The organism is Listeria immobilis (assembly GCF_014322845.1).
Classification (GTDB): Bacteria; Bacillota; Bacilli; order Lactobacillales; family Listeriaceae; genus Listeria; species Listeria immobilis.
This window is the reverse complement of sequence record NZ_JAASUA010000006.1, coordinates 115,344-173,014: the sequence shown is the minus strand read 5'-3', so window position 1 is coordinate 173,014 and position 57,671 is coordinate 115,344. Positions and strand designations below refer to the sequence as shown.

The 57,671-nt window shown below is 34.8% G+C and carries 63 protein-coding genes and 5 tRNA genes (2 of these 68 cut by a window edge); 53 read left to right on the top strand and 15 right to left on the bottom strand.

The annotated features are described in order from the left end of the window. The 12 genes from HCJ45_RS09730 to HCJ45_RS09675 all read left to right on the top strand — a co-directional run. Positions 1-219, top strand: partial view of an RsbT co-antagonist protein RsbRA gene (locus HCJ45_RS09730; protein WP_187124666.1) — the end only. 618 nt of this gene lie to the left of the window's left edge; the window shows 219 of its 837 coding nt (coding positions 619-837); the start codon falls outside the window, past its left edge; its stop codon occupies positions 217-219. Between the two features lie 5 nt (positions 220-224). Continuing rightward, positions 225-581: an STAS domain-containing protein gene (locus HCJ45_RS09725; protein ID WP_003721457.1), complete on the top strand. Its 357-nt coding sequence runs from the start codon at positions 225-227 to the stop codon at positions 579-581. Positions 582-583: 2 nt separating this feature from the next. Continuing rightward, positions 584-994: an anti-sigma regulatory factor gene (locus tag HCJ45_RS09720; protein ID WP_187124665.1), complete on the top strand. Its 411-nt coding sequence runs from the start codon at positions 584-586 to the stop codon at positions 992-994. Positions 995-1,009: 15 nt separating this feature from the next. Further along, entirely contained in the window at positions 1,010-2,014 is a 1,005-nt protein-coding gene (locus HCJ45_RS09715) for a PP2C family protein-serine/threonine phosphatase (RefSeq protein WP_187124664.1), read from the top strand. Positions 2,015-2,160: 146 nt separating this feature from the next. Beyond that, positions 2,161-2,505 carry an STAS domain-containing protein gene (locus HCJ45_RS09710; RefSeq protein WP_185380958.1) on the top strand — a complete coding sequence of 115 codons (345 nt, stop codon included), beginning with the start codon at positions 2,161-2,163 and terminating at the stop codon, positions 2,503-2,505. Next, positions 2,489-2,962, top strand: coding sequence for an anti-sigma B factor RsbW (gene rsbW / locus HCJ45_RS09705; RefSeq protein WP_185348445.1), 474 nt, complete (start codon positions 2,489-2,491; stop codon positions 2,960-2,962). Before HCJ45_RS09710 ends, rsbW begins: the two co-directional genes overlap by 17 nt. Next, the gene (sigB, locus tag HCJ45_RS09700) at positions 2,940-3,719 is read left to right on the top strand and encodes an RNA polymerase sigma factor SigB (RefSeq protein ID WP_185348443.1); all 780 of its coding nucleotides are present in this window, start codon (positions 2,940-2,942) and stop codon (positions 3,717-3,719) included. The genes rsbW and sigB overlap by 23 nt, the downstream gene beginning before the upstream one ends. Further along, positions 3,720-4,319 carry a PP2C family serine/threonine-protein phosphatase gene (locus HCJ45_RS09695; protein WP_187124663.1) on the top strand — a complete coding sequence of 200 codons (600 nt, stop codon included), beginning with the start codon at positions 3,720-3,722 and terminating at the stop codon, positions 4,317-4,319. It abuts the gene before it with no gap. A 561-nt stretch (positions 4,320-4,880) separates the two neighbouring features. Continuing rightward, a complete protein-coding gene (locus HCJ45_RS09690) occupies positions 4,881-7,058 on the top strand; it encodes a Tex family protein (protein WP_185348439.1) in 2,178 nt (725 codons plus the stop codon). Further along, positions 7,058-7,525, top strand: coding sequence for a SprT family protein (locus HCJ45_RS09685; RefSeq protein WP_187124662.1), 468 nt, complete (start codon positions 7,058-7,060; stop codon positions 7,523-7,525). The genes HCJ45_RS09690 and HCJ45_RS09685 overlap by 1 nt, the downstream gene beginning before the upstream one ends. A gap of 51 nt (positions 7,526-7,576) precedes the next feature. Next, a tRNA-Asn gene (locus tag HCJ45_RS09680) sits at positions 7,577-7,649 on the top strand. A gap of 3 nt (positions 7,650-7,652) precedes the next feature. Continuing rightward, a tRNA-Ser gene (locus HCJ45_RS09675) sits at positions 7,653-7,740 on the top strand. Between the two features lie 291 nt (positions 7,741-8,031). Here the strand turns inward: HCJ45_RS09675 and HCJ45_RS09670 are convergent. Continuing rightward, a complete protein-coding gene (locus HCJ45_RS09670; RefSeq protein ID WP_187124661.1) occupies positions 8,032-8,658 on the bottom strand; it encodes an FMN-dependent NADH-azoreductase in 627 nt (208 codons plus the stop codon). 153 nt (positions 8,659-8,811) lie between these two features. Between HCJ45_RS09670 and HCJ45_RS09665 the strand changes: the two genes are divergently transcribed. From HCJ45_RS09665 to HCJ45_RS09615, 11 genes are all read left to right on the top strand, one after another. After that, positions 8,812-9,159 carry a winged helix-turn-helix transcriptional regulator gene (locus HCJ45_RS09665; RefSeq protein ID WP_187124660.1) on the top strand — a complete coding sequence of 116 codons (348 nt, stop codon included), beginning with the start codon at positions 8,812-8,814 and terminating at the stop codon, positions 9,157-9,159. Between the two features lie 209 nt (positions 9,160-9,368). Further along, the gene (locus tag HCJ45_RS09660) at positions 9,369-9,761 is read left to right on the top strand and encodes an iron chaperone (RefSeq protein WP_187124659.1); all 393 of its coding nucleotides are present in this window, start codon (positions 9,369-9,371) and stop codon (positions 9,759-9,761) included. Between the two features lie 143 nt (positions 9,762-9,904). Further along, entirely contained in the window at positions 9,905-11,191 is a 1,287-nt protein-coding gene (celB, locus tag HCJ45_RS09655) for a PTS cellobiose transporter subunit IIC (RefSeq protein ID WP_187124658.1), read from the top strand. 81 nt (positions 11,192-11,272) lie between these two features. After that, positions 11,273-11,986 (top strand): GntR family transcriptional regulator, encoded by a 714-nt coding sequence (locus tag HCJ45_RS09650; protein WP_187124657.1) that lies wholly within the window; start codon positions 11,273-11,275, stop codon positions 11,984-11,986. A gap of 201 nt (positions 11,987-12,187) precedes the next feature. Continuing rightward, positions 12,188-12,259, top strand: a tRNA-Glu gene (locus HCJ45_RS09645). Positions 12,260-12,284: 25 nt separating this feature from the next. Next, positions 12,285-12,357, top strand: a tRNA-Asp gene (locus tag HCJ45_RS09640). Between the two features lie 126 nt (positions 12,358-12,483). Further along, entirely contained in the window at positions 12,484-12,864 is a 381-nt protein-coding gene (locus HCJ45_RS09635; protein WP_185346527.1) for an OsmC family protein, read from the top strand. Between the two features lie 113 nt (positions 12,865-12,977). Next, positions 12,978-13,652: a YdeI/OmpD-associated family protein gene (locus HCJ45_RS09630; protein WP_185346525.1), complete on the top strand. Its 675-nt coding sequence runs from the start codon at positions 12,978-12,980 to the stop codon at positions 13,650-13,652. Between the two features lie 130 nt (positions 13,653-13,782). Beyond that, complete coding sequence (locus tag HCJ45_RS09625) at positions 13,783-14,280, top strand: tyrosine phosphatase family protein (RefSeq protein WP_187124656.1); 498 nt, start codon at positions 13,783-13,785, stop codon at positions 14,278-14,280. Between the two features lie 28 nt (positions 14,281-14,308). Beyond that, the gene (gene gorA, locus HCJ45_RS09620) at positions 14,309-15,658 is read left to right on the top strand and encodes a glutathione-disulfide reductase (RefSeq protein ID WP_187124655.1); all 1,350 of its coding nucleotides are present in this window, start codon (positions 14,309-14,311) and stop codon (positions 15,656-15,658) included. A 27-nt stretch (positions 15,659-15,685) separates the two neighbouring features. Further along, positions 15,686-16,360 (top strand): histidine phosphatase family protein, encoded by a 675-nt coding sequence (locus HCJ45_RS09615; protein WP_185346519.1) that lies wholly within the window; start codon positions 15,686-15,688, stop codon positions 16,358-16,360. Between the two features lie 37 nt (positions 16,361-16,397). Here the strand turns inward: HCJ45_RS09615 and HCJ45_RS09610 are convergent, their stop codons facing one another. After that, positions 16,398-17,534, bottom strand: a complete 1,137-nt coding sequence (locus HCJ45_RS09610; RefSeq protein WP_187124654.1) for an AI-2E family transporter — start codon at positions 17,532-17,534, stop codon at positions 16,398-16,400. A 141-nt stretch (positions 17,535-17,675) separates the two neighbouring features. On the opposite strand from HCJ45_RS09610, the gene HCJ45_RS09605 reads away from it, so the two are divergent. The 17 genes from HCJ45_RS09605 (at position 17,676) to HCJ45_RS09525 (ending at position 34,314) form a co-directional block, all read left to right on the top strand. Further along, complete coding sequence (locus HCJ45_RS09605) at positions 17,676-18,062, top strand: GntR family transcriptional regulator (RefSeq protein ID WP_187124653.1); 387 nt, start codon at positions 17,676-17,678, stop codon at positions 18,060-18,062. 2 nt (positions 18,063-18,064) lie between these two features. Further along, positions 18,065-19,168, top strand: coding sequence for a DUF1648 domain-containing protein (locus HCJ45_RS09600; RefSeq protein ID WP_187124652.1), 1,104 nt, complete (start codon positions 18,065-18,067; stop codon positions 19,166-19,168). Positions 19,169-19,259: 91 nt separating this feature from the next. Further along, on the top strand, positions 19,260-19,775 hold the full coding sequence (locus HCJ45_RS09595) for an effector binding domain-containing protein (protein WP_185380951.1): 516 nt from the start codon (positions 19,260-19,262) through the stop codon (positions 19,773-19,775). A gap of 101 nt (positions 19,776-19,876) precedes the next feature. Beyond that, the gene (locus tag HCJ45_RS09590; RefSeq protein ID WP_185346509.1) at positions 19,877-20,689 is read left to right on the top strand and encodes a formate/nitrite transporter family protein; all 813 of its coding nucleotides are present in this window, start codon (positions 19,877-19,879) and stop codon (positions 20,687-20,689) included. 249 nt (positions 20,690-20,938) lie between these two features. Beyond that, positions 20,939-21,244 carry a PTS sugar transporter subunit IIB gene (locus HCJ45_RS09585; protein ID WP_185346507.1) on the top strand — a complete coding sequence of 102 codons (306 nt, stop codon included), beginning with the start codon at positions 20,939-20,941 and terminating at the stop codon, positions 21,242-21,244. 3 nt (positions 21,245-21,247) lie between these two features. Further along, positions 21,248-22,516, top strand: coding sequence for a PTS sugar transporter subunit IIC (locus HCJ45_RS09580; RefSeq protein WP_187124651.1), 1,269 nt, complete (start codon positions 21,248-21,250; stop codon positions 22,514-22,516). Between the two features lie 14 nt (positions 22,517-22,530). Then, positions 22,531-22,869: a PTS sugar transporter subunit IIA gene (locus tag HCJ45_RS09575; protein ID WP_185346503.1), complete on the top strand. Its 339-nt coding sequence runs from the start codon at positions 22,531-22,533 to the stop codon at positions 22,867-22,869. 23 nt (positions 22,870-22,892) lie between these two features. Beyond that, positions 22,893-24,344: a glycoside hydrolase family 1 protein gene (locus HCJ45_RS09570; protein ID WP_187124650.1), complete on the top strand. Its 1,452-nt coding sequence runs from the start codon at positions 22,893-22,895 to the stop codon at positions 24,342-24,344. 63 nt (positions 24,345-24,407) lie between these two features. Continuing rightward, positions 24,408-26,306, top strand: a complete 1,899-nt coding sequence (locus HCJ45_RS09565; protein ID WP_185346499.1) for a BglG family transcription antiterminator — start codon at positions 24,408-24,410, stop codon at positions 26,304-26,306. 277 nt (positions 26,307-26,583) lie between these two features. Beyond that, on the top strand, positions 26,584-28,155 hold the full coding sequence (abc-f, locus tag HCJ45_RS09560) for a ribosomal protection-like ABC-F family protein (RefSeq protein ID WP_187124649.1): 1,572 nt from the start codon (positions 26,584-26,586) through the stop codon (positions 28,153-28,155). 161 nt (positions 28,156-28,316) lie between these two features. Beyond that, positions 28,317-29,342 carry a permease gene (locus HCJ45_RS09555; RefSeq protein WP_187124648.1) on the top strand — a complete coding sequence of 342 codons (1,026 nt, stop codon included), beginning with the start codon at positions 28,317-28,319 and terminating at the stop codon, positions 29,340-29,342. Between the two features lie 18 nt (positions 29,343-29,360). Continuing rightward, complete coding sequence (locus HCJ45_RS09550) at positions 29,361-30,200, top strand: TIGR03943 family putative permease subunit (RefSeq protein ID WP_185346493.1); 840 nt, start codon at positions 29,361-29,363, stop codon at positions 30,198-30,200. 89 nt (positions 30,201-30,289) lie between these two features. Continuing rightward, complete coding sequence (coaA, locus tag HCJ45_RS09545) at positions 30,290-31,210, top strand: type I pantothenate kinase (protein WP_187124647.1); 921 nt, start codon at positions 30,290-30,292, stop codon at positions 31,208-31,210. A gap of 114 nt (positions 31,211-31,324) precedes the next feature. Beyond that, positions 31,325-32,047: an ABC transporter ATP-binding protein gene (locus HCJ45_RS09540; protein ID WP_187124646.1), complete on the top strand. Its 723-nt coding sequence runs from the start codon at positions 31,325-31,327 to the stop codon at positions 32,045-32,047. Continuing rightward, a complete protein-coding gene (locus HCJ45_RS09535) occupies positions 32,047-33,162 on the top strand; it encodes an ABC transporter permease (RefSeq protein ID WP_185397584.1) in 1,116 nt (371 codons plus the stop codon). Before HCJ45_RS09540 ends, HCJ45_RS09535 begins: the two co-directional genes overlap by 1 nt. Positions 33,163-33,183: 21 nt before the next feature. After that, positions 33,184-33,840, top strand: coding sequence for a TetR/AcrR family transcriptional regulator (locus tag HCJ45_RS09530; RefSeq protein ID WP_185346484.1), 657 nt, complete (start codon positions 33,184-33,186; stop codon positions 33,838-33,840). A gap of 54 nt (positions 33,841-33,894) precedes the next feature. After that, positions 33,895-34,314 (top strand): VOC family protein, encoded by a 420-nt coding sequence (locus HCJ45_RS09525; protein WP_187124645.1) that lies wholly within the window; start codon positions 33,895-33,897, stop codon positions 34,312-34,314. Positions 34,315-34,366: 52 nt separating this feature from the next. Here the strand turns inward: HCJ45_RS09525 and ltaS are convergent, their stop codons facing one another. Next, positions 34,367-36,331 carry a lipoteichoic acid synthase LtaS gene (gene ltaS / locus HCJ45_RS09520; protein ID WP_187124644.1) on the bottom strand — a complete coding sequence of 655 codons (1,965 nt, stop codon included), beginning with the start codon at positions 36,329-36,331 and terminating at the stop codon, positions 34,367-34,369. Between the two features lie 258 nt (positions 36,332-36,589). Between ltaS and HCJ45_RS09515 the strand changes: the two genes are divergently transcribed. Continuing rightward, the gene (locus HCJ45_RS09515; RefSeq protein ID WP_187124643.1) at positions 36,590-37,213 is read left to right on the top strand and encodes a DNA-3-methyladenine glycosylase; all 624 of its coding nucleotides are present in this window, start codon (positions 36,590-36,592) and stop codon (positions 37,211-37,213) included. A 107-nt stretch (positions 37,214-37,320) separates the two neighbouring features. Further along, entirely contained in the window at positions 37,321-37,989 is a 669-nt protein-coding gene (locus HCJ45_RS09510) for a class A sortase (RefSeq protein ID WP_185346476.1), read from the top strand. Between the two features lie 45 nt (positions 37,990-38,034). Here HCJ45_RS09510 and HCJ45_RS09505 read toward each other — a convergent pair whose 3' ends face one another. Beyond that, positions 38,035-39,045, bottom strand: coding sequence for a DUF3829 domain-containing protein (locus HCJ45_RS09505; protein WP_187124642.1), 1,011 nt, complete (start codon positions 39,043-39,045; stop codon positions 38,035-38,037). Positions 39,046-39,092: 47 nt separating this feature from the next. Beyond that, positions 39,093-39,602 (bottom strand): hypothetical protein, encoded by a 510-nt coding sequence (locus HCJ45_RS09500; protein WP_187124641.1) that lies wholly within the window; start codon positions 39,600-39,602, stop codon positions 39,093-39,095. Between the two features lie 210 nt (positions 39,603-39,812). Here HCJ45_RS09500 and HCJ45_RS09495 point away from each other — a divergent pair, with 210 nt between their 5' ends. Continuing rightward, positions 39,813-40,544 carry an MBL fold metallo-hydrolase gene (locus HCJ45_RS09495; RefSeq protein WP_187124640.1) on the top strand — a complete coding sequence of 244 codons (732 nt, stop codon included), beginning with the start codon at positions 39,813-39,815 and terminating at the stop codon, positions 40,542-40,544. Between the two features lie 23 nt (positions 40,545-40,567). Next, positions 40,568-41,563, top strand: a complete 996-nt coding sequence (gene lplA1, locus HCJ45_RS09490) for a lipoate protein ligase LplA1 (RefSeq protein ID WP_187124639.1) — start codon at positions 40,568-40,570, stop codon at positions 41,561-41,563. A 39-nt stretch (positions 41,564-41,602) separates the two neighbouring features. Here the strand turns inward: lplA1 and HCJ45_RS09485 are convergent, their stop codons facing one another. From HCJ45_RS09485 to HCJ45_RS09475, 3 genes are all read right to left on the bottom strand, one after another. Beyond that, a complete protein-coding gene (locus HCJ45_RS09485) occupies positions 41,603-42,208 on the bottom strand; it encodes a TVP38/TMEM64 family protein (protein WP_185346470.1) in 606 nt (201 codons plus the stop codon). Positions 42,209-42,330: 122 nt separating this feature from the next. Next, on the bottom strand, positions 42,331-43,272 hold the full coding sequence (gene gltA, locus HCJ45_RS09480) for a glycosyltransferase GltA (protein WP_187124638.1): 942 nt from the start codon (positions 43,270-43,272) through the stop codon (positions 42,331-42,333). A 13-nt stretch (positions 43,273-43,285) separates the two neighbouring features. Further along, positions 43,286-45,292 (bottom strand): glycosyltransferase family 39 protein, encoded by a 2,007-nt coding sequence (locus HCJ45_RS09475; protein WP_187124637.1) that lies wholly within the window; start codon positions 45,290-45,292, stop codon positions 43,286-43,288. Positions 45,293-45,479: 187 nt separating this feature from the next. Between HCJ45_RS09475 and HCJ45_RS09470 the strand changes: the two genes are divergently transcribed. The 4 genes from HCJ45_RS09470 (at position 45,480) to nfsA (ending at position 48,070) form a co-directional block, all read left to right on the top strand. After that, positions 45,480-45,550, top strand: a tRNA-Gly gene (locus HCJ45_RS09470). 102 nt (positions 45,551-45,652) lie between these two features. Beyond that, a complete protein-coding gene (queG, locus tag HCJ45_RS09465) occupies positions 45,653-46,786 on the top strand; it encodes a tRNA epoxyqueuosine(34) reductase QueG (protein ID WP_187124636.1) in 1,134 nt (377 codons plus the stop codon). 20 nt (positions 46,787-46,806) lie between these two features. Then, the gene (gene trmL, locus HCJ45_RS09460; RefSeq protein ID WP_187124635.1) at positions 46,807-47,316 is read left to right on the top strand and encodes a tRNA (uridine(34)/cytosine(34)/5-carboxymethylaminomethyluridine(34)-2'-O)-methyltransferase TrmL; all 510 of its coding nucleotides are present in this window, start codon (positions 46,807-46,809) and stop codon (positions 47,314-47,316) included. A gap of 13 nt (positions 47,317-47,329) precedes the next feature. After that, positions 47,330-48,070, top strand: coding sequence for an oxygen-insensitive NADPH nitroreductase (gene nfsA, locus HCJ45_RS09455; RefSeq protein ID WP_187124634.1), 741 nt, complete (start codon positions 47,330-47,332; stop codon positions 48,068-48,070). Positions 48,071-48,117: 47 nt separating this feature from the next. Here the strand turns inward: nfsA and HCJ45_RS09450 are convergent, their stop codons facing one another. The 5 genes from HCJ45_RS09450 to HCJ45_RS09430 form a co-directional block, all read right to left on the bottom strand. After that, positions 48,118-48,279, bottom strand: a complete 162-nt coding sequence (locus HCJ45_RS09450) for a lmo0937 family membrane protein (RefSeq protein ID WP_185346458.1) — start codon at positions 48,277-48,279, stop codon at positions 48,118-48,120. An 85-nt stretch (positions 48,280-48,364) separates the two neighbouring features. Then, positions 48,365-48,829: a low molecular weight protein-tyrosine-phosphatase gene (locus tag HCJ45_RS09445; RefSeq protein ID WP_185380941.1), complete on the bottom strand. Its 465-nt coding sequence runs from the start codon at positions 48,827-48,829 to the stop codon at positions 48,365-48,367. A gap of 16 nt (positions 48,830-48,845) precedes the next feature. Then, complete coding sequence (locus tag HCJ45_RS09440; protein ID WP_187124633.1) at positions 48,846-49,595, bottom strand: SMI1/KNR4 family protein; 750 nt, start codon at positions 49,593-49,595, stop codon at positions 48,846-48,848. Between the two features lie 108 nt (positions 49,596-49,703). Continuing rightward, positions 49,704-50,666, bottom strand: coding sequence for a hypothetical protein (locus tag HCJ45_RS09435; RefSeq protein WP_187124632.1), 963 nt, complete (start codon positions 50,664-50,666; stop codon positions 49,704-49,706). A gap of 11 nt (positions 50,667-50,677) precedes the next feature. Further along, a complete protein-coding gene (locus tag HCJ45_RS09430) occupies positions 50,678-52,480 on the bottom strand; it encodes an HSP90 family protein (RefSeq protein WP_187124631.1) in 1,803 nt (600 codons plus the stop codon). Positions 52,481-52,670: 190 nt separating this feature from the next. Between HCJ45_RS09430 and fri the strand changes: the two genes are divergently transcribed. The 4 genes from fri to HCJ45_RS09410 all read left to right on the top strand — a co-directional run bounded on the left by fri (position 52,671) and on the right by HCJ45_RS09410 (position 55,164). After that, positions 52,671-53,141 carry a non-heme iron-binding ferritin Fri gene (fri, locus tag HCJ45_RS09425; RefSeq protein ID WP_185346450.1) on the top strand — a complete coding sequence of 157 codons (471 nt, stop codon included), beginning with the start codon at positions 52,671-52,673 and terminating at the stop codon, positions 53,139-53,141. A 238-nt stretch (positions 53,142-53,379) separates the two neighbouring features. Beyond that, positions 53,380-53,682 carry a HesB/YadR/YfhF family protein gene (locus HCJ45_RS09420; protein WP_185346442.1) on the top strand — a complete coding sequence of 101 codons (303 nt, stop codon included), beginning with the start codon at positions 53,380-53,382 and terminating at the stop codon, positions 53,680-53,682. Positions 53,683-53,796: 114 nt separating this feature from the next. Then, entirely contained in the window at positions 53,797-54,927 is a 1,131-nt protein-coding gene (locus HCJ45_RS09415) for an MBL fold metallo-hydrolase (RefSeq protein ID WP_185346440.1), read from the top strand. 9 nt (positions 54,928-54,936) lie between these two features. Then, the gene (locus HCJ45_RS09410; protein ID WP_185346438.1) at positions 54,937-55,164 is read left to right on the top strand and encodes a DUF3006 domain-containing protein; all 228 of its coding nucleotides are present in this window, start codon (positions 54,937-54,939) and stop codon (positions 55,162-55,164) included. A 197-nt stretch (positions 55,165-55,361) separates the two neighbouring features. Here the strand turns inward: HCJ45_RS09410 and HCJ45_RS09405 are convergent, their stop codons facing one another. After that, positions 55,362-56,579 carry a CynX/NimT family MFS transporter gene (locus HCJ45_RS09405; RefSeq protein WP_187124630.1) on the bottom strand — a complete coding sequence of 406 codons (1,218 nt, stop codon included), beginning with the start codon at positions 56,577-56,579 and terminating at the stop codon, positions 55,362-55,364. Beyond that, positions 56,579-57,265 carry a FadR/GntR family transcriptional regulator gene (locus HCJ45_RS09400; protein ID WP_185346434.1) on the bottom strand — a complete coding sequence of 229 codons (687 nt, stop codon included), beginning with the start codon at positions 57,263-57,265 and terminating at the stop codon, positions 56,579-56,581. The genes HCJ45_RS09405 and HCJ45_RS09400 overlap by 1 nt, the downstream gene beginning before the upstream one ends. A gap of 117 nt (positions 57,266-57,382) precedes the next feature. On the opposite strand from HCJ45_RS09400, the gene HCJ45_RS09395 reads away from it, so the two are divergent. Continuing rightward, positions 57,383-57,671, top strand: the beginning of a protein-coding gene (locus HCJ45_RS09395; RefSeq protein WP_187124629.1) for an AI-2E family transporter. It continues 758 nt past the right edge of the window; only the first 289 of its 1,047 coding nucleotides appear in the window; the start codon lies at positions 57,383-57,385; the stop codon falls past the right edge of the window.

Here is a 57,671-nt window from a genome sequence, read left to right as displayed (position 1 = left end):
GTGGACACGATGGTTGCGCATCATATCATTCAGGCTTCGGAAGCAGTTAGACTTGTCGGCTGCCAGGCAATGCTTGTAGGTATTAGACCAGAAATAGCGCAAACTATAGTTAACCTAGGAATTGAATTAGATCAAATAATCACGACCAACACAATGAAAAAAGGCATGGAGCGAGCGCTTGCCTTGACGAACAGAGAGATAGTAGAAAAAGAGGGGTGAATACTGTGGGGATACCAATCTTAAAATTAGGTGAATGTTTATTAATTTCTATCCAAAGTGAACTAGATGATCATACTGCGGTAGAATTCCAAGAAGATTTACTAGCAAAAATCCATGAAACGTCGGCCAGAGGAGTAGTTATTGATATCACTTCGATCGATTTTATTGATTCGTTTATTGCAAAAATTCTTGGAGATGTAGTAAGTATGTCTAAACTTATGGGTGCAAAAGTGGTTGTAACTGGGATACAGCCAGCAGTTGCGATTACATTAATTGAACTCGGAATTACTTTTAGTGGAGTACTTTCGGCGATGGATCTTGAAAGTGGTCTGGAAAAACTTAAACAGGAATTGGGGGAATGAATATGACATTCCAATCCTGTGTGAAGATAATTAATGAATGGGACATTGTGGCTGCAAGGCAACTAGGAAGAAAAATATCCAAAGAAATTGGCTTTGGAACAGTTGACCAAGCTAGGATTACGACAGCCATCAGTGAACTAGCAAGAAATATTTTCCTTTATGCTGGAAAAGGAGAAATCTGTATCGAAAAGGTTAGCGAATCAGGTAAACAAGGTATGATTATTGTTGCCAAAGATAATGGTCCAGGAATTGTTGACCTTAGAAAAGTAATGCAAGATGGCTACACAACATCAGGTGGACTTGGTGCAGGACTTCCAGGAGTGAAGCGTTTAATGGATAGTTTTGATATTGAAACCAGTATTGAAGGAGAAACTAAAGGAACGGTAATTACAACGACGAAATGGGTTCGGTAAGGAGAGCTAGAAAAAATGGAAAAAGCTTTTGAGGGAAAATACCGAGATATTCTTATTCAATATTTAGAACATCAAGATGAAGAAGTACTTTATACTTGTGAAAAATTGTCCCGAGTGGCAATGGAAGAACGTGTTTCACCAGAAGAAATTATTCATTTGCATCGCTCGGTATTGGAACAATATGGAGAAGAGCTACCAGAATTTGTGCGTTTATCATTTGATATATTGTTAGAAATTATGGTTGGCTATGGTTTGGCATATATGGAACATCTGAGCCTGCGAACAGAACAAAAAGAATTACGTAGTGAAATTGCTCAAGCAGAAGATATGCAAAAAACTTTAATGAAGACAGAAGTACCTGAAAAAGCTGAACTTGATTTTGGTGTGATTAGTGTTGCAGCCAGACAAATGAGTGGAGATTATTATAGTTTTACAGAAGAAGGCGATAATAAAATTGGCATCGCACTTGCAGATGTTATTGGCAAAGGTATTCCAGCAGCCTTTAGTATCTCCATGATTAAATACGCTTTGGCAGGAATGACTGGCGATGATAGAAAACCATCTATTGTACTGGAAACGCTAAATCAAGTAGCAGAAGAAAATATTGATGATAATATGTTTATTACGATGTTTTATGGCCTTTATCATGAAGATACACATTTATTTGAATACGGTTCTGCTGGTCATGAACTTGGCTTATATTATCAGCATCAAGAAGGTATATTTTCTGATCTTTATGCCAAAGGGTTACCACTAGGCGTAGATAAAAATACTATTTACCGTCAATTTGATAAAAAGATTGAAGTGGGTGATGCCATTTTTATTATGTCTGATGGTGTAACTGAAACAAGAACTGCAAATGGTTTTATTGAACGTGAAGAATTAACAGAAATAATAGCAACCTATATTAGTTTACCTGCTAAAAAAATGGTACGAGCAATATACGACCATTTAGTCAAAATGCAAAACTTTGAACTACATGATGATTTTACACTTATTTGCATTAAACGAACAGAGTAATAAAGTAAAACGTATCTCATTTCTCGTTTGTCCACATTAATGTGAGTAATCGTTAATACGCAGAGACGTTTTTATTTTTTCAATGTTTTGTTTTTATTTGTAAGGGTAAACTGCAAAGATACTTAAAATTATGATGGGGTGAAGTGATGAATATTAACATAGAAGTAAAAGAACGAGATGCTAAACACGTAGATATATTTGTTGCTGGAGAAATTGATGCATATACAGCTCCAAAAATTAAAGAAGCACTAGAAATTTATCAAGTACAAGAAGGAATCGTTTTACGCGTGGATTTAACAGAAGTAAGCTACATGGATAGCACTGGTTTAGGTGTTTTTGTAGGAGCATTTAAAAGCTTACGCCAACGTCAAAGTGAACTTGTGTTGTTTGGTTTAAGCGACCGGCTTTTCCGATTATTTGAAATTACAGGATTGTCAGATATCATTGAAATCAAAAATGTAGAGGGTGAAATGAATGGCAACAACACATGACAAAATTACATTACAACTTCCTGCCAAACCTGAATATGTCAGCTTAGGGAGGCTTTCATTATCAGGTATAGCAAGCCGTGCAGGATTTTCCTATGAAGCAATTGAAGATTTGAAAATAGCTGTTAGTGAAGCAATTACTAATTCTGTGAAACATGCATTCAAAGAACAAGAAGACGGTGAAGTCACAGTAGAATATCTTGTATATGAAGATAGACTCGAAGTTCGAGTTTCCGATAGTGGAACCAGCTTTGATTTAGAAAGTCGTAAACAAGAAATTGGTCCCTATGATGTAGGGGAAGATGCGGAAATGTTGCGCATTGGCGGGTTAGGCTTATTTTTAATTGAAACATTAATGGACGATGTGAAACTTTATTATGATGAAGGGGTTTCTGTCGTTATGACCAAATATATTAATGAAAAGCAGGTGGAGGAGAATGCCAAAAGTATCTCAACCTGATAAAGAAGCAAAAGAAAAAGTGTATATTTGGATTGCCGCCTATCAAGAAAACGGTGATCAAGACGCTCAATATAATCTAGTAGTACATTATAAAAATCTGGTAGAATCTATTGCGCGAAAATATTCTCAAGGTAAGTCTTTTCACGAAGATTTAGTTCAAGTTGGAAATATTGGTTTACTCGGTGCGATTAGACGCTATGATGCAACATTTGGAAAAAGTTTTGAAGCATTTGCTGTGCCTACAATTGTGGGTGAAATTAAACGCTTTTTACGTGATAAAACATGGAGTGTGCATGTACCACGTCGTATCAAAGAACTTGGACCCAAAATTAAGAATGCCGTCGAAGAGTTAACACGAGAACTCCAAAATTCACCTCAGATCAGTGATATTGCTGATTTTATCGGTGTGACTGAAGAAGAAGTCTTAGAGGCAATGGAGATGGGCAAAAGTTATCAAGCGCTTTCTGTGGATCATTCGATAGAAGCAGATTCGGATGGAAGTACGATTACATTGCTAGATGTTGTTGGTGGTACTGATGATGGTTTTGAACGTGTGAATCAACGCATGCTTTTAGAGAAGGTTCTCCCTGTTTTAGATGAGCGAGAACAAAAAATATTGCAATATACTTTTATTGAAAATCGCAGTCAAAAAGAAACTGGTGAGCTACTTGATATATCACAAATGCACGTCTCTAGAATTCAGCGTCAAGCGATAAAAAAACTTCGAGAGGCTTTGCAAAATGAGGAAGTGGAGTAAATGAACAACACGGTTGAATCAAATAATTTATTTGCATTTCAACGTTCTAAAGCCTTACAACAATATTGCGGGGATGTTTATTTTACCCATGAAGACGAAACTGGATTTCTTTATGTGCTTTCTGATGGTCTTGGTAGTGGGATAGAAGCTAATAGAGCGGCGAGAGCCACTATTGATGCTATAAAAGAAGATATCCATATTGACTTGACTTTGATGCTTGAAAAGGCTAATCAGGCAGTCTCAGGGCTTCGTGGTGCTGCTATTGCGATTATCAAAGCAGACTACTTAACTAAAACTATTTATTATACTGGTATGGGAAATATTCGGTTTTATATGATTGGTTCAGAGGATAAGCTTGTTTTTCCGCTTTCGGGATCTGGTTTTTTATCAGGAAGAAAGCAGAAGTACCGCTTGCAGACTTATAAATATAAACCTGGAAGTAAGTTTATTCTTCATTCAGATGGGCTTGTTCTTTCTCGGGTTAGAAATAACCTCGAGTCTCAAATGTGTGTGACAAAATTAGGACATCTAATCGAGCAAGCTATTTTAGATATACCTTCCGATGATGTTACTTTTTTGTTAGGTCAGTTTCCAGATTAAGAAAAACATCTTTTGAGCTTGAAAAGGCTTGAAAGATGTTTTTTGTTTTAAAGGAAGAGAAAAAGACAATAACTATATTATCTAACAAAGAGCAGCAATTTTTAAAATCTAATTATGTGGAAAATGTCGTTTTATATTCGCGGAGCAATGTTGCTTTGCGTTTTTTTGCACGGATTAAAATATACATGTAAGGAAGAGAGCGTAAATTGAAAAAGAGTTTTATGGAATAGTTTGAAAGATGATATAGGGCAAGACTTAGAAAAGACATGCTAGCCGATATGATTGTGTCAATTTTTGGTGGGTTTGAATAAATTATTTTCACCAAATTAAAACAGAATTTTTCAAGCATGGCGAACAAATTTTCATTACTGGACTAAATGAAAAAGCCAAAAAGAGGCTTGAAAATTGCGGACAATATAATCAAATTGATGAAGCGCATTTCTTTTTATAAACATTCATTATGCCGAAATTGCTTTAAATCAACAGAATAGATAGCTTTTGTCAGTTGAATCCTAATTATGGTACACTTAATAAATAATGAATATTGGAGGCAACTAAGTTATGGAACAAATGCAAGATAAAATAATAAAATTAGTACATAAATCACTACAGTATAAACCAAATCAAATTAATGCAGTCATAAAATTAATGGAAGAAGGCAATACTGTTCCATTTATTGCCCGTTACCGAAAAGAAATGACTGGTAGCTTGGATGAAGTTGAAATTCGTGATATTGAAGAAACATTTGAATATGTTACCAAATTAGAAAATCGTAAAGAAGAAATAATTCGTTTGATTGATGAACAAGGAAAATTAACGGATGAACTTAGAAATGCCATTATTAAAGCCGAAAAACACCAAGCGTTAGAAGACTTATATCGCCCATATAAACAGAAAAAACGTACGAAAGCAACTATCGCCAAAGAAAAAGGTTTAGAGCCATTAGCGAACTGGTTGATGAGTTTTCCAACTAACGCTGATCCATTAGCAGAAGCGGCGAACTATATTTCCGAAGAAAAAGAAGTTGAGTCAGCTGAAGCAGCCTTACTTGGCGCGCATGAAATTATCGCAGAACAAATCAGTGATGAACCAACTTTCCGTGAATGGATTCGTAATTTTACACGTAAATTTGGAATGGTAGAAGCAAGAGGGAAAAATATTGAAGCCGATGAAAAAGGCGTTTATGAAATGTATTATGAATTCAATGAAATGATTGGCAAAGTAGCAAGTCACCGCGTTTTAGCATTTAACCGTGGAGAAAAAGAAGATATTTTACGTGTACAAGTACAAGTAGATACAACTAAAATCTTTGCTTATTTATTTGAAAAAGTGATTCAGAACCGAAATTCCAATACACGCCCATACGTAGAAGAAGCAATTTTAGATGCGTATAAACGTTTTATAGGTCCAGCAATCGAGCGCGAAATTCGCGGAGAACTAACAGAAAAAGCAGAAGAACAAGCAATTCATATTTTTTCGGAGAATTTGCGTAAATTACTCTTACAACCACCTCTAAAAGGAAAAATAATTCTTGGAGTCGATCCAGCTTTTCGAACTGGTTGTAAATTTTCTGTACTAGATAAAACTGGAAAAGTGCTAGAAATCGGTGTGGTTTATCCACATACAGCTAAAGCGCGCCGACCAGAAGCTAAGCAAAAAATTGCAGAAATTTTGTCCACCTATCAAGTAGAAGTTATTGCTATTGGAAATGGTACTGCTTCTCGTGAAACAGAGCAGTTTATTGTCGAAGTAATCCGTGAGTCTCATTCAAATGCTTATTATTGTATCGTTAATGAAGCAGGAGCAAGTGTTTATTCGGCAAGTGAAACAGCACGTGAAGAATTTCCGGATTATCAGGTAGAAGAACGTAGCGCTGTTTCTATTGGTAGACGTTTACAAGATCCACTTGCTGAACTTGTGAAAATCGACCCTAAATCTGTTGGTGTAGGTCAATATCAACATGATGTGGCCCAAAAACGCTTAAATGAAACACTCACATTTGTTGTAGAAACAGCGGTTAACCAAGTAGGCGTAAATGTAAATACTGCCTCTGCTTCACTTCTACAATATGTTGCTGGATTAAATAAAACGGTAGCCAATAATATTCGCAAATTCCGGGAAGAAAATGGCTCTTTTACATCTCGAAAAGAATTGAAAAAAGTACCTCGTCTTGGAGCAAAATCATATGAACAAAGTATTGGTTTTTTACGAATTTTAGAAGGTGAAAATCCGCTTGATCGTACTGCAATTCACCCGGAAAGCTATAAAGCAGCAGAACAAATCGTTAAAGCTGCTGGTTTTAATTTAAAAGATATTGGTAGCGCAGAGTTAAAAGAGGCGCTTCAAGCTTTAAGTGTACCGGAAGAAGCAGAAAAACTAGCAATTGGTAAGGAAACGATGCGTGATATTATTGATAATTTAATTGCACCAGGACGCGATCTTCGTGATGAGCTTCCGGCACCACTTTTAAAACAAGATGTTATTTCGATGGAAGATTTAAAACAAGGAATGGAATTACAAGGTACTGTTCGTAACGTGGTTGATTTTGGAGCTTTCGTTGATATTGGTGTCAAACAAGATGGACTTGTGCATATTTCAAAACTTAGCAATTCCTTTGTTAAAAATCCAATGGACATTGTTTCAGTTGGAGATGTTGTCACTGTTTGGGTGGATGAAGTAGATATGAAGAAAAATCGTATTGCACTAACAATGCGGAATCCAAACGGAAGTGTTAAATAATGAAACAAGCAGAATTGCAGCAACACATAGAAGAAGTGTCGCTGCAATTTTTCCACAAAGAATTTCGCCACCAGGCAAGCTTTAATAATAGACTGCGCACAACTGGAGGTAGATATTTACTTCAAAGCCACAATATCGAAATGAATCCCAAATATCTTGAAAATTTTGGATTAGCATATTTTATAGATATTATGAAACATGAATTATGTCATTATCATCTACACCTAGAGAAAAAAGGGTATCAACATCGAGATAAAGATTTCCGGGAATTACTAAAAAAAGTAGGTGCACCACGATTTTGTGCAACAATACCACGAGAAATAACTATGCATGAATATACATGCGAGCATTGCAAGAAATCCTTTTTAAGGCAACGACGTTTTAATGTAAATCGTTATCGCTGTGGGGCTTGCCAAGGTAGATTAAAAGAAACTGGCTCCCAAAAAATTTATACAGAAAATGCTTAAAAGTCTTGCTTTTTAAGCGTTTTCTGCGTATACTAATGGAAGTCAGATAATTCCACAGTAGCTCAGTTGGTAGAGCAATCGGCTGTTAACCGATCGGTCGCAGGTTCGAGTCCTGCCTGTGGAGTTTGGGGAAGTACTCAAGTGGCTGAAGAGGCGCCCCTGCTAAGGGTGTAGGTCGCTCGCGCGGCGCGAGGGTTCAAATCCCTCCTTCTCCGTTGAAACAAAAGTCAGTAATCTAGAATTACTGGCTTTTTTATATGGAACTAAAAAACGAATCTCTCTTACTTTTCAATTTGCCCAATTAACTGGTTTTATGATTGCCCGAAATTATAAGGAATTTCAATGCAATTTTTTTCTAAAAGGATTTGCTGTTCGTGCAAAATAAATTTGGTACCCTTAAATTAAAATCATGCCTCATTGTCGCAACTATGCAAACTTTACAGTAGCGTTAGGAATTGGTTAAACCTTCCAAGCGAATGGGAGGAGGCAAGTTTCTCTATGAAAAATTAAAAATTACTTGCAATAATTTTCGCTTCTTTGATAGCATTTTTCTTTATTTTATCAGTGTCATTTGACGATTTCGTAACACCTTCAATAAAAATAGCTTGAACATCCTTTACACCAAAGAAGGCTAATATTGTTTTAATATAAGAAAAGCCGTGCTCTTCGCCTTGCGATATACCGGTATGATAATTTCCTCCCGAAGATTGAATGCACAATGCTTTTTTTTCTAATAAAAGTCCTTGTGGTCCCTCTTTTGTAAATTTAAATGTTTTTCCTGCGATAGAAATATTGTCAAAATAAGCCTTAAGCACTGGAGGGACACCAAGATTCCAAAGAGGAGTTGCAAAAACATATTTGTCTGCATGGATAAATTGATCCAAGTTTGCCGTCATCAATTGAACTTTTCGTTGATGTTCTTCATAAAGTTCATCGTATTTGACTGTTCCAAAAACGCTCCCTAAAATTGCTTGATCCAGAAAAGGAATTTCTGTTTTAAATAAGTCTAGCTCTTCAATTTCGTCATTGGGATTTAATCTTTTATATTCTTGAATGAATTCTTGTCCAACAGATAAACTAAATGAATCATTGACGGTTTTTACATTTGCTGTGATATATAATATTTTTGCCATTTACTAATAGCCTCCGATTTATAATGTAATTTTGTTTGCCGGCTTACTTGCTTGTTGCATCAACTGATGTTATCATTTTAACAGTTATTTTCATTTGCACAAGAATGCACTTTTTTGTAAGGTACTACCTAAAATGATAGTAAGGAGAAAATTATGAATCGAGAAAAAATTTTTAATTGCCCGGTTGAAGCACCTATTTCTTTCATTGGTGGAAAATATAAAGCTATTATTCTTCATCACTTAACAAACCATACTTTACGTTTTAATGAATTACAAAAACTTGTTTCAAAAGCTACTCCTAAAATGCTTACACAGCAATTACGAGAACTTGAAAGAGATGGGTTAATTAGTCGGAAGGTATATCCGGTCGTTCCTCCAAAGACAGAATACGCTTTGACAGATTTTGGGAGGAGTTTAACGCCAATATTAAAAGCCCTTTGTGACTGGGGTACAATTTATATAGAGAACGATTGTACTTGGATTGCCACAAATCCTTCTTAAAATAACATGATATAGTTAACCTAAATATACACAAAGTCAATATTATAGGTATTTTTTTAAAAGATATCTTAAAACTAGATGGCATAGCTATAGTTTTAAGGTGTTTTTTATTTGGAAAATATTATTAGTAGAGATCCATTTTGATTTAAAGTTGGGTTTCATAAATAAAGTTGTTATAATAATAAAAAGGTTTCAAGAAAGGAATAGATATGGATAATAAATTAGCATTTTCAACGATTGATGAATATATCGAAGGGATGCCGCCAGAAACACAAGCAACTCTACAGCGAATTAGAGAAACTATCCAAGCCGCCGCTCCTGAGGCAACCGAAAAAATTAGTTATCAGATGCCAACGTTCTATTTTGAAGGAAATCTTGTTCATTTTGCGGTTGCAAAAAATCATTTTGGTTTTTATCCAGCGCCCAGTGGTATTGTTGCTTTTGAGTCTGAAATAAGTGAATATAAACATTCTAAAGGAGCCGTTCAATTTCCGATTGATCAACCAGTTCCATACGATTTAATAACAAAAATAGTTACTTTTCGACTAGCTGAGAACAAACAAAAAGCAGCAGAAAAGTTAGCGAAAAAAAAGAAAAAATAGTAAAAAAGCTTTCTCCTTAAAGGGAGGAAGCTTTTTGTTTGGTCATTTATATATAAAAGACTAGACATTTAATTCAAAATGAGTATAATAATAAATAGAAAACGTTTTCTTTTTAGAAATATATCATGTTTGGGGGAAGTAAATTGAATAAGTTTATGGAGTTACTTGGGGAGAAATTAATGCCTTTTGCTGCAAAACTGGGAGAGAATAGGTATTTAACAACATTACGAGATGCATTTATGTTGGCATTCCCACTAACTATGTTTGGTTCGATTGCTGTTGTTTTAATGAATTTACCATTTTGGAGCGATGAGACAAAAGCGGTATTGCAGTTATACCTTGGAAATGCACAAAGCGCCACGATGAGTATTATGACTGTTTTTGTTGTTTTTGGAATCGGGTATTCTTTATCTAAATATTATAAAGTGGAAGCGATTTATGGGGGTGCTGTTGCCCTTGCTAGTTTCTTGATTTTAACGCCATTTTTCTTTAATAGTCCAGATGGAGAACTTATTACTGGAGCTCTTTCACTTGATCGTCTCGGAGCAAAAGGAATGTTTATCGGGATGATTAGCGGTTTTATTGCTGCAGAATTATATCGATTTTTTGTTCAACGCGATTGGACAATTAAAATGCCAGCAGGAGTTCCACCAGCAGTAGCTAAATCATTTGCAGCACTAATTCCGGCCATTTTAACATTAAGTATCTTTTTAATAGTTAATGTTATTGTACAATTCTTCTTTAATACAAACTTACATGATGTTGTTTATACAGTTATTCAAAAGCCATTAGTAGGGCTAGGTTCTGGAATTGTTCCAACTTTAATTGCGCTATTTTTTATTCAAGTATTGTGGTTTTTCGGGCTACACGGGCAAATTATTGTCAACTCGGTGATGGACCCAATTTGGAACACTTTAATGCTGGAAAATTTAGATGCATATAAGGCTGGGTTACCATTACCACACATAGTTACCAAACCATTTATGGAAGTATTTACGGTAGGTATGGGTGGCTCTGGGATGACTCTAGCAGTTGTAATTGCGCTAGCCTTTCTAATGAAAAGTAAGCAAAGTAAAGAAATTGGTCGATTAGCGCTTGGACCAGGACTTTTTAACGTAAATGAACCGGTACTTTTTGGGATGCCAATTGTATTAAATGCGACAATATTAATTCCATGGATTATTGCACCACTTATCGTAACAGCACTGAATTATTTTGTAATGGCTGCTGGGATTGTTCCAGCTCCAACAGGGGTTGCTGTTCCTTGGACTGTACCAATTGTAATTAATGGTATTCTTGCAACTAACTCATGGCTAGGAGGCGCACTTCAAGTAGTAGATTTCTTTATTGTCTTAGTCATTTGGTACCCATTCTTAAAACTGGTTGATCGTGCTAATATTGCAAGAGAATCAGAAGCAGTTGAAAAATAAGTTATGTTTTGTTATTCGATATGCTATAATTTGATTTGACATGGCTAGACATTTTTAATTTCGAATGAAGGAGCGGTCGAATTGGTTAAGTATGAAATGATAGCAGCTGATATTCGCGATAAAATAAACGACGGTACTTATCCACCGGAATCTATTCTTCCTGATCAAGTTAGTTTATGTGAAACGTATGATTGTAGTAGAATGACAATAAAAAAAGCATTTGATGTGTTAGCGCTCGAAGGTCTTGTTTACAGGCAACGAGGAGCGGGAACTTTTGTTATGAAAAATGCGCTGGCGAACAAACAAGATGCTAGTTTACGAGAGTATGATGGACTTACCAAAATGATGGGTGATAATCGCATTACAAGTAAAATTATTGCGTTCGACATCACCTTCCCTGATGAAAAAACGCAAGAACAACTTTTAATTAAAGCGGATCAGCCTGTTTATAAATTGATTCGTTTACGCCTTTTGGATGGAAAACCTTATGTATTAGAGCATACGACTATGCCCGCAGATCTTGTCCCAGGTCTAACAAAAGAAATTTTACATCATTCAATTTATGCGTATCTACAAGAGTCACTTAAGCTTGTTCTTAGCGGTGCATTTCGAAAAATTAATGCGGATAAGCCGTCTAAGTATGATCAAGAATATTTGGCTTGCGGAGAACATGATCCAGTGCTAGAGGTGGAACAAGTCGTTTATTTAAAAGATGGAAGACCTGTTGAATATTCAAGATCTAGACATCGCTATGATACAAGAAGTTTTATTATGGTTGATCATCGCGAAAAGTAAAATAAAGTCAGAGAGAATACGTTCCTCTGACTTTATTTTTATAGGAAAAATGCATAAAAAATCTTCTGCAAATAAATTTAAAAAATACGAAATAAAATTAAGGAAATGCGTTGACAGTGTCTCAAATTATGTTATAATAAAAAAGCTGGTGTAAGAGAAATGAATTTTATTGAATATATATTCATTTTTTAATTTTTCTCTGGCCCGTTGGTCAAGCGGTTAAGACACCGCCCTTTCACGGCGGTAACACGGGTTCGATTCCCGTACGGGTCACTTTTTATTCATTTTATATACATATGGTTCCGTGGTGTAGGGGTTAACATGCCTGCCTGTCACGCAGGAGATCGCGGGTTCAAATCCCGTCGGGACCGCTCTTAAAAGAATTCAAGTTTAACTTGGATTCTTTTTTATAGTCAAAATTGGACAACTATTTTTATTTGAGCTATAATCTTATTAATCGGATAAGAATTGTAAGATATAAATTGGAGGAATAAACAATGGATTTAGTGAAAAACGGAAAAGTATTAGAACTTGTGCATCCAAATGGCAATTGGCCTTTAATTAAAGAAGAGGGTTTTTCGCCAGTTCAAATAACCGTTGCGGCAGTTGCAGCTTGTAGTGGCTATGTATATCAAACTTTGCTAGAAAAGAAACGAATAGAGGTAAATGATCTTAGCCTTCATACAGAATATGAGCAAGATCAAGAAAGTGCTGTGCATGTGATAACAAAAATAAATGTTACTTTTACTGTCGACTTAGTGGATAAAAACAACGAAGCAAAGGCAGCAAAAGCCGTTCATTTAGTGAAAGATGCTTGCCCAGTTGCTAAAAGTTTGGATCCATCCATTGAAATTAACGAAATAGTTGTCTTTAAATAATCTCTGAAAGGACTGAGCAAAAAAGCTCAGTCTTTTTTTGTATCTAGTGTGGCTTGCTTACTTCAAGAGAAGCATTTATACTGAAAGCAAACTAGCAAACGAGGTGGCTTGAAATGGAAGAAAAGACAATAGTAGAGAAACTCCGACTAACAAAATTTAAAGAAGCAGTGATTCTGGATGCGCCAACGGATATGGACTATTTTCAGCATTTACCAAGTTATGACAAACAACTGGCTAATAAGCAATATGATTTAATTTTTAAATTTGTAAAAACATTAGATGAGTTAGTTGTATTTATTAACCAAGTGATTACAGATAACCAACTTTTAGCGGATGGGTATGTGTTTATTGCCTATCCTAAAAAAGGAAATAAAAAATGGGATACATATGTTCACCGTGATGAGCTGATGCCAGCGCTTAAAACGGACGAGGAAGGATACATTGGACAAAGCAACTTGAAATTTGCTCGAATGGTTGCGCTTGATGAAACTTATACAGTTGTTGGAATGAAAGAGGCAACAAAGTTAAAAATAAAAGGTGTTAAGAAAAATAATCCTTCCGCCGATGAATATGCCGATTATGTTCCGCAAGTGGTAGCTTTTTTAGCGGATAAAGGAGATTTAGCAACTTTTTATAGTAATTTAGCGACTGGTTATCAACGAGTCTGGGCGAGGTATATTTATTCTGCCAAACAAGCAGCTACACAAGAAAAAAGGCGACTGGAAATGGTAGATATATTAAGTCAAGGTTATAAGACCAAAGAACATTTTAGACAAGGGAAAAAGTAACCAAATATTTTTTGGTTATTTTTTGCGTTTGAAACAGCTTCCTTATGTAAAAAAACATAAGCATGTTAGAATAGAGAGGAAATGAATTGTAGAAAAAATCTTGGTGAACCGAAAAAAGGGGACGTGCAGGATGGCGAATTATATTAATAAAGCAAGGCGCCAAATTGACTTTGATCCATTTGATTTACGAATAGTTGCTGTGCCAGAAGTAGTAGCGGTTACTTTTAAACCACGAAACGAGCACACATTGCTTATTCGTATTGCGGATGTCGGCGCAACCTATCAGCCATTAAAAAATGAATCACTTTTCGAAGCTATTTTGCCTGTTCACTTTAACGATATAAACGAACAAGATGATTACTGGGGATTAAGTGAGAAAGAAGAAGCAGAAATGAAACTCTTTAATGAAGCGCATCGGGAAATGATTTATAAGTTTATTGACGCACATCCAGATTTCACTCAAATTATTATCCATTGTCATGCTGGAGTAAGTAGAAGTAGTGCGGTTGCCATGGGTATTGCTGAACATCTTGGTGACAATGATACGTTTACTAAACTCCAAGAAATCAAACGTTATTTACCAAATCCGCGGGTTCTCACAATAATGCGAGGCGAGGCGTATTTATAGAAATGAAGAAAAGTTAGGAGAGATTCGTATGGAAAGTCATTATGATTATATTGCAATCGGTGGGGGAAGTGGCGGAATTGCTTCCATTAACCGAGCTGCGATGCATGGAGCAAAATGTGCATTAATTGAACCGAAATTTTTAGGAGGAACATGTGTAAATGTAGGCTGTGTTCCTAAAAAAGTAATGTGGTATGGTGCGCAAATAAAAGAAGCAATGGATTTATATGCAGATGCTTATGGTTACAAAGTAGATGCAACTTTTAACTTCCAAAAATTAGTGGAAAATCGTTCCGCATATATTGAGCGAATTCGTGGCTCTTATAAGAATGGTTTAGATAATAATAAAGTTGATTGGATCAAAGGTTACGCAGAGTTTGTAGATAAAAATACATTAAAAGTTAATGGAGAAATAATTACCGCAGATCATATTTTAATTGCAACTGGAGGAGAACCAGTACTTCCTTCTATTCCAGGCGCTGAATATGGAATTACTTCAGATGGCTTTTTCGACCTAAAACAACTACCAAAAAAAGTAGCGATTGTTGGTGCTGGTTATATCGCAGTTGAGCTTGCTGGCGTTTTACAACAACTTGGATCAGAAACGCATTTATTTGTACGTAAACATGCACCACTTAGAAAGTTTGATCCTATTTTAACAGATACATTAACAGAGATAATCGAGGAATCAGAAATGACATTACATAAACACGCTACTCCTCAAAAAGTTGAAGAAAACGCGGATGGAACGAAGACTTTATTTTTAGAAGACGGACGAACAGAAACAGTCGATGTACTTATTTGGGCAATTGGACGAAAACCTGTAATACATGGTCTACAAATTGAAAAAGCTGGTGTAGAACTGCTAAAAAGTGGACATATAGCTGTAGATAAATTTCAAAACACGAATGTTCCTGGTATTTATGCAGTTGGTGATGTTACTGGTCATTATGAATTAACCCCTGTTGCAATTGCAGCTGGTAGACGCTTATCAGAACGGCTTTTTAACAATAAAGAAAATGCGCATCTTTCCTATGAAAATATTCCAACAGTCGTATTTAGCCATCCAGCAATAGGTACAGTAGGTTTAACTGAACCAGAAGCCATCAGTAAGTACGGCAAAGAAAATATCAAAGTATATACATCTAAATTCACTTCTATGTATACAGCGATAACAGATCACCGTGAACCTTGTCGAATGAAATTAATTTGTGAGGGAAAAACAGAACGGATAGTCGGTTTACATGGTATTGGATATGGCGTGGACGAAATGATTCAAGGTTTTGCTGTTGCAATTAATATGGGAGCAACCAAAGCGGATTTCGATAATACGGTCGCTATTCACCCAACCGGATCAGAAGAATTTGTTACAATGAAATAAGAAAGCTTATGGAGGAGGATTACTTAAATGGGGAAAAAATTATCACTTTATTTTGTAAGACATGGACAAACTTTTTTAAATAAAAACTTACGGATGCAAGGCTGGGCCGATACACCACTTACACCAGAAGGAATTGAAGTGGTGAAGGAAAGTGGTCGTGGACTTGCTGAAACAGAATTTGTAGCCGCTTATTCCAGTGATTTACACCGAACAATAGCTACAGCGGGCTACCTTTTAAAAGAAAACAAGCATGCGTTTGGTCTAACATTAGAACCGCTAAGTGAATTTCGAGAAACTTTCTTTGGGTCTTATGAAGGCGAAAAAGGCGATGTTGCATGGAATGAAATTGCGAAACATATGGGGTATGCAAGCCAAGAAGAACTATTTCAAAAAGCAGATGTTCGCGAAACAATGAATGGGACAAAAGCAGCTGATCCAACAGGTGATGCAGAAGACTTTATGACTTTTTGGACGCGTGTGGAACAAGGCTTCTTACATGTGATTAATCGTCACCGCGAAACAGGTGGAAATGTTCTAATTGTTGCACATGGTAATACTATCCGTAATATTGTTCATGAACTTGAACCGTCGCTTGATGAGGCGGTAATACTGGATAATGCAAGTGTAACGGTGCTAGCATATGAAAATGGTTTATTTAAATTAGAACGATTAAATGATACTTCTCATTTTACGAAAGCATAAGAAAAGCGCTTTAGGAACTAATCCTAAAGCGCTATTTTTATGCTTTTGGTGCAGGTGGATCAGGTGGATTATTTTCTAATGCCAGTTCGTCTCGCCTTAATTTAATTAAACGGTTAACATTGAGGATAACAGTTTTAACAACAGCGTATACTGGTACACCTAAAATCATTCCAAAAATACCAGCCAAATTACCAGCTACGATTAAAATGATAATAATGGTTAATGGATGAATGGATAATGATTTACCCACAATATAAGGAGAGAGTAAATTAGAATCAAGTTGTTGCACAATCGTTACAACAATAATAACGAGTAATGCTTGAAGTGGCGAAGTGAAAAGCGCCACGATGACTGCAGGAGCCGCTCCAATAAAAGGTCCAAGATAAGGGATAATGTTTGTTGCACCGGCAATTAAACCAAATAATAATGCATAAGGCTGTCCGATAATTAAATAACCAACAAACGTAAACAAACCAACTACTAAACAGTCAATTGCTTGGGAACTAATATAAGTTGAAATAGTTTTGTTCATTTCTTTAATGATTTGTTTAGCTTCCTCACGAATTGCCGCTGGGAAGAAATTACCAGAAGACTCTACAAACTTATGACCATCTTTAAACATGTAAAATACGATAAACGGTACGGTAACAAGAATCATTACAAAACTAGAAACGAATGAAATAATGGCACCAAAGCTAGAAGCAACACCATCTACTACAGCTGACATAATTTTCGGCAGGGAGATATTTAATTTATCTAATTCAGCTTTTAAGTCAATTCCTTGGATAGATGGATTATTTGAAACACTTTGCAACCATTTTTCAAAATCTTGCCAATATGCAGGAATTGCTTTAGCAAGCTCAGTTACTTGATTAGCAAGTGTTGGTCCAAGTTGCATAACCGCAAGAACGACAAGTGTAATAAATGCAATGAAAATAATAATAACACTAAGAATTCGAGGTACTTTTCTTTTTTCTAGAAATAGTACTAATGGGTTAAATAAATAGAACAGAAAGCCTGCAACTAAAATTGGCATAAATAAAGTAGAGACGATAATGCCTATTGGTGAAAATATGTATTTCATTTGGAGCAGGATAAATACAACTACGACAACAGCTAAAATCTCCATTGTCCAAAAGAACAGTTTACTATCCCTAAAACGTGAAAACTTCAAATTTTTCCCTTCTTTCTAAAACCTTTTTGTTATTTTTTATAGTACCATTATCTGCTTTAAATAGCCACTGAATTTACTATGATTGACTTGCAGTTATATTTGTTATACAATGTATATAACAGTTTAGAGAGAGGTGTTTCTATGTTACTTGCAGTGGATCTTCAATCAGATGAGCCAATTTATACCCAAATATGTGACCAAATTATTGAAGGAATGGCCAAGCGAGAACTTTTGCCAGGAGATAAACTCCCATCAGTAAGAAGCCTCGGTGCGGATATTGGTATTAATTTTCATACAGTAAATAAAGCTTATCAAATATTAAAACAAGGCGGGTTTATTCAAATTCATCGGCAAAAAGGGGTAGTTATCCATCCAGATGGTGTCCAGAAGGCGGATGAGCAATTTTTAGCTAAGCTACAAAGTAAATTAAAGCCGCTTATTGCAGAATCGGTTGTTAGAAGCGTAACAGAAGAAGAATGGATAAAAATAAGTAAGGCGATTTTTGAGGACTTGAAAGGATTGGACTAAAAATGGAAATTATCATATATATTTTTGTTAGTATAACTATCATTTCATTACAAGCAATTACACCATATATTATTCGAAAATCAGAATGTTTTGGTGTCAATGTAGGAGAACGGTCAAATCGAAAAGCTGACTTAAAACAACTAAAAAAACAATATGTCGGGCAAGTTTCTTTATGGACGAGCTTTGTAGCTATCATCGGAATTGCTCTATTGCAAGGATTTCATATGAATGAAGCTGCCCAAGCCGGAATTTTTATTGGGTCCATGTTTTTACAACTGATTGTATCATTTATTATTTACTATCGGTTCCATAAAACGACACTCCAATGGAAACGAGAAAAAATCATGTCTGGAGAAATCTCGACAAATTCTATCGTAACAGTAGCTACGAGTTTTCATCGCAGGAAAATGGTAATCTCCTATACTTGGTTCATTGTGCCACTACTTATTTTTATTATTACACTAGCTATTACAGTCGTATTTTATCCGCAAGCACCTATGGAGTTTCCAACACATATGGATTTACAAGGAAATATAACGAGTACAACAGAGAAGTCGCCGAGTAGTGTCTTATTTTTCCCAATGCTACAATTAGTGATGATTGCTGTATTTCTATTTATCAATTTTGTTATTGCGAGAAGCAAGCAAATCGTTGAAAATGAAAATCCAGCAGACTCTTTAAAAAGAAATATGCTTTTTAGACAAATATCTAGTAAGTTTATGTTAATTATGTGCACAATTTTAATTATTGATTTCCTTGTGATTCAACTCGTCTTTTTATTGTCTTTACCAATTGAAATGATGATTACTACGATGATTATTTCGCTCATAGTTATTATTTTAGGAGTGATTTTGCTTGCTGTTAAAGTTGGGCAAGGCGGCAGTAGATTGAAATTTTCAACTGAACCAGACGGAGTGAATAAGCCAATTCGGGATGATGACTCATTCTGGAAAGCAGGCGTTTTTTATTTCAATCGCAACGATCCAGCCTTATTTGTTGAAAAACGCTTTGGTATTGGTTGGACCATAAATGCAGCTCGTCCAGTTGCTTGGTTATCTTTCCTTTTTATTATCGTAGCTATAGTTTTAATCAGTCTGTTGTTTTAAGTTAAGCAGATTGGGGTATTTACTATATGTTATATTTAAAAAAACAAACATCTTCTGGCGTCATATTCTTTTAAAAAAGGAGTAGATAATCATGGCGATTAAATCAAAACGACTAGAAGAATGGGAAGGATTTACCGGTATAGCACTTGTTCGTCAAGGGCTGGAAACGGAAGCTTTTCGAGCAGAAGTAAAATTAGCATTTCGACAAATGCTCCATTTAGCTGAGGAGTTAGATGATTTCTCCGAGCAAAAAATAGTTTACGGGATTTCAGTGCATAATATAGAAGATGGCTTAACGCACTATGCTGTTCTTCCTGTAGAGCAAAAATACACTGAATTAAAAGATCCGTTAGAGTGGATTGAAGTTCCAGCACATACTTACTTTGTTGCCGAACACATTCCAGAAACAGATTTAAACGAAAGCTATCAACAAATTGCCAATGCGATTAAAGAGAAAAAATATAAACCTTATATCACAGCAAATAATCCGATTTTTGATCCACTACCTTTCAAATTAGAAGTCTATTCTAAAGAGGCGGGACAAATCACCAATATTGAAATTAGAATCCCTGTAATAAAAGAGCTTGATACGCAAAATGATGCCTAGGACATTTGTTCTGGGCTTTTTTATACTAGCAAGCTTTTTTTGATTGTGCTATAATAATAACGCTATTTTGTGATTATTTTAACAAGAAAGAAGGGATTCATGTGGGATATTATAGCCCGCAGGAAGTAACAGAGATTACTATTGAGAAAGGAACCCAAAAAGCGAATTCTAGTACTTTAACGCTTGTTTTACTCGGATTTTTGGGTGGTGCATTTATCTCACTCGGTTACTTATTATACATACGTGCAGTTGGAACGATGCCTCACGAATGGGGAAGTTTTGCTACGCTAATAGGAGCAAGCCTTTTTCCAGTAGGGTTAGTATGCATCTTACTTGGTGGAGGAGAGCTAATTACCGGAAATATGATGGCGGTAGCGATTGCATGGTATGACAAAAAAATATCTTTTCAACAATTACTTAGAAACTGGGCAATTGTATCAGCAATGAACTTAGTAGGAGCCTTCTTTGTGGCTTATTTCTTTGGACATTTTGTTGGACTAACAGAAGGAGACTTTTTACCAAAAACAATAGCGACTGCTGGAGCTAAAGTTAATGACCCATTTTGGGTAGCATTTGTATCAGGAATAGGCTGTAACTGGTTTGTTGGTATAGCTGTATGGCTATGTTATGCAGCTAAAGATTTCGCTGGAAAAATTCTCGGGATTTGGTTCCCAGTGATGGCTTTTGTTGCGATTGGATTTCAACACGTTGTTGCCAATATGTTTATTATCCCAGCCGCAATTTTTGCAGGGTACTATTCATGGGCAGATTTCATTTGGAACGTAATCCCAGTTTATTTAGGAAATGTAGTAGGTGGAGCAATATTTGTTAGTTTGTTTTATTTCCTAGCATATAAGAAAAACGCTCCCAAAAAAGTAAAAGAAGAAGTACATCAGCCAATTGAAGAAAGTTAAAGAAAGAAGCTATCTGTTTTTTTAATAGATAGCTTTTTTGAAAAGTTATTAACTAGTTGAAAAAGCAAGTTTATATATTAGTAGGAAATGAGTTTTATGATTGATTTTTTTGTAAAAACTTTATTTTAAAAAGAAATCCTCTTCGTTAATTACGGAGGGGATTTTTCCTATTACTAGGAAAAAAATGTATTTGTAAGCGAATACAAAGGTTTATATAATTAGACTAAGTTAAAGAAAGGGAGGATACAGATGAAAAACATTTTACTTATTTGTGGTTCAGGAGCTTCCAGTGGATTTATGGCAGCTGCAATTAGAAAAGCGGCGAAGAAACAAGGAGAACAAGTTACAGTAAAAGCAGCAAGTGAGTCTCAAATCGACGAACGAATTAATGAAATTGATTACTTATTAATTGGTCCACATTTGTCTTATATGTTAGATGATTTAAAAGAAAAAGTGAAAGACAAAGACGTATTAGTAACTGTTATTCCTCAGGCTACTTATGGCTCTTTAAATGGTGAAAAAGCCTTGGAACTAATTTTGAATATGGAGGGGTAAACAATGAACAACAAAGTGATGGATTTTATGACGAATAAATTTGCTCCAAAAGTAAATAAAGTTGTTAAAAATCCTTGGGTATCTGCAATACAAGATGCAATTATGTCGGCGCTTCCACTCGTTTTTGTCGGTTCTTTAGTTACCATTGTCTCTTTACTTAAAAATTTATTTCCGAAGATGCCTGATTTCTCGATGATTAGTAACTTTTCTTTTGGAATGTTTGGTTTAGTAGTTTCCTTTTTAATTCCTTATTATGTGATGGAAAAGAAAGGAAATAGCAGCCAAAAATTAATTGCTGGTGCGACTGGACTAGTCCTATTCTTAATGCTTTTATTTCCAACAATAACAGCGGATGGAAATGCAGTGTATATTTTATCTAGATTTGGAGCAACAGGGATGTTTCTATCAATCACTACTGGTTTATTTGTCAGCGTAGTAATGAATTTTGCTGCAAAACGCTCTCTGTTTAGTGAAGACACACCAATTCCAGATTTTGTTGTTGGTTGGTTTAATAGTCTTTTACCAATTACATTTATTTTAATAGTTGGCTGGTTAATTACGGTACAGTTTAATATTGATTTCTTTGAAGTGATTATTGCTGTATTTAGTCCATTAGCTTCGATTGTACAATCTTATCCAGGGTTTGTATTATCGGTATTTATTCCTGCATTTCTTTATACGTTTGGGATTTCTGGTTGGGTCATGATGCCAGCAATTTATCCAGTATATATGGCTGGACTTGCAGCAAATTCAGAAGCAGTAGCTAATGGTGGAACAGCTACAAATATTGCTACACAAGAAACAGTCTATGCTTTAATTTCTATTGGTGGCGTTGGAACGACATTATCACTTTCTATTATGATGCTAATTTTAAGTAAATCAATCCAATTAAAAGCAATCGGAAAAGCCGTAATCGTCCCATCAATTTTTAATATTAATGAACCATTATTTTTCGGAGCACCCATTGCATTTAATCCATACTTAATGATTCCAACTTGGATAAATGCCTTCTTAGTGCCTAGTATTGCATATTTTGTTATGACAGTTAATTTAGTCAATATACCAGCACAATCATTCTTACTTTGGTATATGCCGTACCCGGTAACTTCTTATTTAGCAACACAAGATTGGCGAGGAATTATTGCCTGTTTAGCGATTATTGTTATCACGTGGCTTGTATACCTACCATTCTTTAAAGCATATGATAATTCTTTACTTAAAAAAGAAAAATTAGAAGCACAAGAAACAAATCAAGAAATGGCTACAAATTGATTGGAGGAACCAAAATGTCAGAGCAAGACTATATAGAAGAGACAGATAGTTTGAATGAGCTATCAATGAATATATTAATTCATGCAGGAAATGCAAGAAACGATTTAGTACATGCTTTGAATTTTTTAGAAGAATTAGATTTTGACAAAGCAGAAGAAAGTATCCAAACAGCAAAAAAAGAAATTGTTATCGCACATGGATTACAGACAGATACACTCCAATTAGAAGCGTCAGGTAATCAAATTCGCTATTCTACCCTTTTCTGCCACGCACAAGATACATTGATGACAGCGAAAAGTGAGATTTTAATTGGTGAACATATGGTTAGATTATTTAAAAAAATGAATAAATAAATGAAAAAATAGGAGGTACAACTATGTTTGAAAATTATAAATTTCCGAAAGATTTTCTTTGGGGAGGAGCAATTGCAGCCAATCAGGCAGAAGGAGCTTTTCAAGTAGATGGAAAAGGAATAAGTTTGGCAGATTTACACAAATACCACACGGATAAAACCAATGAAGAAATTAGTGAGGAGCAAATTAAAGGGGTTAGTTTAGCAGATATAAAAGCAAATATAGTCGATAAAACTAGTTATTATCCAAAACGCCACGGCATAGACTTTTACCATACTTACCCAGAAGATTTAGCCTTACTTGCAGAAATGGGCTTTAAAACATTCCGCACATCCATTGATTGGACACGAATTTTCCCAACTGGAGAAGAAGAGGAGCCTAATGAAGCCGGGTTGAAATTCTATGATGATTTAATTGATAAAATTATTGAACTGGGTATGGAACCAATTATTACTATGCTGCATTACGAAACACCTGTTGAGATTGTTTTAAAACATGGTGGCTGGCATAATCGCAAAGTAATTGATTTATTTGTTAAATACGGAAAAACCATATTAGATCGATATAGTAATAAAGTAAAATATTGGATTGTTATCAACCAAATTAATTTAATTCAATTTGAACCATTTAACTCAACAGCTATTCCAAATGATGCCGTGGATGATTATCCGTCAGCTACATATCAAGCCATCCACAACCAATTTGTTGCAAGTGCAAAAATTTATGAATATGGAAAAACAAAAAATCCTAATTTAATGATAGGAACGATGCTTGCCGATTGTACAGCGTATCCATATTCTTGTGAGCCAGACGATATTGTTCTAGCAATGAAACGCAATCGAATGGAATACTTCTTTGCAGATGTACAATTCCAAGGCGAATATCCACAATATGCACTTAATTATTTTGCTGAAAATGGAATAACAATAGACATTACCAAAGAAGACCAAGAAATTTTACGCAACAATACAATGGATTATTTAGCTATTTCATACTATTATTCTCAAATGGTAGACTCTAAGAAAAATGACTTAGATCCAGCATCCAGAACGCCAAATCCACACTTAAAAGCTAATCCTTGGGGCTGGGCAGTTGATCCAAAAGGCTTATATAACGCCCTATCACAATACTGGGATAGATACCATAAACCAATCATCATCGCCGAAAATGGTTTTGGAATGTATGACAAAGTAGAAAATGGCGAAGTAAATGACGATTACCGAATTGATTATCTAAAAGCACATTTACAAGAAATGAAACGAGCGATGTATGATGGTGTAGAAGTGATTGCATACTGTGCTTGGGGACCAATTGATATTGTAAGCTGTTCCTCTGCACAAATGGAAAAAAGATATGGCTTCATTTATGTTGATTTAGACAACGAAGGACATGGTACAGGCAAAAGACTTAAAAAGAAAAGTTTTTCATGGTATAAAAAAGTAATAGAGTCTAATGGGGAAGATTTAGAAGCATGATTTGATAAGGCCAGTTGTAACCCTCATACAACTGGCCTTATCTATATAGGGGGTACCGGAAAAATGGATACGCAAAAAGAAATACTAGCTTATTTGTCTAAACATACAAATAAGTGGGTTACCTCAAATGAGTTAGCAGATTTTTGTGAATGCACGACACGGACGATTCGTTTGAAAGTTGTTAAAATAAATGAAGCAAAACCAGATTTAATTAAATCGAATCAACAAGGCTACCAGCTAAATGAAAATGTAAAATTAGAATTACCAGTGGAAAATGACTCAACAGAGCGAAAATCGCTATTATTACTACAACTAATTAAAAATTCAACCAAAGGCGTTGATTTATTTGATCTCGCCGATATTTTATATATTTCAGAAGTTACTTTAAAAAAAGACATTCAGCAATTAAAAAAAGAACTTAAAGATGTAGATGTTCAAATCGTTATTAGTAAAAATAGAATTAAACTGCTTGGGAAAGAACGCGCCAAACGAAAATATATGATTTCCTTATTATATGAAGAAGGTGGCTACAAGGAAAGTATCAAAGGGCATATTCAAGAAATGATTGGAGCTATTTCTATTGATAAACTACAAAATATTGTCGGAGAAGTGCTAGCTAAGGAATCCATTACAACAAATCAGTACTCTATGATGAATATAGTTTTACATTATGCAATTAGTATGGTGCGCATTCAGCAAGGAAATACACTCATTGAAACCAAAAGTGCGCTAATAAAAAAAGCATCAAAAGAATATCAAATATCAAAGAAAATCGCTGGAATAATTTCCGAAGAATACCAACTAGATTTTTCTGAAGAAGAAATCAAACAATTAGCGCTACTTTATGTGGGATTACAAAATGAAAAATCAGCCAATGCCAATCAAGCAGAACTAGAAAAATTTGTTGATAGCAAAATTATTCGTGCTTTAGAAATAGCCCTTACCAATGTTTGGGAAACCTACTTAATTGATTTACAAAATGAACAGCTTTTTATTAAATTAGCCATTCATATCCAAAGTTTATATTACCGAGCTCGTTATAAAACCTATACAAGAAATTTAAGTTTGTTAGATATCAAAACTTCCTACCCAGTCACTTTTGATATTGCTGTGTATATTTCATCGGTACTACAAGAAAAATTGGATATTGACTTTAATGAAGATGAGATTTCCTTTATCGCCTTACATATTGGTTCCTTTTTAGAAAGTCAAAATCGGGATCATGTCAAATTGAAAATCGGATTACTGGCAGATGATTATCATGATTTACGAATGAATATGGTCAATAAATTACATGAACTATTTGAAAAAGAAGCAGAAATTAAAGTTATTAAAAAAGAAGTAGCCGCAAAAGATTTAGATATTTTACTTACAACTAATCGAGATATCGCTTTAGAAAAAGCAGGGTCTATTTTTATTCATCCATTGCTAACAAATAAAGACATTAAAAAAATCACTAGTAGAATTCACACGAAGCGACGAATTCTGGAAAATAATCAATTAGCCAAGCAAATCGACCGTTATATCGATAAATCACTTTATTCCAACCAAATAGATCCTTCCGAGCTGACCCCGGTAAAAATTAGACTTCAAATGGCAACTAAAATGGAAAAACGAGCTTTTGTGAATAAAGATTTCCATGAAAAAGTAGAAAAGCGCGAACAGATGGCACCAACTAGTTTTCCTTCAGGCATAGCAATTCCGCACTCTATCGAAAATGATGCCAAGAGAAGTGGTGTTTCAATTATGACCCTTCAAGAACCAATTTTTTGGAATGAAGTAGAGGTAAAATTAATAGCCCTCGTTGCTATCAGTAAAAAAGATGCTAATGAATTTAATGATTTTTTTGAGAAATTTGTTGAAATTGTCTCCGAACAGATTAATGCTAAAAGATTATCCATGGCAGAGAGCTTTGAGGAGTTTGTTCAAAAGTTAAAAATGATGATTGAAGAAAATGAATAGTGAAGAGCTGTGTTTTTATAGCATGGCTTTTTTCTATTGAAGAATTAATTAAAGTAGGCTATAATGAAACTATCAAACGAAAAGGAGTGTTATCTTAAGCCAATGAAATTCTAATCCTGCACTATATGAAAAAATGAAGAAAGCTATCACCAATAGGAGATAGAAACTATTTTTTTCGGACGGGATTCGTATGTTCATTTTGCATGATAACACAGCCAATAGTTTTTTTGGTTTATTTTGCGGATTCCTCTCTGAAATTTTCAGGAGGTTATTTTTTATGTCTATAATCGAAATTAATCAATTAAAAATAGAAGTAGCAGATCGAGAGCTAGTCACTATTCCACATCTGCTTGTAAATCGTAAAGCAAGAATAGGTATTATCGGTCATAACGGACTTGGTAAAACCACTCTTATGGAAGTAATCGCAGGTGTTAAAGAGCCGGCTGCTGGAGAAGTAACTGTTCAAGGAAGACTCGCCTATATTAAACAACTACCAACCGAAAAAAGCACAAAAAGCGGCGGTGAAAAAACAAGAAAAGCCATTCAACAGGCAATGCGTCAAAATCCTAGTGTTCTACTGGCAGACGAACCAACCAGTAACTTGGATGTGGAAAGCGTAAAACATTTAGAACGACAATGGGAAATCTTTCATGGAGCATTAATTATCATCTCCCATGATCGCGCCTTTTTAGATAGCCTTTGTACTGAAATATGGGAAATTAAAAATCAAAAAATCCAGGTATATAAAGGCAATTATCAGGCTTATTTAGAGCAAAGGAAACAACAAGAAAATCAAGCAGAACTGGCATACAAAGAATTTAAAAATAAAAAGAAACAACTAGAAGCCTCGCAAACCTATCATGAAGTTGAAGCTGGGCGAATTGTAAAACCCGGAAAACGACTGAATGCAAAAGAAGCAAGTGCCTTTAAAGCAGGAAAAGGAACACAACAAAAAAAACAACATAGCACCATTAAAGCGCTCGATAAACGAATTGAACGTCTTGGAAATGTTGAAAAACCACATAAAACCAAACCAATAAAAATCGTAACTCCAGAAAGTCGTATTATCAAAAAAGGAAATACCGTTTTAAGTGCCGCAGAAGCCACATATGAAATAGCTGGAAAGCAACTATTTACAACAACCGCTTTTTCTATAAAGGCAGGCGATAAAGTAGCGCTAATTGGTGACAATGCAAGTGGTAAAACAACTTTTCTAAGAGAAATTATTCAAGAAAATCCTAAACTAGTAAGTAATAATCAAGCAAAGATAGCCTATTTTGACCAAGAATTAAAAGGCTTAGATTTAACAAAATCACTTTTAGAAAATATTACTGATATGAGCGTTCAAAACAAACAAATTACAAAAGAAGTGCTTGGGAGTATGCACTTTAAAGAAGCAGATTGGCAAAAAGAAGTAAGGCTATTATCGGGTGGGGAACGAGTGAAGCTGCTTCTTAGTATGCTGCTTGTAAGTGATGCTAATTTTCTCATTCTTGATGAACCAACAAATTATTTGGACATTTTTGCGATGGAAGCATTGGAAACATTTATTCAAAATTTCACTGGGACAGTTCTTTTTGTTTCACATGATAGGACATTTGTAGAGCATGTAGCAGAACAGCTTCTAGTGATTGAAGCTGGCAAGATGAACTTTTACCGAATGAGTTTTGCAGAATACGAAGCTAGTAAAGCACCTAGCGATGTCACAGAAGAGGACAAGCTTATTCTTGAAATGCGAATGTCAGAAATCGCTGGTAAATTAATGCAGCCTAATTTAAAAGCCGAAGAGAAAACCCTACTAGAAAAAGATTATCAAGAAGTTATCGCCAAAAGAAAGCTATTCAATTGAATGGCTTTTTTTTGGCATTTAATAAATAGCTATAATGAATCATTTGGTAAATGGAACGAAAGCCGAATTAGTTAATGGGAACTTTCCTTTATGCTTGATTTCTTTAAAAGATAGGCTTAGAATCAAATAGTTATTAAAAGAGCAAAGAAAGAAGGAATCCCATGTTTAGTCATCTTCCGGATTCATTCCTACAAATGAACACGATTTTTATCTCAATTTTAATTGAAGCATTACCATTTGTGCTTATTGGAGTGTTTATTGCCGGATTTATTCAAATGTTTATTTCAGAAAAATTTATTGCACGTGTTATCCCTAAAAATAAATTTCTAGCAGTTATTGTTGGTTCATTAATTGGTGTTCTTTTTCCGTCTTGTGAATGCGGGATTGTCCCGATTGTACGTAATTTATTAGCAAAAGGAGTGCCGCTTCATGCGGGAATTGCTTTTATGCTCACAGCACCAATTATTAACCCTGTTGTGTTATTTTCAACCTATGTTGCATTTGGTAGTAGCTGGGAAGTTCCAATATTACGCGTTGTCGGCAGCCTTGTTGTTGCTTTAGTAGTTGGAAATATTATTGCTTATTTTTATAAAGGAACTGGACTAAAAGAGCGCTTTTTAAAATATGAAACAGCCAGTGAGAAGGTTGCGGTATCTTCCGGAAATATAGCTACTGCTGGAGCACCAACTGAAATCACTACAACACATTTTCAAGCTTTAGAAGCAGATACTAGCCATATGCATCACCACCATCATCATCACGGCGAAGAACATGTTCATGGAGAAATGTCAGTTAGCCAAAAAGTGTGGCATACAGTACAACATGCAGTAGATGAATTCTTTTCAGTTGGAAAATATTTAGTATTTGGTGCACTGTTAGCGGCCGCAATGCAAACGTATATAAAAACATCTACACTAGTATCCATTGGTCATGGTCCGATACTTTCTATTCTATTAATGATGGTACTCGCATTTGTACTCTCGCTATGTTCAGAGGCAGATGCATTTATCGCTGCATCATTTCGCAGTGTTTTCTCAACTCAATCTATCGTTGCCTTTTTAGTATTTGGACCAATGCTTGATATTAAAAATTTAATGATGATGTTAGGTGCTTTTAAAACGAAATTTGTCTTATTAATTGTTTCTAGTGTTACGATTGTTGTCTTTTTATATGCTTTGGTTATTTAAACGAAAGAAGGTGAGTAGATGTTTCGCGTTTTTATATTATTTGGCTTTGGATTTTACTTAATGCAGCTACATATTTCGGGTGATATTAGTAAATATATCAATATGAAGTATTCTTACTTATCGTTTTCTGCGATGATTGCTGCTTTTTTACTTGCACTCGTTCAATTGATTATGGTGTTTCGAGATGAAGATATTGGCACAAAAACAGAACATTTAGGGCATACCCATGAAGGTGAAAATACGATTTGGAAAAAAATACTTGTTTATGGGCTACTTTCCTATGCTTTAATTGCTGGATTTATGTTTCCAGTTGCGACGCTTGATTCAACGATTGTTTCCGCAAAAGGTTTTCATTTTCCAAAAAATAATGAGGCGGGGGATGATCCCTATGCCCAAAATCAATTTTTACGTCCCGATACAAGTGGTTACTTTGGTCAAACCGATTATGAAAAAATGATGGAAAAAGAAAAAGCGAGTATTATCAATCAAAATCCTATAAAAGTAACAGACAGTAATTATTTAATGACAATGGAAATTTTATACAATTATCCTGGAGAATTTGCAGGTAAAGAAATTGAATTTACTGGCTTTGTATATAATGATGATGTAACGAAAGACAATAAACTATTTTTATTCCGTTTTGGGATTATTCACTGTGTAGCAGATTCAGGTGTGTTTGGAATGCTAGTTCAAATGCCAGAAAAAACTAGCTACCCAAACGATACTTGGCTTTCTGTTAAGGGGACGATTACGCAGGAGTACTATGCACCTTTCAAAATGACTATCCCATCAGTGGATGTGTCATCTTTCAAAGAAATAGGTAAACCAAAATCCGTTTATGTCTACCGTAAATATTAAAATCGCTACTTGCGGATTTAATCAGCTTGCGTTATTCTTATATAAGGCTGTTTACGTTTTCACGAATGAATAAAAGGATGGACATGCAAATGAATGATTATAAGCACTACTTTCATTTCCAAAGAGAAGAATGGCGCAAGCTGGAAGTGAGTAAAGACCAAATTTTAACTGCGGAGGAATTGGAAGAAATTCGTGGTTTAAACGACCGAATTTCATTACAAGATATCTCTGAAATTTATTTACCGCTCATTAAATTGATAGCAATTCAATATCATGAAGCCATTTTTATTCACGGCGAAAAAATGGAATACTTAAAGAAAAAAGAATCGCGCGCACCTTTTATCATTGCACTAGCAGGGAGTGTTGCTGTTGGTAAAAGTACAACAGCACGTGTTTTTAAATTAATGCTAGATCGCTGGTTTTCTAAAACAAGACAAGTAGAATTAGTCACAACAGATGGTTTTTTATATCCTAATAAAGTTTTAGAACAACAAGGAATTATGAATAAAAAAGGATTTCCAGAAAGTTATGATCGTGAGCGTTTTTCTCGTTTTTTAACCGATTTAAAAGCCAATAAAGAGGACGTTGAGGTACCACTTTATTCGCATTTTACCTATGATGTGTTAGAAGAGACAAGAACATTACATAATCCTGATATTGTGATTATCGAAGGGATTAATGTTTTACAAGCGGATCAACATGAAAGTCTATTTCCAAGTGATTTTTTTGATTTCTCGGTTTATATGGATGCAGATGAAGAAGACATTAAGAAATGGTATTTAGAGCGTTTCTTTATGCTTCGTGAAACGGCTTTTCAAGATGAAAGTTCTTATTTCCATCCCTATACAAAAATTGACCAAAAAGAAGCGGAAAATTTTGCGCTAGATGTTTGGGATACCATCAATGGAGTCAACTTAAAAGAAAATATCGAAAAAACAAAGTATCGTGCGGATTTAGTTCTTCATAAGGGCGCAGATCACCTTATTTCCGATATATATTTACGAAAATAACCGAATGTAGTATTAGAGGGCAACTTCTAACTACATTCGGTTTTTCCTTTACTTTTTCAAAAAAGTACGTATAATACAAAGTGAGTAATCACTCATTTTTAAGGAGGGGAAATAATGACAGAAATAGCAATTAAAGTGACCAACCTAGATGTTCAAATTGGTAAAAAGCAAATTCTATCTAATATGTCACTTGAAATCAAAAAAGGTGAAATTTTTGGCTTAATTGGTCCATCCGGTGCTGGAAAGACAACGCTAGTAAAAACAATTATTGGTATGGAAAAAGCTACGACAGGACAAACAGAAGTATTAAATAAGGTGATGCCAAGTCTTCCTGTCATTAGTAAAATTGGTTATATGGCACAATCAGATGCGCTCTATACAGATTTAACAGCTAAAGAAAATCTCGATTTTTTCGCTTCACTTTATTCAATTAAAGGAAATACAAAGAAAGAGAGAATGAATTACGCCGCTGATTTAGTTAATTTGCAAGCAGATTTAACGAAAAAAGTGAGTAACTATTCAGGTGGAATGAAACGTCGACTTTCACTTGCTATTTCTGTGCTTGCTGACCCTGATGTACTTATATTAGATGAGCCGACTGTCGGAATTGATCCAGAATTACGCAAAAGTATTTGGGATGAACTTGGAGACCTTAAAGCAAATGGAAAATGTATCCTTGTAACGACACACGTGATGGATGAGGCCGAAAAGTGTGATCGCCTTGCAATGATAAGAAATGGAAAAATAATCGCTATTGGGACGCCTCAGGAGCTTTCAAGCAAAACCAAATCTGGTAAATTAGAAGATGCCTTTTTAGAATTTGGAGGGGAGAACTAATGCGTATTTTAGCTATTGTTAAACGGATTATTAACCAATTTCGACGGGATAAACGTACACTCGCTTTAATGTTTATTGCACCGCTCTTGCTAATCACATTGTTAACCTATTTATTTGAAGGCGATACGGTAAAACCAGTTGTAGGTGTTAGCGGTATTTCTGACTCAATGGTAAAAGAACTTAAAGCAAATGATTTAACCATTAAAAACTATCCAGAAAATACTTCTGCTAGTGATAAAATAAAAGATGCTGATTTAGACGCATTTTTCGAGCAAAACGGTGAGAAAATAAAAGTAACATATGAAAATAGCGAGCCTACCATTAGTAAGGAAATTGGCTTGAAATTACAAAAAACTTTAATGCAAGAGCAGCAACAACAAGTGAAAAGTCAGGCGAAAACAACCGGAGAAGCGTTGGCAAAAGCTGGCATAGATCCAAGTACAATTCCTTCTCTTTCAAGTGGACCTGAAAAATTAACCATTTCGACCGATTATGTATACGGAGATAAAGACACTAGTTTTTTTGATACTATAAGCCCTATTTTCATAGGATTTTTCGTCTTTTTCTTTGTATTTCTAATTGCCGGTATATCTTTCCTGCGGGAGAGAACAACTGGGACATTGGAAAGATTAATGGCAACACCAATCAAAAGAATAGAATTAGAACTAGGCTACTTGATTGGATTTGGGATTTTTGCTTTACTGCAATCTATTCTTGTTGCGGTATTTTCTATTCAAGTACTCGGAATGATGCAAAACGGTTCTTTATTCCATGTTTTATTAATTACACTTACACTTGGTCTGGTTTCGCTTGCACTAGGGATTCTGCTTTCGACATTTGCGAATAATGAGTTTCAAATCGTCCAATTTATACCGATTGTAATAGTACCTCAAATCTTGTTCTGTGGGATTTTCCCGTTAGATGGAATGGCAGATTGGTTAGTATGGATTGCCCACATTATGCCACTTTATTACGGAGCAGATGCATTAACAACTATCATGGTAAAAGGAGAAGGTTTTTCTTCCTTTGCGACAGATTTTTATATTTTACTTGGTTTTGTTCTCGTGTTTGTTGTATTAAATATTTTTGCGTTAAAAAAATATCGGAAAGTTTAATTAGAAAGGAAGCGATAGAAAGTGGATGCAGAAGGAGATATCTTGCGCCAAATGCTTGATTTAACTGAAAAAGAAACAAAAATGAGCGAGAAACAACGTCGTATAGTCGCGGCTTCAATTGAACTTTTTGCAGAAAAGGGCTATGCTGGAACATCGACGAACGAAATTGCTAAAAAAGCAGGCGTGGCTGAAGGAACGATTTTTAGGCATTATAAGACAAAAAAAGACTTACTTATGGCTATTACAATGCCGACTTTAATTGGAGGCGTTATTCCTTTTTTAGCACAAAGCTTTGTTAAAGAAGTTTTTGAAAGCGAATATCCAGATTTTCAGTCGTTCATTCGAGAAATCATTGTGAATCGCTTTGAATTTGCCAAAGAAAATGGAAAAGTTATTAAAATTTACTTTATGGAATTGTTTTATCATGATGAGCTTAGAGTCCAATTTTCCGAAATATTTATGACTCATGTGAAAGGGCAGTTTGATCAAATGATTGATTATTACAAAGAACGTGGCGAAATAGTTGATATGCCAAATAGTACAATTATGCGCGCCTTAATAACGAATATCGTTGGTTTTATGTTGACGAGATTTGTTGTTATGCCAGAAGCTAATTGGGATGATCCAAAAGAAATAGATGATACTGTTACGTATATTATGCATGGTTTGGGAAAATAGGATATAAGCACAAATATAAAAAATGAATTCTTTTTAGGGAAAGGGGGTTAATTAGTGAAACAATCCATCGTTCATATCGCTTTAGTTGTTAAAGATTATGATGAAGCTATTGCATTTTATACACAAAAGTTAAATTTTGAATTAGTGGAGGATACCTATCAACCAGAACAAGATAAAAGATGGGTCGTGGTATCGCCACCTAATTCCACAGGGACAACAATTTTACTTGCGAGAGCTTCTAAAGCAATACAAACTGATTTTATTGGTAATCAAGCAGGTGGTAGGGTCTTCTTGTTTTTAGGAACAGATGATTTTTACCGGGATTATAACGAAATGATAGAAAAAGGGATCGAGTTTGTAAGAGAGCCGAAAACGACAGAATACGGAGAAGTTGCAGTATTTAAGGATTTATATGGCAATTTATGGGATTTAGTTCAGTTTTCAGAAGGGCACTTGATGAATAAACGAATATAAAAAGTAATCCAATAAAATAAGCGAGTCCCGAATAATCAGGACTCGCTTATTTTTATTTATTTTCTTCTGAATCAGTTGTTTTTTTCTTATTGTAATTGTATTTACTTGGATCTACTTTTTTGAATCCTTCAGGAGCATAGAAACGTAATAAATCGCCTTGTAAGACCGAATCAGAAAGTTCTAGCTCTTTTGATACTTTTTCTTTCGTGTCTTTCATTTCTTGCGTCTCTGTTGCAATAGGTTCACCTGTTTGTTGATTATACATGTTACCACCAATCATGGAATAATTCGGAGTAATATAATCACCATTTCGGAAAGGAACTAATTGTTTATGATCTTCAGAAAGTAAGTCTGTACCAAATTGCAAGTATTCTTTATTATCAATTCCAAGTAAATGGAGTAACGTTGGTAGCAGATCCACTTGGCCACCATATTGTTCTTGAACGCCACCTTTTACACCAGGAGCGTGAATCATTAATGGGACACGTTGAGCTTGAGCATTTTCGAAAGTATTGTATTCTTTACCAAGGATTTTCGTCATAGCTTCTTCATGATTATCTGAAATACCATAATGGTCACCATACATAATAATTACCGAGTTATCATAAAGGCCTGATTGCTTCAAGTAATCTACAAAACTTTTCACTGATTCATCCAAGTAACGAGCTGTTTGGAAGTACGTATCCACTGAGGAATCACCAGTTGTAGCTGGCGCAATAGTTGCATCCTTCTCATCAATTGGATAAGGGAAGTGATTAGTTAGCGTAATAAATTTTGTATAGAATGGTTGCGGTAGGGAAGACAGGTATTCTTCCGACTCTTGGAAGAACGGCTTATCTTTTAATCCATAGTTAGAAACATCCGCCTCATTCATATCATAATAACTAGCATCAAAGAAATGATCATAACCAAATTGTTTATAAATTTCGTCACGATTCCAGAAGCTCTTATAGTTACCGTGGAAAACGGCACTAGTGTAGCCTTGTTGACCTAAAATAGCTGATGCTGATTCATATGTGTTTTGACCTTTTGTAGTAAAGGCAGAACCTTGAGCTAACCCATAAAGAGAATTCTCAAGCAACATTTCAGAATCGGCCGTCTTACCTTGTCCAGTTTGGTGGAAGAAGTTCGTAAAGCTTAGTGTATTTTGATCTTTAAAGAAAGAGTTAATAAACGGTGTGACTTCTTCGCCATTTAATTTATAATTCACTAAGAATTGTTGGAAACTTTCTAAATGAATATAAATAACGTTTTTGCCTTTTGCCTTACCATAATATTCTGGGTTTGGTGCGGCATATTTTGATTTCGTATAATTGAGTACTTCAGTTACATCGCTACTGTCAGCAAGTGCTCGCTGCGTGGATGATTCTGTACTTTTCACTGCATCATAAATTTGATAGTTAGTCATACCAAGATATTTTACAATGTAGTTTCTATCGAATGTTCTAGTTAATAATTGTGGACGATCAATTTCAGCTAATCCTAAGTTTGCAAAGAACATTGCAATACCAAGAGTTAGTACACCAACCACTTTTCTTGCGCGAATACGAGCGGATTTATCAGGTTTTACAAAGCGGAAAGCAAGTAGCGCAATTAATAGCACAATATCTACAAAGTAAATTATATCGTGCCAGCTAAGTAAAGCAGTGATACTACTACCCATATCACCCATGTTTTGCATTTGTTTTGGATTAAGATTCGGAAGTGTAATAAAATCACTAAAGAATCTGTAGTAAACTATGTTCGCGTAAAGAATAAAAGTCATTAGGAAATCAATAACGATAATCCAAATAAACGAACGACGTCCTTTAGCAAAAAGTGCAAGGCCAAGGAAAAATATAGCCCCACTTAAAGGATTTATAAACAGCAAAATTTGCTGCATAAGATTTTCAATACCTAATTTAAATTCCATTTGATATGCAATATACGTTTTTAGCCAATACAGAATGACGGCTAGAACAAAAAATCCATAATTCTTGCTTAAAAACGTTTGGATTTTTATTTTCCAATCCTTCATGAAACACCTCTCCTACACACTATTTACTCAATTTATTTGTTTTTTGAGAATGAAAAAAGAAGCTGTATATATTAAAAAATAATTCTTACCATACAGCACCCACTTTAACATAATTCTAACACAAGATTAATAAAAGGCAAGTTATAACATATCCGACTCAAGTATGAATTTAGCTGAAATAGACTGATTTTACTAGGTGTAAAAAGCCATTTTATAATGAATTTCTGTTAAAATAAGAAGAAAACATAGAGGTGAAAAATGAAACCGATTATTTCTAAAGATTTCTTTAAGAATAAAACAACAATCGAATTAGCACGAGATGTTCTTGGTTTGCGTTTAGTTCATCAAACATGCGATGGGATACTTTCGGGCTATATTGTCGAAACAGAAGCATATTTAGGAGCGACCGATATGGCAGCACACAGTTTTCAAAACCTTAAAACGAAGCGAACTGCTATTATGTTTCAATCTGCTGGTGCGATTTACATGTATCAAATGCACCGGCAAGTATTGCTTAATTTTATTACGATGAACGAAGGCATTCCAGAAGCTATTTTAATTCGAGCAATCGAACCAGATGAATTAGCCATACAGCGAATGGAGCAAAATAGACATGGAAAAACAGGTATAGAATTAACTAATGGTCCTGGGAAAATGACACAAGCGTTAGGATTAAGTATGCAAGATTATGGGAAAACACTTTTTAATAGCAATATTTGGTTGGAAGAAGCCAAAACACCACATTTAATAGAAGCAACTAATCGAATTGGTATACCAAATAAAGGTATTGCAACCTATTACCCGCTGCGATTTACTGTGAGTGGCAGCCCATATATTTCCGCTCAAAGAAAAAAATCTGTATCTGCTAAAATTTGGCAATAAATTTACAAATTTGTCACAGATGCGTTATATTTTTTGAATTATTATTAATATTCTTTGCGTCAAGAGGATGGCTACTATATAATAAAATAGTTACAAGGAGGAATTATATGTTAAAGAAAACAATTGCCATAATTATTTTAGTTATCGGTTTACTATTGATTTTTTCCCCATTCATTAAAAATGGTATTGTGAAATATTTAAGTGGACACGAAACAATCGAACAATATCAACCAGAAGACATTAAGAAAAATAATGATAAGGAAGCTACATTCGATTTTGAAAGTGTGCAACTTCCATCGATGACATCTGTTGTCAAAGGTGCAACGAATTATGATAAAGATGCCGTTGTTGGCTCTATCGCTGTTCCTTCTGTTGATGTAAATTTACTTGTTTTTAAAGGTACAAATACAGCTAATTTACTTGCAGGAGCGACTACAATGCGCCCTGATCAAGTTATGGGGAAAGGTAATTATCCGCTTGCTGGACACCATATGCGAGATGAATCGATGCTTTTTGGCCCGGTGATGAAAATTAAAGAGGGCGACAAAATCTATTTGACTGATTTAGAAAATTTATATGAATATGAAGTAACGGAAACAAAAACAATTGATGAGACAGAGGTTAGCGTTATTGATGAAACAAAAGATGCCAGAATCACATTGATAACTTGTGATAAACCTACAGAAACTACAAAACGATTTGTAGCAGTTGGCGAATTGCAAAAAACTGAAAAACTAACAAAAGAGCTTGAAAGTAAATATTTTCCGAATAAATAAATGAACCCCCTAACCGAAATCATGTTTCTGTTAGGGGGTTTTTGTTTAATGGAGATTGATAAAACTATTATAATTATTGACTAAATCATTATAAGTCGTCATTAATTTTTCAGGCGTACCATCTACATTAATACCGCTACTAATATTTTGCAAACTAGTTTGATCTATTGCTTCTTTTTTGTTTACACGATCTACTAACGCTGATGCATCTGCTTTTGCTTTTGTAGCTACAGGTAAAATGAAGGTAAGATCACTTTCTGTAAGATCTTCTTTTTTTAGTTGTTTTTTGTCCTTACTTGCTTTAATTAGTGCATCATAAGATTTGGCGAATTCATCATATTTTTTTTGAAATGCGGGTACATCTAGCTCTAATACATTAGCAGCATTTATTTCTTGGCTTTGAAGTTCGGTAATAAGATTTTCTGTTTGAGTAATAAAGTCATTTAATCTATATAATGTTATTTTCCCGGAATCTTTCATTTCTTTCGCTGCTGCTTCTTGTTGTTTATTAATTACTTTATCCATTTTTTCGTTAAAAGAGCTAACTTCTTTATTTGTTTCGTCAACTGTTTCTAAAAGTTTATTATGCAAAGTTTCTGCTTTTTTAAAATCATCGTCCACATAACTGTTAGATTCATAGTATGTTTTTAACTCACTTAAGATTTCTACCTCATTAGCAACATCTTTTATAAGTTTGTTTGCCTCTTTATCCATTGGGAAAGAAGGGGATTTATCAATAAATTTTTTAATATCATCAATGGCTGCAGTTGTTTGAATTGGTTCACTTACATAAAGCGAATTAGTGTCAGTTGGTTTTTTGAACTTGCCATTTTCATCCGCAAATGCTTGGTAATAATCATTTAGAGCGCCATTAAACTCAGTATTAATGGCGTTACTTAGATTTACATAGACATTGTATTTTTCAAGTTCTGCGCCTGAATATACTTTGCTTGAATCTTTTTTACTGGTCTCTTTACTATCAGCATTTGCTTTGCTATCACTTTCGCCGTCATTACCACAAGCACCTAATAAGCCTGTAATCATAAAGGCGCTCATTAAACATAAGCTCCATTTTTTATAATTTTTCAATTTTACGCATCCTTTTATTTTATATTTTTTTTGATTGTATTAAGTGATTTCATTAATGGGGCATTGTCATAATAATATTTACTGTCACCCATGCTTTTCTTTCCAACTAGTAAAATAAACTCTTCCTGTCCATTAGAAAAATCAAATTTCTCACGGTTATAACGATCACGTTTGTTAAGCATTTCGCTAACAATACGAGAGTGCTTTTTAATACATAAACTTCCTGATTCAAAAATAGTTTTATTTATAACATTTTCGGATGTATCCAACTCAAGAATAATTAGTTCATTATTCGTTTCATCCGCCCCAATAATATAGTCAATATTATGAAAGGTGACTCGATTAAAAACAACTTGCATAATGATAGAGAGTAAGCCAGTGGTTTTGCTCTCTACTTGTGCAAGACCAAAAACATATTGTGCTGGATTATCCACATTTTTGGTGATTAAACTATCGATGACTTGTTGTCTGCGCATATATTCATTGCCGACATTTTGAATTTGTTCTTTTGCTTGATTTAACATATATTAGCTCCTTCTTTAAGATACCCATAGTGTAGCATTAAAATGAAGAAGTTTTAGAAAATGGATAAAAGATTATAATTAGGAGGAATTTAGCCTGTTTTTAGCATTTGTATCCTTTGTTCGCTGCTTTTTTTCTGGATGATTTCTCCTTTCATTCTAAATGTTGTATCATATGAATAGAGGTTTATTTTGAGAAAGGAAGTGCCAGTGATGAAACTAACGGTTTTTGGCCATTGGGGTGGATATCCAGTAGCAAATGAAGGGACATCCAGCTACTTGCTAGAGGAAAATGGATTTAAATTATTAATTGATGTGGGAGCAAGTGCTGTTTCTATTATGCAAAACTATATTGACCCAGATGATATTGATGCGGCGATAATTTCTCACTATCATCCAGATCATGTAGCAGATGTTGGGATTTTACAGCATATTCGATTATTATCACAAAAAAAAGAAAAACCACCAATTCTTCCTATTTATGGGCATAGAGAGGATGAACGCGGTTACTCTTATCTAGAGATGTCAAATATTACTAAAGCGATAGAGTATAAAGAAGATGACGAGCTAGAAATTGGACCTTTTAAAGTAACTTTCTTAAAAACTATTCATCCAGTTGTTTGCTATGCAATGCGTATAGAAGCAGCAGGAAAAGTTTTTGTATACACCGCAGATAGTGCTTACCAAGATAGCTTTATTCCTTTTTCAAAAGATGCTGATTTACTTGTTGCAGATACAAATTTTTTCCAGGAACTGGCTGGAAAAACCAAAGTGCACATGGCAAGTATTGAAGTGGCGAAAATTGCCAAAGAAGCAAATGTAAAATCATTACTCCTTAGTCATTTACCAGAAGTTGGCGATTTGGAAGTGTTAAAAGCAGAAGCATCCGCGATTTATAACGGAGAAATAGCACTCGCTTCAAAAGGATTTACTAAAACTTTCTAATATAGAAGAAAAGGGGTAGGGGCATGTATTTTGTAGATAATAATAATGAAAAAGATCCACGTATTAATTTAGCAGTGGAGGAATTTATTTTAACGGAATTACAATTAGATGAGCCGGTGCTGTTATTTTATATTAACAAACCGTCCATTATCATAGGAAGAAACCAAAATACGGTAGAAGAAATTGACACGGAGTACGTTCAAAAAAATGATGTAATAGTTGTTCGTAGACTTTCAGGTGGTGGGGCAGTTTATCATGATGAAGGTAATTTGAATTTTAGTTTTATTACTAAGGATGATGGAGAGTCTTTCCATAATTTTGCCAAATTTACACAACCAATTGTTGAAGCGTTAAAACGTCTAGGAGTAAACGCTGAGTTAAAAGGTAGAAATGATTTACTGATTGATGGGTTTAAAGTTTCTGGTAATGCCCAGTTTGCCACAAAAGGAAAGATGTTCTCTCACGGGACGCTGATGTACAATCTAAATATTGATAATGTCGTTGCATCATTAAAACCACGAAAAGATAAGATTGAATCAAAAGGAATTAAGTCAGTTCGCAGTCGGGTAGCTAATATTTCTGATTTTATGGACCAAGATATGACTACAGAGGAATTTCGTGATTTATTGCTTCTTTATATTTTCGGTGTAGATAAAGTAGAAGATGTAAAAGAGTACAAACTAACAGAGGCCGATTGGGAGAAAATCCGAGAAATATCGGCTAAGCGTTACGGAAACTGGGATTGGAACTATGGGAAATCACCAAAATTTGATTTAGAGCGAACAAAGCGTTTTCCAGTTGGATCCATAGATATACGGTTAAATGTCCAAAAAGGAGTAATTACAGCTATTAAAATTTTTGGAGATTTCTTTGGTGTAAAAGATGTAGCAGAAATCGAACAAAAATTGCTACATGCCACATATAAGCGAGAATCATTGGAAGAGGCGCTAGCAGATGTAGAAATAAAATCCTATTTTGGAAATGTAACAAAAGACGAATTTTTAGACTTACTTTATTAAAAAAACGGAAAGTACGGTTTTATCACGTACTTTCCGTTTTTATGTTAGATTTTTTCCAGACATCCAGTGTTCCAGGCGTTTTCCAATAAACCAAAGAATGACCACTGAAACAATTAAAATAGCTAATTTAAGCGGTTGATGAATTAAATCCATAAAATCATAGCCGATATAACTAATTGCAAAAACTTTGACCATTTTTCCGCCAATAAGCGCAAGAACAAATTGATAAACTTTTATTTTAGAAAGCCCGGCCACAATATTAACCGCAGAAGAAGGTGTAAAAGGCATCACTAGCAAAATAAAAATAGGACTAAAACCATGCCGATCTATCCACTCCATCACGCGCTTGATTTGTTTATGCCCTGAAATAAAACGTAAAAAGCGTGTTTGGCCAAACTTTCGTGCAAGAAAAAAGACACATAAGCTACCGGCTATTGCTGCTGTAACTGAAATCACAAATCCACCAAGTAGACCATAAGCATTCACATTAACAACCACAAATAAAATAAACGGTAAAAAAGGTAAAAATGCTTCAATAAATGGTAAGAGAAAAGCTAAAAGTGGTCCTAAATTCCGATACTCACTTAGCCAGTACATTAAGTTATCATATGAAAAGAAATTCATCATATCCTGCCAAAAATTCATAAAGAAGCCTCCATATTCTCTAACAGCTTACTTTATTTTCTCATATTAATTTGATAAATAGTTAATAAAACAACTTGAAAATGATAAAAAACCTAGCATTAAGCCAGGAGTTTTATCAATCATTATTTAGAAAAACCATTTTCTTCTTCTATAATATAGAGTGGACGGTCCTTTACTTCATCATATATCCGACCAATATATTCACCAATTAAGCCAAGGATAAATAGAATGATACCACCAAATACAAGTTGTAAAATGATAATAGAAGTCCAACCGGTTAATGTTGTATTTGTAAAGAATTTTTGAAAAAGAACAATGAGTGAATATACAAATCCAATAAAAGCAGTAATGACACCTAAATAACTAGCCAGTTTTAAAGGACGATAAGAAAAAGATGTAATTCCATCAATGGAAAGTTTAATCATTTTTTTGAGAGGATACTTTGTTTCTCCGGCTGCGCGTTCATCACGTTCATAATGAATCGCTGTTTGTTTAAATCCAAGCCAACTTACCTGACCGCGAACGAAAGGATTTTTTTCATGTAGACTGGCTAATTCTCGGCAAACTTGCGCATCCATCAGACGGAAATCACCAGTATCTACAGGAATATTTATATCTGTTAATTTACTTAAAATACGGTAAAAAAGAGAAGCTGATTGTTTTTTAAAGAAAGTTTCCCCATTCCGTTTGATACGCTGGGCATAAACCACTTGGTAACCTTCCTTCCATTTTTCTACCATTTGAATAATTAATTCTGGAGGGTCTTGTAGATCTGCATCAATAACAACCACCGCTTTACCACTTGCATAATTTGCTCCTGCTGTAATCGCGATTTGGTGACCAAAGTTTCTTGAAAAGTGAAGCGCCTTAACGCAATTATCCTCACTGCTTAATTTTTGTAAGATACTCCTTGTTAAATCCTTACTTCCATCATTTACAAAAATAATTTCGTATGTTCCTTCGAGAGACTGCATCACTTTAGTAAGTCTTTGATAAGTTTTTACTAATACTTCCTCTTCATTAAAAACAGGAACTATACAAGAAAAATCAATATCTTTATTCATACTACACACATCCTTATTTCAATTGATAAAGTGTCCCGCTTCCAGTGCCATTCGCACCGGGCATACCACTAACTGAATTCTCTGATGTGCTTTCGTTAGTTGAAGTAGAGCTGCTCCATTCATCACTAGCGATTTCGGTACCATTTTCTTCTATCCATTTTACCACATCAGAGTCAGAAGATTTACTATTTGTTGGAAGATAAAAATATTTAATTTCTCCATCTTTAATCATTTTTTTCAGTTCTTTAACGGTAATAGTTGGGTCTGTACCATTAAAACCACCAAGAGCCATAACTGCTTTTTTCGTTTGGATAATATATGGTCCAGCTGTTGTAGCATCTGTTGTTCCAAATAAATAGGTTTCACCACTATTATTTTTTTCTAGATAACTAATCAATCCCTCATCTACAGAAGCATCTTCAAACCCGCCATGACTAGATTGTTTTAACTGAGGACCAGCTTCTGGTAAAGAACTATTCCCACCATAAATAATCGGCGTTAGTGACCAATAAAACGGTGCTATAAGTAAAATAGCTAATGCTAAGGCTGTGATTTTTGCAGCTAACTTTGTGTGCAGTTGGATACCGCTTAAAATTATGGCTACACTTAAAGCGGCAAGGCAAGTAACAATAGCTAGCAGAGGTAAATAAGAAAAAATAAAAAATGCTTGCAATGCGCCAGTGAAGACGATTGATAGGGGAAGTAGAAATTTCTGCCAGTTTGTTTTATCACGATATAGTTGGAATAAAGCAACTAATCCAGTTCCACTAAGTACTGCTATTGGTGGAGCTAACATAATCAAGTAATAGTGATGGAAAAATCCTGCAATGCTGAAAAATCCTGCAACTGGAAGCAACCATGCCGCCCAGAAAATCATCTCTTTTTGTTTCAAGTTAAGTGGATAGAATCGCTTATTTTCATTTCGATAGGCTAAAAATATTGCTAGTATTCCAATAAGAGCAAGTGGTAAGAACCAACTTATCTGGTCTCCTAAGGCAGTTTGGAATAGGCGAAGTGGTCCAGCTGTTCCTGTTCCAAACATCCCCGTACTACCAGTCATTTTAGAACCAGTATTGCCACCAACATTTCCACCCATTCCGTTACCGCCAGTCGGAGGAGTTCCGCCGCCCATACCATCATTTGGAGGAGCTTGTATAGATTCATTCGAGCTACCTATATTATTTTGAGATGGAGGCGCTTCTGAGCTATTATTGGTAGTTCCCATTCCAGTTTCTTGACCAAGAAGCCGTTCTACACCATTGTACCCAAAGGCCAGTTCTAATACCGAGTTTGTTTGACTGCTTCCAACATAAGGTCTTTCAGAAGTAGCAGTTTGGTCAACGATAACTGCCCACGAAACCGAAACACCTAACATCAAAACTAGCGCTACGAATAATTGAATAACTTTTTTCTTCCAACTTAACTTAACCGTAATAAAGTAAAATAACACAAAAGCGGGGACGACCATAAAGGCTTGAAGCATTTTAACATTAAAACCTACACCAATGAGCAAAAAGGCAAGCAAAAGCCAAAGAAATTTTGCTTGATAAACCGCTTTAAAAAGAAAATAAGTTGCTAGTAATAAAATGAAAACAAGAATAGCATCCATGTTATTTGTTCGCGTAACAGCAACAGCGATAGGAGTGAGTGCCATAATTAGCGCTGTAATCCGTGCAGCCCATTCACCAAATTTTGGCTTAACTAAAATATAAAGTAATATAACAGAACCAACACCAGCTAGTGCTTGAGGCAAGATTACACTCCAACCATGAACTCCAAAAATCAACGCACTAATCGCCTGCAACCAAAGTGCAACAGGTGGCTTATCAACTGTGATAAAACCTGCTGGATCAAAAGCACCATAAAAAAAGTTATGGAAGTTTTGTACCATGCTAGTCACCGCTGCCGTATAGTAAGGATTTACAGTATCATCATTCCAAATACCATAAAAATTAAAAAAGATAGCAATAATGATAATCCCGACAAAATAAAAGTCTAAGTTTCTAATCCACTTTCTCATATTTTTCCCTTCTCTCCATAAGATAATACGTCTTATTTTAGAGGTGAAATATGAAAAAAACGTGAATAAATATAGAAATAAAATAGCTATTTAATTTAATTAAAGAAATTCTAGAAAAAGTCTTGTCAAAACTCCCATAGAATGGTATTATATAAAAGTTGTTAAAACACTAAGAACTACTTACTATGCGGGTGTAGTTTAGTGGTAAAACTACAGCCTTCCAAGCTGTTGTCGTGGGTTCGATTCCCATCACCCGCTTTATATTTTAAAAATCCTGTTATCAACGCAGTGTTTCGACCTTTTTAAGCGAAGCATTGCGTTTATTTTATTGTCTGAAAATAATGAGAGGGGGCTTGAAGCTTGGATACTAAGTCAAATTACGCTAATCTAAAAAACGAATTAATTGCCTATGCACATGAAATTGGTATTCAAAAAATCGGCTTCACAACAGCTGACCCATTTTTATTTTTAAAAGAACGATTACTAAAGGCAGAAGCATTAGATTTATTTACTGGATTTGAGCATCCCAACCTTGATGAACGTGTATATCCAGAACTTATTTTCAAAGAACCACAATCTATTATTGCAATTGCTCTAGCGTATCCTTCTAAATTAAAAGAAACGCCAATAAGTAAAAAATCAGGAAGACGTGGTGTATTTGCAAGAGCTTCATGGGGGATAGATTATCATACCATTTTACGAGAAAAATTAGCTTTATTAGAAGCTTTTTTAGCGGAGCGACTATCAGAAGTTCGAATGAAATCAATGGTTGATACAGGAGAACTTTCTGATGTAGCAGTTGCGGAACGAGCAGGAATTGGTTGGCGTGGGAAAAATACGCTATTAATAACCCCAGAATATGGCTCGTGGGTCTATTTAGGTGAAATGATAACCAATATTCCTTTTGAACCAGATCAACCTGCAAGTGACCTTTGCGCGACTTGTAATCAATGTGTGAAAGCTTGTCCGACGGGGTCTCTTCTTGGCGAGGGAAAAATGAACCCTAAAATATGTTTAAGCTACCTTACACAAACAAAAGACTTCTTAGATGAAAAATATCGCGAAGTGTTGCATAATCGTTTGTATGGTTGTGATACTTGCCAAGTAGTCTGTCCATATAATCGCGGTCATGATTTCCATTTTCATCCAGAAATGGAGCCTGTACCAGAACTCGTTCGACCTGAATTAAAGCCGCTTCTTACAATATCTAACCGAGCATTTAAAGAACAATTCGGTGAGATGGCAGGCTCGTGGCGTGGTAAAAAGCCTATTCAGCGCAATGCGATTATTATTTTAGCACGTTATAAAGATAAAACGGCTGTTCCAGAGTTAATAAATTGTTTGCAAAATGATCCGCGACCAGTTATCCGAGGAACTGCAGGCTGGGCATTACGCAAAATTGGCGGAGATGAGGCAGAAAAAGCCATCGAAGCAGCTCTCCAAATCGAACAAGATGAACAAGTACTTCAAGAATTAACAGCTATACCAAATTAATAGAAACCAGGTGAAAAGAAATGCCAAACCATATCGTACTTTATCAACCAGAAATCCCCGCAAATACCGGAAATATCTCCAGAACTTGTGCTGGAACAGATACTTTTTTACATTTAATTCGGCCACTTGGCTTTTCAACAGATGATAAAATGCTAAAACGTGCGGGGCTTGATTATTGGGATAATGTCAAACTTACGTATTATGACTCTCTTGATGACTTTTTTGAAAAAAATCAAGGTGGAGAATTTTACTATATTACTAAATTTGGTCGACATGTTTATAGTGATATTGACTATAGTGATACAACGAAAGATTATTTTTTTATTTTTGGTAAAGAAACAACTGGCTTACCGGATGCCCTTTTACAAGAAAATGAAGAAAATTGTTTGCGAATTCCAATGACAGACCATATCCGATCATTAAATTTATCCAATACAGCAGCAGTTTTAGCTTATGAAGCACTTCGCCAGCAAAATTTTGGCGCACTTCTACAAGAACCTAATTATGATAGAAAGATTTTTCAAGATTAAAGGGGGAGTTAAGGTGAATAAAACAATTGATACAATTCTTGGACATTATTCTGTTCGGAAATTTGCAGATAAAGCACTTACGGAAGAAGAATTGACGGTACTAATTAAAAGTGCACAAGCTGCTTCCACTTCTAGTTTTGTTCAAGCCTATTCAATTATCGGTATATCTGATAAACAAATTCGTGAAAAAATTTCGGCAATTGCTGGAAATCAAGCCTATACGGTTCAAACAGGTCAATTATTTATTTTTGTAGCTGATTTAGCAAGGCATCAAGCGATTTTGGAAAGAGAAGAAGTCGATATAGAAGCTTTATCTACATCGGAAAAATCGTTGGTAGCTATCATTGATGCGGCGCTCGCAGCTCAAAATATGGCAATTGCTGCTGAATCGCTTGGTCTAGGTATTTGTTATATTGGTGGAATTAGAAATGATGTTAAAAAAATGGCGGAACTACTCGATTTGCCACCATATACGATGCCATTATTTGGGCTAACAGTGGGCTATCCAGTGGCAAATCAGGAAAAGGCTAAACCACGATTACCACAAGAATTGATTTATCATCAAAATACGTATCAAAAAATGGATCCTGCTATTTTGGCAAGCTATGATGAAAAAATAAAACAGTATTATAATGAAAGAACATCAGGAAAGCGTGTTGAAAGTTGGTCTGAACAAATGGCACGTGGATTAGGTCAGAAAAACCGGCTAGATTTAAAAGCGTTCTTAGAAAAACAACATTTAAGCCAAAAATAAAAAGAGAGCGGACTCGCTGTTTTAAATAACGAGTCCGCTCTCTTTCTTTATTTACGGTTGTTTCTAGCCATTTGAATTAAATTCCAAATAACAAGTATTAAAACAATAACGAGCAGGATGTTAATCAATCCACCCGCAATATGGAAAATAATTCCAATTAACCATACAACTACCAAAATAACAATAATTCCCCAAATAAGGCCTAACATTTAAAAAACCTCTTCCGAAATAACATTTGATTGTACGGTTATCTTTTCCCGCAAGGCCATTCTTTAAACATAGTAACTTAAAAAATTAGTCCAGTTGTTTAGTAATGTATTCAAGTAGTGCTTTTACGCCTGCAGTGACCATTTGTTCAGTTTCCTTAAAATCACCAGTATAATAAGGATCTGGAATTTCTTTCTCTTCTTCCCCTAAAACAAAGGACATTAGTGAGCGAATTGTTGCTTTTGAGTTGTTTGCAAGTGCTTTTAAATCACTTATATTTTGTTGGTCCATGCCAATAATAAAGTCAGCCTCGGCAAAATCGGTAGCAGAAATTTTTCTTGCTTTCATAAATTGATAATCGACATGATGTTTTTTCAAAATTTCTTTTGTTCCTCGGTGTGGTGGTTTGCCTAAATTCCAAGTACCAGTTGCAGCAGAATCAATTGCAATTTGGTTGCTCAGTCCAGCTTTCTCTACCTCAGCTCTGAAAAGTCCTTCCGCCATAGGAGAACGACAAATATTCCCTAAACATACAAATACTACTTTTATCAAAAAATTTCCTCCTTTATTAATCATTCCATTCCTTTTTTAATAAATCTAATTCGTCTAAATCGATTCCTTTACTCTTGGAAAGTAATGAAAAAACAGTTACTACTAAATCAGGAGCTAATTTGCGCCGAAAATAAAGCAATTGATTTTCAAATAAACGGTAAGCAAGGATATTATAAGGAATCGCTTGTTTTTGTAAAATAGTGATTAAAGTTTGTAGATACCAGTTTTTATCTGGATAATCTTCTAAACTTTCCATTAACTGCTGCGTTTTTTGCACATCACATGAGGCAAGAATTTGATCTAATTTGAAACGTGAAAAATGTTCTGCCATATCAATTGGAAAGGGACTAAAATATAACTGGGTTAAAAAATCAGCCATATTTTCTGCAATCACAAGCGTTTGTAAAGTTTCAAAGTCTACATAGATAATACTTGGGTTCTGAAGGTCATCTGTGTAAGAAAAACCAATATAGCGAGCTTCATCTTGATGGAAAAAGATTTGTTTACCAGCTAGCTCCACATCATTTTGTTCCGGAATAGATAGTAGTAATTCATCTAAACTAGCCAAATAATATATTTCTCCATAATCAAGCCCATAAGAAGTAGGCTCACTTGTTTTAAAATGATTTTTTCTAATAAGTCCGCCGTTTTGCTTTAGGATTAATTCGCGATATTCGGTAGGTAAGGTGACACCTAATTCCGCTTCTTTTGTACGAATTGCTTGCTCTAATACGCCTGGATTTCCATTATCAATCCAAATGCTCATCTTTTTCAACTCCTTCCTGTATTATCCTAAAAAAAGTCATAAGCGCAATCGAAAAACATGATCAGTAAAGCCGTAAAAATCGGATTTGACTGATCATGTATTAAAAACTTATTTTAGACGATTACTATAATAATTATTTTCATTCCGAGCGTCAAATTTAGCTGTAAGTGCCTCCGTTTGCTCTACTAATTCCGCTTCTTTTTCTGCATCAAATAGGGGATATGCGGCTTGAAGAAATAAAAGCCGATCTAAGCCACTCTCTGATTGAAGGGCTGTTTCTTTATTTGTATCAAATACTTCTCGTGCTTTTTCAAGTTGCTTCGAGCGAACTAAATATTGAAGTAAGTTCGCAAGTGGTGGAACTAATGCGCTTTTGTTTTTTACAAGCGGATATCCTTTATCAAAACATTCCTGCGCCATTTTAGTATCACCTAACTCTAAATAAGCAAGAGCCATATTACCGTAAGTCAAATGTGGAACTTCTGCGCAGCCTTGTTTACCTTTAATAATTGATTTAGCTACTTTTTTTGCTGTTTCGTAATCCTGAGTAAAACAATAATAGTCTACTTGATCATTTGTTTCGCAAGCAGGGCAATCATTTAAATAATCAGCTTTGGTTGAATGCCACTTTTCAAAGTATTGTTTTGCTTTTTTTGTATCACCCATCCGCATGGCTGCAAGCGTTGTAACTTTATAGTATGGACGAAGCGAATAATTTTGCTGTTCAAATTTGGTTTTCATATCCAATAAAAGATTATCTACTTGTTCTTTAGAAATCTCGTCAAATGTTGGAACATGTTCACTAATCCATTTGTATTTCCAAAATAAGGAATAAAGATCAATAATTGATTCGTCATCCTCCCATTTCTTTACTAACCAACTAAAAGCTTGTAGTTGTTTTTTTGGGAAACCAGCAGTTAAACAAGTATCAATGAGCATTTCGCGTGCTTCAATTGCATTATCCACATCATTATACATATCTGCGCTTGCAATGGCTCTTTCTAATACTTTAATCTTTTCTGCATCATCTTCCATTTGCCATGCCATTTCTAAATCTTCTAAATAACTCATATATTTCCCTCCTAAAGTAATTCTAAAATGCGTATTAGATTTTGATTCATTAATTCCATTTCTTTTCGTTTAAGTGGATAATGTCCAAGTAGCAATGATTGAATGTAGAGTACATTTACAATAACACTTAGTTCATCAATAGATTTACCAGATGTAAAAAGTCGTTTAATTAATTCATTGTCTAGGTTTAAATACAGATGCGCAAGTGGGGCAGGAGTCTGTTCTTTTTGAATGCTCTCTAAAATATCACTAAAAACAGAACTTGTCTCTTCCGCAGCTCGTTCCATTTCGCGAGATGCTTGTGTAGCAGCTGAATGAATAAAAATAATTGGTAAGTTATTGGGTTCAAAATGTTTAATAGCGACATCTGCATCAAATTCCATCATCATTTGGTTTAATTCTTTCAAAATTAATTGATAAGCAGACTCTTCTTCAAGCGTCATTGGTAAGAGCTTATCTGTCAATTCTTCTGGTTGAATTAAAACAAAATTTGTTTGTTCGAGCAAATGATTCAACGTTCCTAAAATAGGTGTATCATAAGAGTAGCCACCATTTATTAAGGTCAATCCGCTTGAACGAGCAATATCGGACATTTGTCTGAAATCATCTACTGAAAAAGTATAATAAATGGTAGTTTCAGTTTTCAAAATATCTGCTAGCTTTTCCTCCCCATTTAACGTTTTAAAAGTTAAATAAGGATAAATCAGTGTTAAAAATGGGATATCTTCACTCGCAAGTGCTTTAAAACCTAGATAATGCGTATTTAGTAATTTCGTTAGTGCTTTTTCTGGTAATGTTTCAATACCTTTTTTAAGTGCTACACCAAGTTCTGTTGCTACATCAGTTAACCGTTCATTTTTATAAAACGACTCCCTAGAAGCCACAGGTTGAAGTTCATCCGTCCAGAGTACACATTCAGCAAAGAATGCCCAATCAGGTAAGACATTGTTTGCTTCACTTGTAACAAACATATTATTCAAAAATACAGTTTGTTTGCGAACAGCATTCATTTGAACAGTATAAGGAATCATATATGCAATACCAAAAGTCCGACCAGACTCATTTTCAATTAAAAAATAATCATTAAAACGGGTTCCAAGGATATGCTCTCCGTAACGAATAATTTGTTCTCGCGGAAGTTGATGTAACGTCTCTTTATTAGCAAATTGTTTAGTCCATCCATTGATACTTTCTTCAAAACCATTTTTTTCTATTAATATTGTACTTTCTAAAGAGGAACCATATTTTCGAAGTGTATTAATTAAATACGGAGTTTCTTCGCATTCTGGATGTTCCTCTAAATCAGCTCTAAGGCGTAAAAATACTTGTGTTCCAGGTTCGCGCGATTCTGTATCTAATTTACGAACAGAGTAGGTTCCATCGGATTTTCCGCGCCATTCTGTTGTTTCGTTATTTTTTTTCGAAGTAGAAATCATCACAATTTCATCACTTACAATAAAACAAGAAAGTAAGCCAATCCCAAAGCGACCAATAAAATCATTAGCGCTTTGACCTTCAAACTTTTTTTCGCCTTTAGAAGAATTAGCGATAGTCGCAAGGAATGCATGCACCTCTTCTTCCGTTAAACCAATACCATTATCTTCTACAATTAATGTTTTTTCGTCTGTCTTACCAGATAAAGAAACATGTATTTGACCTTCTAATTCGGGTTCTATCTTTTTTCTGGCTCTAATTGCATCTGTTGCATTTTGCAATATTTCGCGAATATATACATCTTTTTCATCATATAAGTGATTAGAGAGTATATCAATCATACCAGCTAAATTCACTTGAAAACGGTGTGAATAATCCATTCTATATGCCTCCTAATTGATTAAGTCTAGTTTTTATTTTATCATAAAAGTGTAGTAGAAGGCTGATAAAATGTTTAATAATTTTTAGCAGTGGTAAATACTTTGTGATGGTTTCCACACTAGACATGGGAAAGAAAGTAGTTTATAATAATTATTAAGTAATAACGATTATAAATAAGGAGGAATTATTATGAAAACAATTAACTCAGTAGACACAAAGGAATTTTTGAATCATCAGGTAGCAAATTTAAATGTATTTACAGTAAAAATCCATCAAATCCATTGGTATATGCGAGGTCATAATTTCTTTACGTTACATGAAAAAATGGATGACTTATATAGCGAATTCGGAGAGCAAATGGATGAAGTAGCAGAACGCTTAATTGCAATCGGTGGCAGTCCATTCTCTACTTTGAAAGAGTTTTTAGAAAATGCAAGTGTAGAAGAAGCTCCTTATACAAAACCAAAAACAATGGATCAATTAATGGAAGATTTAGTTGGGACATTAGAATTACTTAGAGATGAATATCAACAAGGTATTGAGCTGACTGACAAAGAAGGCGATAATGTCACAAATGATATGTTGATTTCCTTTAAGGCAAGTATCGATAAACATATTTGGATGTTTAAAGCATTCTTAGGTAAAGCACCATTAGAATAAAAAAGTGAAGATTGTGCGGGAATTTTATTTCCGCACAGTTTTTTTATTTTATCTGTTGTAGTACAATGTTATCATTTTTAAGTTGTTTTAATACAATTTGGTTTAGATAATAGCAGAAAGAGGTATATAAACTTCATAACAAAAAGCAGAAAAAGTGAAATCAGACGAAAAATCTGCTATTCTTTAGTAACATAAAGTGGAAATTCTGTACAAATAATTTGGAACGAGGAGTGAGCGTATGAATATCGAGGTAACGGACCAAGCAAATAAATGGTTTCATGATGAGTTTGATGTTTCAGATGGTAATGGAATCCGACTTTTTGCGAAATATGGTGGTTCCAATAGTTCCTTGCACCCTGGTTTCTCTATTGGTTTAACCGCTGAAAAACCGCAAGAAGCAGCAGTGGCCGAAGAAAAAGAAGATTTAACCTTCTTTATTGAAGATCATGATTATTGGTATTTTAAAGATCATGATTGGAAAATCGACTATGAACCAAAAACCGAAGAAGTATCATTTTCCTTTAAAGAAAAAGTGAAATGACTGCCACATAAATAGCCGTATGTAATCAAGTTGATTGCATGCGGTTTTTATTTTAAAAAGCCTTTACTGTTTTACGGGGTTTTGCTATTCTACTAAGAGAGCAGGAGGAATAGCATGACAAAGAAATTAGTAATATGTATGAGTTTAATCGCTTTATTTCTAAGCGGTTGTAGTTTTTCAACACAGCCAGAAAAAACATCTAATGTAACAGAGAAGTCATTAACAGGAGCTGAATTCCAATTTTTTGATGTTGGACAGGGTGATAGCACTCTTATTCAAGCAGAAGATGGGACGACCATCCTAATTGATACAGGTAGACAAGATGATGATCGAATATTGACCTATTTGAAAGAAGCCAATGTGAAAAAGATAGATTTGTTGCTATTAACACACCCGCATGCCGATCATATTGGAAATGCGGATAAAATAATTGCTACATATAAACCAAAAGAGATTTGGATGGATGGGCTAGCTTTTTCGAGTAGTATATATGAAAGAGTGATTGATGCAGCCCTTGCTTCTGATGCCACTTATAAAGAACCAAGGCGGGGTGAAACAGCAACTTTTGGACCATTTAACTTAACCGTTCTTAGCCCAGATAAGTTAGAAAATGATGCTAATAACGATTCTATTGCAGTAAAAATTTCTTATAAAGATATTTCAGCCATTTTTACTGGTGATGCGGAAAAAGGGCGTGAAAAAGAAATGGTTGAAAGCGATGAGGATTTGAAAGCAGACATTCTTGATTTAGGTCACCATGGTTCTTCTACATCGAATCAACCCTACTTCTTAGATGAAATTAAACCACAAGTAGCAGTTTATTCCGCTGAACTTGCAAACAGCTACGGTCACCCACATGTAGAAGTATTAGAATGGCTAAAAGATCGAAAAATCGCTACTTACGGAACCGATGTAAATGGGACTGTAACCATTGAAACAGACGGCGAAAAAATCCATGTTCAAACGGAAAAAAATGGAACACCAAAACCAGGAAGTAGCTACAATAATGAAGAAGGAACACAAAAAACAGAAGATGCCACTTCAGAAGAATTACCAGAAAAAATTAATATTAATACTGCCTCAGAAGAAGAATTGGAACTACTGCCACTAATCGGACCGGCGCTTGCGGATAAAATCATCGCAGAGCGGCCATATCAAACATTGGATGATTTAAAAAAAATTAACGGCATTGGCGATGGAATAGTGAGACAGATAAAAGAACAAGGCATTGCTGTGACAAAGTAGGTGATTAGTTTGAAAAAAGCGATTTTGGACAGAATAGAGGATGGAAAAGCAGTTTTTTTACTAGAACCAAATAATACAGAATGGTTGGTCGAAAAAAATAAATTAGCTCCAACTATTAAAGAAGGGGATGTAGTGATTATTTCAGAAACTAATGAAATAATCACACAACCCCAAGAAACAGCCGATATGAAAAAACGTATTGCTGAAAAACTTGAAAAACTACGAAAAAAAAACTGAGAAAAACTTTGTTGAAATCTCATGAAATTATCATTTGCCTTTCAGCGCATTCTTTTTTAGAAAAGTTATTATATGTATAAGCTAACAACAAGCAAAACATTTTCATTTCTTTCCCTTTTTAGAATGAAAATCCCAAACTCCCTTTTTGCTAGTGCGGTTTACTCCCTTTTTCCGCACTAGTTTTTTTATGTGCAATTTTAATTTTTGTGCGCAAATAAAAATTTATTTCGGCCAGCATCTAGACCACAATAAAGCATTAATAGGGAAATACCAATTAGAACATATAAGGTTGGTTGCCAACTGCCAAGAATATCATGCAGTGTCCCAAAAAGTATTGGACCAGAAGCGGCAAATAAATAACCAATAGATTGTGCCATTCCTGATAAATCTGCTGATTCGGCAGCGCTTGCTGTTCGCAAATTAAAGAACATCATCGAAAGACTAAAAGCCATCCCCGAACCAATTCCATATAAAATAATAACTAGTGACAAAATAATTAGATTCCCATTTGCAAACATAATCCCGAAAATCCCTAATAGAAATAATGAGATGGAAATACCAACAAGTAACTGCTGATTTTTCATTCGACCAGCAATAATCGGAATAATAAAAGTCACAGGCATTACAGCAAATTGCATAAGCGACAACATTAATCCACTGGACGTATTTGATAAACCTTGCTCTGCTAAAATATTTGGTAACCACGCAATCGAAATATAATAAATGGCTGATTGTGAACCCATAAATAAAGAAATTTTCCAAGCTAGTGGAGATTTCCATACAGAAGCTGTTGCTAAGTGAGAAGCTATTTTAACAGTGTTTTTTTGGTTGAATTTTAATTGAGGTAACCAAAAAACAAACGCTAAAACTCCCAGTAATGCCCAAAAAATCATACTTCCTCGCCAATTATAGGGATTATTCATTGCAATCGGAACTGTTAATCCAGCAGCAATTGCCGAGCACAAATTCATTGAAATAGAGTAAACCCCTGTCATTAATCCTAATTTAAATGGAAACTCTTTTTTTATTAAACTAGGTAAAAGTACATTTCCAACTGCGATAGCTAGCCCTATGAGAAAAGTACCTATAAATAAGTTTCCGGTGCCACCAAACGGACGAAGAAAACTACCAATAACAAGTGTTAAAAGTGCAATGAAAAGAAGCACCTCAATTCCTAGGGAGCGACTTAGTTTAGAGACAAATGGTGATAACCCGGCAAATGCAAGTAGCGGGATAGTCGTAAGCAAACCTGCCATAGTGTTAGTTAAATGTAAATCAGATTGTATTAGCCCCATCAGTGGACCAACTGAAGTAATAGGTGTTCGTAAATTTGCAGCAATTAAAATAATACCGATAATAAGCATTACCTTACTTGATCGAGTAAGGATTTTGTCTTCTGTTAAATCAACATTCATTATTTTTCTCCATTCTGTATAGCAACTTGTTGGAAGTAGGTGATGTATTCCGTTACTTCATAGGCTGCTCGTTCTTTGTTTTGTTCTTTTATGGCAGATATAAGTGCCGTGTGACCATGATGCTTATTTTCGCTTGGATTAATATCTGTTGTACTTGTAATGGAAAACTGGATTTCTTCTAAAATATTTGCATACATATCAAGCAATAATTGATTATGAGCCGCCTTTACAACAGCTAAGTGCAAGGCTGTATCTGCTTTTATAAACATAGAAATATCTTTTTTGTTACTAGCTTCTATACAAAGTTCGCGATAGTGGTTTAATGATTGTAAATCTTGCTCTGTGCGGCGTGAACAGGCTAAAATAACCGCTTCCCGGTCAAGCGCATGTCTAATTTCCAGTATTTCCTGAACAGAGGATTCCCGAACACGTTTTTGCATAATCGCTTTAAGTTCACTATCATTTCTAACAAAAGTACCATCGCCTTGTTTCGTTTCAAGTAGTCCAATATGTGCAAGCGCGCGAATAGCCTCTCGAAGTGTATTTCGACTAATACCAAATTGAGTCATTAAATCAGCTTCTTTAGGAATACGTTCACCAATTTTCCAAGTACCACTAGTGATTTCACTTTTTATTTGTTCATAAGCTTGTTCAGCTAGCGATTTGCGTGCTAGTTTTTCTACCATAATATTCACTCCTTTAAAGGTAGGATGATTGGTTCTATTTTACATAGGAATAAAGTTTTTGTAAACCTTATTTTTTGAATTATGATAGAATAGAGAAAGAAAAGGGCTGGTGAGAAGATGAATTGGTTAGAAAGACTTAAAGCGAATAACACAGCAAAACGGGTATTTGTGTTTGTTTTGCTTGGAATTGTACTCTACTTACTAAGAAGTATGATTGATTTAATTTTGTTAACCTTTATTTTTGCATTTTTAGTTACTCGACTTGAAAATGTGATTTTAAAAAGAGTGCGAATACCAAGAAAGCTAATCGTGATTGTCTTATACACATTAGTTGCAATATTTTTGTATATAGCAATCGTTCATTTTTTACCAATATTAATTGATCAAATTTCTCAATTAGTGGATT

Excerpts from the sequence above, each read along its gene's own strand:
- HCJ45_RS09585 (WP_185346507.1), top strand. The coding sequence starts at position 20,939 with ATGAAAAACATTTTACTTATTTGTGGTTCAGGAGCTTCCAGTGGATTT.
- HCJ45_RS09695 (WP_187124663.1), top strand. The coding sequence starts at position 3,720 with ATGAACAACACGGTTGAATCAAATAATTTATTTGCATTTCAACGTTCT.
- HCJ45_RS09625 (WP_187124656.1), top strand. The coding sequence starts at position 13,783 with ATGGCGAATTATATTAATAAAGCAAGGCGCCAAATTGACTTTGATCCA.
- HCJ45_RS09690 (WP_185348439.1), top strand. The coding sequence starts at position 4,881 with ATGGAACAAATGCAAGATAAAATAATAAAATTAGTACATAAATCACTA.
- trmL (WP_187124635.1), top strand. The coding sequence starts at position 46,807 with ATGCCAAACCATATCGTACTTTATCAACCAGAAATCCCCGCAAATACC.
- HCJ45_RS09400 (WP_185346434.1), bottom strand. The coding sequence starts at position 57,265 with ATGGTAGAAAAACTAGCACGCAAATCGCTAGCTGAACAAGCTTATGAA.
- HCJ45_RS09665 (WP_187124660.1), top strand. The coding sequence starts at position 8,812 with ATGAATCGAGAAAAAATTTTTAATTGCCCGGTTGAAGCACCTATTTCT.
- HCJ45_RS09450 (WP_185346458.1), bottom strand. The coding sequence starts at position 48,279 with ATGTTAGGCCTTATTTGGGGAATTATTGTTATTTTGGTAGTTGTATGG.
- HCJ45_RS09565 (WP_185346499.1), top strand. The coding sequence starts at position 24,408 with ATGGATACGCAAAAAGAAATACTAGCTTATTTGTCTAAACATACAAAT.
- coaA (WP_187124647.1), top strand. The coding sequence starts at position 30,290 with ATGAATGATTATAAGCACTACTTTCATTTCCAAAGAGAAGAATGGCGC.
- abc-f (WP_187124649.1), top strand. The coding sequence starts at position 26,584 with ATGTCTATAATCGAAATTAATCAATTAAAAATAGAAGTAGCAGATCGA.
- lplA1 (WP_187124639.1), top strand. The coding sequence starts at position 40,568 with ATGTATTTTGTAGATAATAATAATGAAAAAGATCCACGTATTAATTTA.
- HCJ45_RS09515 (WP_187124643.1), top strand. The coding sequence starts at position 36,590 with ATGAAACCGATTATTTCTAAAGATTTCTTTAAGAATAAAACAACAATC.
- HCJ45_RS09555 (WP_187124648.1), top strand. The coding sequence starts at position 28,317 with ATGTTTAGTCATCTTCCGGATTCATTCCTACAAATGAACACGATTTTT.
- ltaS (WP_187124644.1), bottom strand. The coding sequence starts at position 36,331 with ATGAAGGATTGGAAAATAAAAATCCAAACGTTTTTAAGCAAGAATTAT.
- HCJ45_RS09505 (WP_187124642.1), bottom strand. The coding sequence starts at position 39,045 with ATGAGCGCCTTTATGATTACAGGCTTATTAGGTGCTTGTGGTAATGAC.
- HCJ45_RS09710 (WP_185380958.1), top strand. The coding sequence starts at position 2,161 with ATGAATATTAACATAGAAGTAAAAGAACGAGATGCTAAACACGTAGAT.
- HCJ45_RS09580 (WP_187124651.1), top strand. The coding sequence starts at position 21,248 with ATGAACAACAAAGTGATGGATTTTATGACGAATAAATTTGCTCCAAAA.
- HCJ45_RS09615 (WP_185346519.1), top strand. The coding sequence starts at position 15,686 with ATGGGGAAAAAATTATCACTTTATTTTGTAAGACATGGACAAACTTTT.
- HCJ45_RS09510 (WP_185346476.1), top strand. The coding sequence starts at position 37,321 with ATGTTAAAGAAAACAATTGCCATAATTATTTTAGTTATCGGTTTACTA.
- HCJ45_RS09595 (WP_185380951.1), top strand. The coding sequence starts at position 19,260 with ATGGCGATTAAATCAAAACGACTAGAAGAATGGGAAGGATTTACCGGT.
- HCJ45_RS09720 (WP_187124665.1), top strand. The coding sequence starts at position 584 with ATGACATTCCAATCCTGTGTGAAGATAATTAATGAATGGGACATTGTG.
- HCJ45_RS09430 (WP_187124631.1), bottom strand. The coding sequence starts at position 52,480 with ATGGATTATTCACACCGTTTTCAAGTGAATTTAGCTGGTATGATTGAT.
- HCJ45_RS09715 (WP_187124664.1), top strand. The coding sequence starts at position 1,010 with ATGGAAAAAGCTTTTGAGGGAAAATACCGAGATATTCTTATTCAATAT.
- HCJ45_RS09440 (WP_187124633.1), bottom strand. The coding sequence starts at position 49,595 with ATGAGCATTTGGATTGATAATGGAAATCCAGGCGTATTAGAGCAAGCA.
- gltA (WP_187124638.1), bottom strand. The coding sequence starts at position 43,272 with ATGAATAAAGATATTGATTTTTCTTGTATAGTTCCTGTTTTTAATGAA.
- HCJ45_RS09605 (WP_187124653.1), top strand. The coding sequence starts at position 17,676 with ATGTTACTTGCAGTGGATCTTCAATCAGATGAGCCAATTTATACCCAA.
- HCJ45_RS09540 (WP_187124646.1), top strand. The coding sequence starts at position 31,325 with ATGACAGAAATAGCAATTAAAGTGACCAACCTAGATGTTCAAATTGGT.
- HCJ45_RS09495 (WP_187124640.1), top strand. The coding sequence starts at position 39,813 with ATGAAACTAACGGTTTTTGGCCATTGGGGTGGATATCCAGTAGCAAAT.
- HCJ45_RS09670 (WP_187124661.1), bottom strand. The coding sequence starts at position 8,658 with ATGGCAAAAATATTATATATCACAGCAAATGTAAAAACCGTCAATGAT.
- HCJ45_RS09575 (WP_185346503.1), top strand. The coding sequence starts at position 22,531 with ATGTCAGAGCAAGACTATATAGAAGAGACAGATAGTTTGAATGAGCTA.
- HCJ45_RS09600 (WP_187124652.1), top strand. The coding sequence starts at position 18,065 with ATGGAAATTATCATATATATTTTTGTTAGTATAACTATCATTTCATTA.
- gorA (WP_187124655.1), top strand. The coding sequence starts at position 14,309 with ATGGAAAGTCATTATGATTATATTGCAATCGGTGGGGGAAGTGGCGGA.
- fri (WP_185346450.1), top strand. The coding sequence starts at position 52,671 with ATGAAAACAATTAACTCAGTAGACACAAAGGAATTTTTGAATCATCAG.
- HCJ45_RS09685 (WP_187124662.1), top strand. The coding sequence starts at position 7,058 with ATGAAACAAGCAGAATTGCAGCAACACATAGAAGAAGTGTCGCTGCAA.
- HCJ45_RS09435 (WP_187124632.1), bottom strand. The coding sequence starts at position 50,666 with ATGAGTTATTTAGAAGATTTAGAAATGGCATGGCAAATGGAAGATGAT.
- HCJ45_RS09550 (WP_185346493.1), top strand. The coding sequence starts at position 29,361 with ATGTTTCGCGTTTTTATATTATTTGGCTTTGGATTTTACTTAATGCAG.
- HCJ45_RS09630 (WP_185346525.1), top strand. The coding sequence starts at position 12,978 with ATGGAAGAAAAGACAATAGTAGAGAAACTCCGACTAACAAAATTTAAA.
- HCJ45_RS09535 (WP_185397584.1), top strand. The coding sequence starts at position 32,047 with ATGCGTATTTTAGCTATTGTTAAACGGATTATTAACCAATTTCGACGG.
- HCJ45_RS09660 (WP_187124659.1), top strand. The coding sequence starts at position 9,369 with ATGGATAATAAATTAGCATTTTCAACGATTGATGAATATATCGAAGGG.
- rsbW (WP_185348445.1), top strand. The coding sequence starts at position 2,489 with ATGGCAACAACACATGACAAAATTACATTACAACTTCCTGCCAAACCT.
- HCJ45_RS09405 (WP_187124630.1), bottom strand. The coding sequence starts at position 56,579 with ATGAATGTTGATTTAACAGAAGACAAAATCCTTACTCGATCAAGTAAG.
- HCJ45_RS09500 (WP_187124641.1), bottom strand. The coding sequence starts at position 39,602 with ATGTTAAATCAAGCAAAAGAACAAATTCAAAATGTCGGCAATGAATAT.
- HCJ45_RS09635 (WP_185346527.1), top strand. The coding sequence starts at position 12,484 with ATGGATTTAGTGAAAAACGGAAAAGTATTAGAACTTGTGCATCCAAAT.
- sigB (WP_185348443.1), top strand. The coding sequence starts at position 2,940 with ATGCCAAAAGTATCTCAACCTGATAAAGAAGCAAAAGAAAAAGTGTAT.
- HCJ45_RS09415 (WP_185346440.1), top strand. The coding sequence starts at position 53,797 with ATGACAAAGAAATTAGTAATATGTATGAGTTTAATCGCTTTATTTCTA.
- HCJ45_RS09570 (WP_187124650.1), top strand. The coding sequence starts at position 22,893 with ATGTTTGAAAATTATAAATTTCCGAAAGATTTTCTTTGGGGAGGAGCA.
- HCJ45_RS09475 (WP_187124637.1), bottom strand. The coding sequence starts at position 45,292 with ATGAGAAAGTGGATTAGAAACTTAGACTTTTATTTTGTCGGGATTATC.
- HCJ45_RS09485 (WP_185346470.1), bottom strand. The coding sequence starts at position 42,208 with ATGAATTTTTGGCAGGATATGATGAATTTCTTTTCATATGATAACTTA.
- HCJ45_RS09420 (WP_185346442.1), top strand. The coding sequence starts at position 53,380 with ATGAATATCGAGGTAACGGACCAAGCAAATAAATGGTTTCATGATGAG.